Origin of the sequence: Streptomyces sp. NPDC088733, from assembly GCF_044751185.1 — a bacterium.
GTDB lineage: Bacteria > Actinomycetota > Actinomycetes > Streptomycetales > Streptomycetaceae > Actinacidiphila.
In genome coordinates, this window is sequence record NZ_JBIVLH010000007.1 from 1 (window position 1) to 56,276 (window position 56,276).

Below are 56,276 nucleotides of genomic sequence, written 5' to 3' on the forward strand. Positions count from 1 at the left end.
AGCGAGCAACTCCCACTCCCGGTCGGTGAGTTCATGGCGACGTATCACCCCACCATGATCCACCACCCGATGATCTTTGAAGACGGACCCTAGTCCTTCGCCCCCTTCAGTCTCTGAGCCGCCGTGTCCCCGCGTCGACCCACTGGGACGACACCCGTCGCGGCACCGAGGCCGTACTCGGGCATGTCGACGTACACCGACTCGTAGGAGCCCGCCGACACGATGAACGTCTCGTGCCAGATGCCCACATTGCCCTTTCCGTCACGTGCCCGTCGGTTGAACGCCGCCCAAGCGGGCCTGTGCACCGCATCCTGCTGGTGGGCGTAGGCAAGGAGCGATTCCTTGTCCGCCCAGTACTGGGCGACGTAGAAGTCCCGCGGGCCGGCGAAGAGCAGCTGGTACCCGAGAAGACCGCGGCTCTTCTCCTCCGACAGCTCGCGCAGCATTTTCGGCATCGACCTGAACGCGGGAACCCAACTGCGCAGCGCCCGGAACCGGTTGATCCGAAGCCCGATGTGGAAGACGACCAGGCCACTTTCGATCGCGGCGGTGTTACGGCCCGGCAGTACTTTCGTGGACACAATTCTCCTCTGCTGGTTGAAATGAACACTGCGTACTCGGGTACGGCCCGGGCCGCAGCCGGCTTGAGCCCGGCTGCGGCCGCTGGGCGCACGCGCCGGTGCCGAGCCTCACATCACGGGCGGGTGGGCGAGCGAACGGGACTTCGAACGGAAGACCCAGAAATGGATCACCAGCCCGACGCCCCATCCCGCAATCGACCACAGGGGCCAGAAGAAGCGGTCCGGCGTGAGGAGCCACCACAGCAGTACCTGCGCCAGATTGGCGATGACGTACCACAGCAGGTGGATCCGCAGGGCCCAGGTCATCGCCTTCAAGCTCTTGTGCATGTCGTCCCCTCAGGTCGGGTCGGTGCACTCGCGCTGCACGGAAAGGTCACTGCGGCTGTCCCTGTCCCTGCTCCTGCGCCGCCGCCTTGATGAGAGCCACCGTCGCGCCCGGCCGGGAGACGAACACCATGTGCGAGGCACCCTCGACGACCTGGACCTTGGCACCGGAGCGCTGGGCCATGAACTCCTGCGCCGCCGGCGGAATGATCCGGTCGGATCCGCTGATCAGGTTGTAGCTCGGAATCGTGTGCCACGCCTGCGGACCGGCGGCGGGCTCACCCAGGGCGGCGCCGGTGGCCGGGCGCTGCGTGATCGAGTAGAGGACGGCCTCCTCGGCCGACACGTCCCCCGCGAAGTGCGGGTGAAAAACCTTCGGGTCGATGTACAGATCGACCTGACCGTCGGGCAGCGGCACCGGCTTCAGGGACTCGCCCACGGTGCTGCCCGGGAACTTCTCGACCAGCGCCTGCGCGCTCTCACCTGTCTCCGGCACGAACGCCGCCAGGTAGACCAGTGCCTTCACGTTCGTGTTCCCCGCGGCGGCGGTGGAGATGACCGCTCCGCCGTAGGAGTGCCCGACCAGCACGATCGGTCCGGCAATGCTCTCCAGCAGCGCCTTCACGTGTGCCGCGTCGGAGGCGAGCCCCCGCAGCGGATTCGGCGCGGCGACCACGGGATAGCCATCGGCGACAAGCCTCTTCGCCACCGTGTTGAAGCCGCTGCTGTCGGCAAAGGCACCGTGTACGAGCACGATCGTCGGATTCCCGCTCACCATGAACCTGTCTCTCCTTCGGATGACGGCCGACAAGGACCGGAGTGGGTTTCGAGTTCTCCCCCACCGTCCGGCTGACGGCCTCTTCTTCGAACCGCGCTTGCGGGGAGCGTGCGCCGCGGCTCGGCACCCTCACGCTCGACGCAAAGCTAGGGCGTGGCACTGGACAGGAATGGAATGAGACCGGGACCTGGTTCCGGGTGGCCTTCAGTGATCATTCAGTCGGCATCAAGCCGGTTCGGCCAGGCTGCGCGCATCGGCGGACAGACGGCCCTGCCGCCCACTCGTCGGCGGGGAACATCCCCCGGTCGTCGGTCTCGTAGGCGGCGCGGTCACCGTCCGCGCGACCCCTGCCTATCCGGTCCGGTGACGTTCGGTGCGTCGCCCGGCCGGAGGACCTGCCGCGAGCCCTGCTGTCGCCCCTGGCCGTCGCCCGGCCCTTCCGGACGAACAGGGGTAGTCATCGCTGTCCCCGCAGCGTAACTTCGGTCGCCACGGGCAGCGGACGGCAGCGGGGGCGACCCGGGACTGGGAGTGGAAAAGGGAATGGCCTCCTCCGACGCCTCTCTGCGTCTGCAGGTGCTCGGTCCGTTGCGGATCTGGCGGGACGGTGCGGAACTGGACCCCGGTCCTCCGCAACAGGCGTATCTGCTCGCCGTTCTCCTCGCCCGTGCGGGCGAGCCGGTCAGCATCGGCGAGTTGGTGGACCTGATCTGGGCCGAGGACGTCCCGGCCTCGGCGGTCAACATCCTCCAGAAGTACGTCGGTGCGCTGCGGCGGCTGCTGGAACCGGCGTTGGCCGCGCGTGAACCCGGCTCGTACCTGCGGCGTCGCGGCAGCGCGTACCTGTTCGAGGCTGCCCCCGGGACGCTGGACGTCGTGAGGTTCCGTGAACTGGTCGCCGCGGCCGAGGGTCGCGTCGCGGAGCGGCAACCCGCCGCGGCACTCGACGGGTACCTGGAAGCGGTGGGGCTCTGGCAGGGCTCGGCGGGCGACGGGGTCGCCTACGGCTCGACCGGTATGGCGATCTTCGCCGGGCTGGACGACGAGTTCCACCACGCCTGCCTGGCGGCAGCCGAGTTGGCGACAAGGCTCGGCCGGCCCCAACGCGTGCTCCCGTCCTTGCACATGGCCGCCCGGATGGCGCCGTTGCACGAGCGAGTGCAGGCGAGTCTCATCGGTGCCCTGGCTGCCGCCGGCCAGCCGGCCGAGGCGCTGTCGGTGTTCCGGACCGTCCGCGCCCGGCTGGCCGAGGAGTTGGGCGTCGCCCCGGGCCCGGCGCTGGTCGCCGCTCACCTGCGGGTGCTGGAACGGGCACCGGCTGAGGAGATGCCCTCCGAACCTCCGGCGGCTCCCACCACCGACTGCCTGGTCGGCCGGGCCGAGGAACTGGCCGTGGCGCGGCATGCGGTGGAGTCGGCACTCGCCGGATCCACGGGGCTTGTGCTCGTCGAAGGAGAGCCCGGAGTGGGCAAGACCCGCCTGCTCGAGGCGGCGGGCGCCGAGGCGAACCGGCGGGGCGCACTCGTTGTCTGGGGCCGGTGCCTGGAAGGGGACGGCACGCCGTCGATGTGGCCGTGGTCGCAGGTCATCGGCGCGCTCCTGGACGACGTGCCGGCCGCGGCCCGAGGGGAATGGCAAGCGGGCGAACTCGGTCGGCTCGTGACGCCGCGCGGCGGCGGCCGCATGACGTCGGCCCTGCCGGACAGCGGCGTCCGGTTCCGTTTCTTCGAGCAGGCCGTGGCGCTCATCCGTCAGATAGCGGCGCGGCGACCTGTGTTGCTCGTCGTCGACGACCTCCAGTGGGCCGATGCCGCCTCGCTGGATCTGCTCGGTCACCTGATGGCCCGGCTGCCGGGCGGGACCTCCGTGATCGGGGCGCTCCGCGACCGTGCGCCCGCGCCGAACTCGGATCTGGGGCGCACGCTCGCCGCGGCGAGTCGCCTGCCCGGTCACCGCAGGATCCCGCTGGGCCCGCTCGGCCCGGCCGAGGTGGCCGAACTCGTCCGCCGTGAGACGGGGCAGGACCCGGGCCCGGGGGCCACCCGCCTCATCCACAGCCGCAGCGGAGGCAACCCCTTCTTCGTCCGCGAGCTGTCCCGGTTCCTCGCCGACGGCGATGTCCTCACGGAAGCCACGGCGGCACGGACCGCGGTACCGGTAACCGTCCGGGACGTCATTCGCGACCGGATGACCGGACTGGGTGCCGACGCCGGAAGCCTGTTGCAGATCGCCGCGCTGATCGGCCGTACCGTCGACCTCGCTCTCCTCGCCCGCACCGCCGACCTGGACCACCAGACGTGTCTGGACCGCCTGGAGGCGTGCGAAGGGCTGGGCCTGCTCGAACCTTCGCCCGGCGACCCCTACTCATGGAGATTCCCGCACGACCTGATCCGCGAATCGGTGGTCGAGACCGTGTCGCCGCAGCGCGCGGCCGGGCTGCATCTGCTGGTCGCCGACGCCCTGGAGGACAAGGCCGCGGACACCGAAATGGTGGCCGAGCGTCTCGCCCATCACCTGTGGTCCGCCGGACCGCTCGCGGATCCGGCCCGGACGGCGACGGCGCTCGTCCGGGCCGGCCGCTGCGCCGCGGCCAAACTGTCGCTCGACGCGGCAGCGCGGCAGCTCCACTCGGCCGCGCGGGTGGCACGGACTGCGGGCCTGGCGGAGCTGGAGCTGGCCGGCCTGTCGCTGTTCACCGCGGTGGACGGCATGCGCGCGGGATACGTGGGCGCGACGGTCGACGTGCTGGAGCGGGCCGAACACCTCTCCCGCGGACTCGGCAGGGAACGGGAGGCCGCCGGCTTCCTCTACTCCCGCTGGGCCGCGTACGCCCAGGGCCTGCAACTGGATCGCGCCGGCCGGCTGGCCGGCCAGTTACTGGCGCAGGGGGAGGCGTCCGACGACCCTGCCCTGCATGCCTACGGCTGGTACGCCTGGGGCATCCACCAGTGGGGTGTCGGCAACATCGGAGAGGCGTTCCGGTACCTGAGCCGGACCGACTGGACCGTTCTCGACGACCTGGCCCATCGTGGGGAAGAGCCGCTGCGGCGCGATCTGCGACTGATCGCGGCCGGGATGCTCGCGATGACGACCTCGCTGCACGGCGACGTCGACGCGGCATTGGCCCAGCTCGCGACGATGGAGGCCGCCTCGGGAGGCGACCCCTATGCGATCACGGTCTGGGCGGCGTACTCCGCGAGAATCGGTGCTCTGATCGGCGACCCGGCGCGGGCCCTGCACGCGGCCGAGTGCGGTATCGCCGTGGACCCCACGTTCTCGTTCGGCTTCCTCGGCAGCTACCAACGGCTGGCCCGCTGCTGGGCGCACGCCGTGACCGGAGTGGCCGCGGCGGGGGCAGCGGCGGAGGCGCAGGACCTGATCGTCTCGTCGCTCTCCGACCCGCCGTGCTCGGGGCTGGCCACCTGGTACGGGTTCCTTGCCGAGATGTGGCTGGCGGCCGGAAAGCTGGACGAGGCCGACGCGGCACTCGACCGGGCGGACCGGGCCGTCGCGACGTACGGCCAGCGCTACGCCGAGAGCCTCCTGCTCCTGTTCCGGGCACGGGTGTTGCGGGCACGCGGCGAGCCGGTCGCCACGGTTCGGGCCCTGGCCGAGCGGGCGCACGCACTGTCCGTCGAGCGCGAGGCCCACCTGTTCGCCCGCCGTGCCGAGGAACTGCTGGCCGAGCTCACGGACGGCACGTCCCGCTGACAGCCGTGCCCGCGACTCCGCGCTGTGCGGCTCGGGGACGGAACTCCCCCTGAGCTACCGCCCGATGGCCGCACCGGCTGATGGGCTCAGGCCGCGGACCAGCGGTAAGGCCGGTGTCCGCTCCCGCGGACGTGGTCGGCTGCGCGTATCCGGATCCACGGACTTGATGAGCACTGAATCCTCAATGGAGGCGTCGCTCGACGCGCGCTCCGCACCGTCCACGGCACGTCAAGTGGCCGCACCTACGCTCGCCCACGATCACTTCGACGAGCAACGGAATTGAAGGACGTGCACCGGATGACCACCACTCGCCGGACCCTGCTGGCCGGATCCGCCGCAATCGCGACCACCGGCCTGCTCAGTACACCAAGCGCCCAGGCGCACACCCCGAGAAAGGGACCCAAGCCGACCATCGTGCTCGTGCACGGTGCGTTCGCCGACGCGTCCGGCTGGAACGGCGTCGCCACCCGGCTCATCCACGACGGCTACCCGGTGATCGCACCGGCGAACCCGCTGCGCAGTGTTTCCGCCGACTCCGCCTACCTGCGCGGCATCCTGGCCACCCTGCAGGGACCGGTCGTGCTCGTGGCGCACTCGTACGGCGGGATGGTCATCACGAACGCGGCAACCGGGAACACCGGCGTCACGGCACTGGTCTACGTGGCGGCTTTCATGCCGGACCAGGACGAGACGCTGCTGGGCCTGCAGACCCGGTACCCGGGAAGCCGGCTGAACGAGGCCGCGCTGGACTTCCGTCCCTACGGCGACGGGCTGGTCGACGGCTACATCAAGAGAGAGGTCTTCCGGGACGTCTTCGCCCGCGATGTGCCGAGAGCCACGACCGAACTGATGTGGGCCGGCCAACGACCGGCCGACGCCCGCACCCTGGGCGAGCCCTCCGCTGTCCCGGCCTGGCGCAGCATTCCCTCCCACGTTCTCGTGGCTCGCGACGACCAGGTGCTGCCGGCAGCGGCCCAGCGCTTCATGGCGCAGCGGGCCGGCGCGCACGTCCAGGAGGTCGGCGCCTCGCACGTCGCGATGATCTCGCAGCCCGCCGTGACGGCCGAGTTCATCAAGCGCGCCGCACGCTGACGGGCCCAAGGGCGGTCGGGTCGACTCCTGCCGCGAGCGGTGGGTCGTGGACCCGGCCGCGGCCTTCGGGCAAGCCCGCCCGGTGGACGCTCCGGCCACGAACCGGAGCGTCTCCCCCAACGGACCGCGCTTCGCTCGGCCGCAGCCGTTTGACGCTGCCTCAGAACCGACTTCCACAGCGGTGAGAGCCGTCCCGTGCCGGCGCCAACGCCGGGCGGGCGCACCGCTCCTGAAAGGACGAAAGATGCATCAACGGGCGTACAAGGGCCAGTGTGCCGCCGAGGAGGTCCGCCACACCTCGGCAAGAGCGCCGATCCGCAATCCGAGGCTGGCCTTGCTCGCCCTGGCGCTGGGCACCTTCGCGATCGGCACCGGTGAGTTCGGCAGCAACGGCGTCATCCAGCTCTTCGCGGCCGATCTGCACATAGCGATTCCCGTCGCGACCTACGCGGTCACCGCCTACGCCGTCGGCGTGGTGATCGGCTCCCCTGCGATCATCCTGCTGGGAGCCCGGGTCAACCGGCGCACCCTGCTGCTCGGATTGATCGTGCTGTTCCTGGTCGGCAACGTTCTCTCCGCGCTGGCGCCGAACATCGCCCTGCTGGTGGCCTTCCGGTTCATCACCGGAAGTGTCCAAGGGGCGTTCTTCGGCGCGGGAGCCGTCGTCGCGGCATATGTGTACGGCCCCGGAAGGAGCGGCACGGCGTTCGCCACGGTGATGGGCGGGCTCACCGTCGCCACCATCGTAGGCTCGCCACTCAGCACGTTCATCGGTCAGAGCGTCGGCTGGCGGGCCATGTACTGGACCGTGGTCGCCATCGGCCTCGTCGCCGGCGCCGCACTGGTCGCCTGGCTGCCGCGGACCAGCGACCTGCGCGGCAACTCCATCACGAACGAGCTGGGCGCGCTGCGCCGGGTCGACGTCTGGCTGATGGTCACCGTTGCGGCGCTCGGAATCTCCAGCATCTTCGCCGTCTACACCTTCATCGGCCCGTTCATCACCGACGCGGCCCTGCGCGACGCCTCTCTTGTCCCGATCGCACTCGCCGTCTTCGGCGTCGGCATGGGGGTGGGCAACTACTACGGCGGACGCGTCGCCGACCGGCACGAGAGCCGCGGCCTCGTCTGGGGCTACGGCGGCGTCCTGGTGCTCCTCGTACTGATCGGAGTGGGCGGCAGCAACCTGACCATCCTTCTGCCCTGCCTGTTCGGCGTCGGCGCCACCATGATGTTCGCCATCCCCACCATCCAGGTCCGGCTGACCGCCCTCAGCCCGGACGCCCCCACCCTCATGGGCGCGCTCAACCTGGCCGCGCTCAACCTTGCCAACTCGTTCGGCGCGATCGGTGGCGCCATCACCCTCGACGCCGGCTGGGGACCCCTGTCCACCGTCTGGGCCGGCTTCGCCCTGACCACGGCCGGTCTGCTGCTGTTCCTCGTGACCAGCACCCGGGGCAAGTCCTTGTCCCACTCGACGCGCACGACCCAGCCGACACTGCGCTGATCATTCCTCGGCAGCGCCGCTTTTTGTAATGGAAACCGTTTTCATATAACGTGGCCCCGACTTCAACGAGGAGTGATCTGTCGTGGCCGTACCAAAGCGCAAGATGTCTCGGAGCAACACCCGCCATCGCCGGGCCCAGTGGAAGGCCGCCCCGGCCGAGTTGGTCCCCGTCGTGGTGGACGGATCGGTGTACCGGGTACCTCGCAGGCTGGCCAGGGCCTACGAGCGAGGCCTGCTCCGCCCGGAAGGCTGACGGGCGTGGCACACGATCGACTGCCGGTGACGGTGCTGTCGGGCTTCCTCGGCGCGGGCAAGACCACGCTGCTCAACCATGTGCTCCGCAATCGCGACGGCCTGCGTGTCGCGGTGATCGTCAACGACATGAGCGAGATCAACATCGATGCCGCACTGGTGCGTGGCGGCCAGGCGGTCCTCTCCCGCACAGAGGAACGCCTGGTCGAGATGACCAACGGCTGCATCTGCTGCACCCTGCGGGACGACCTGCTCGAAGAAGTGGCCCGGCTGGCCGGGGAGGGGCGCTTCGACTACCTGCTCATCGAGTCCAGCGGCATCTCCGAGCCGATGCCGGTGGCCGCGACCTTCGCCTTCCCCCGCGACGACGGCGCGACGCTCGGCGATCTGGCCCGTCTCGACACCATGGTCACCGTCGTCGACGCGGCAAACTTCCTCACCGAGCTCACCGGCGGGGACGGCCTCGCCGAACGCGGACTCGACCAGTACGAGGACGACGAGCGTACGGTCAGCGACCTGCTCGTGGACCAGATCGAGTTCGCCGACGTCATCGTGCTCAACAAGCTCGACCTCGTGGACGACCGCGACGCCGACCGGCTTCAGGCGACGCTCACGCGCCTCAACCCGGCCGCGCACATCGTGCCGGCCCGGCACGGTCGGGTCGATGTCCGTCAGGTGCTCGGCACCGGGCGATTCGACCTGGAACGGGCTCAGCAAGCTCCTGGGTGGGTCATGGAACTCAACGGGGACCATGTGCCGGAGACCGAGGAGTACGGCATCTCCAGCACGGTGTTCCGCTCCGACCGCCCCTTTCATCCCGGTCGCCTGTGGGCCTTCGTCACGGGCGGTCTCGACAGCGGCGCCTTCGGACAGGTCCTGCGTTCCAAGGGCTTCTTTCGCCTGGCCAGCAGGCCGCAGGTGACGGGGCTGTGGTCGCAGGCCGGTTCCGTCGCACGGTTCGAACCGTCCGGCGCCCTTGAGGCCGACTCGCCCCACGCCCAGGAGCTGGTGTTCATCGGAGTGGGCCTGCGCTCGGAGGCCTTGCACGCGGCGCTGTCCGCTTGCCTCATGGCCGACGAGGACGACGTTCCGGCGAGCGACCCGTTTCCCGAGTGGCTCGTCCACGAGGTGAACGACGCCTGCGAGCACGAGCACGCGGGCCAGCTGACGCAGTCCCGTTAGACCCGGGCCGGGCCCCTTGGTGGACGAGACTCTTGTCCCACGCCTCCACCGCCCGCCGCGATGGCGTCGCAGAGCCGGAAGACGACCCCGTAGACCGCGCGTCCACGCCACCTGAGCATCGCGTGGTTGCAGCGCTTCGCACTTGTGCCGGACGAGGCCGAGTCGGTCGTCATGGTGCCCGTCGCGGTCTTCGTGGCGGCCGCGGTCCTCCAGCGCAACGTACGTCGCTGCTTCGACCCCATTGGGCTCATCAGAGTGACGGCAGGCCCGGCGGACCGCGCGGGCACGCCGGTCCTGCGTCGTCAGGCGGTGGGAGCCCCTTCAGCGGGCGCGTCAGCAGGCGTCTTCGGCTTCTCGCGGACTTCGCTGTCGAGGCTGCGCTTCGCTACGGCGTCGGCGGTCGGCTGCGAGCAGGACGCGTTGCAACTCCGCAGGTCACTCGGTCGGCTTCCCAATGTGCACGCCGCAAGAGGCAGGGCGATTCTTGCTGTGGGCTCGCTGCTGTGCATGTCAGCTCTTTTCTCCTGGTGAGCGGCGTCTGCCGCCCGCTGCGGGCCCTTTCCTGGAGGTGACGTGTTGTCCCGAATAGCCATGCCTCGGATGCCCGTTCGGGGGCACAGAGGCAGCATGCGGATGTGGGCGGTGGCCGCGAGTGCGGCCTTGGCGTCCAGCGCCATGACGGGTGCGGCGTACGGGGGAAGCGCCGGCGGTGGCGAGGCCGATGCCGTGAAGCCCCCTGCCTATGCCGGTCTTGAAGACCCGTGCTTCAGTTTCCCGGACTTCCCCGGATTCTGCCCGAGCCGCCCCGGTTACCCGGGCCGTCCTGGACGCCCCGGTCCTCCTGGCCCTCCTGGCCCTCCTGGGCCTCCCGGGCCGCAAGGCCCCGCAGGGCCTGCCGGACCACAGGGTCCGGACGGGCCAGCAGGACCCAAGGGTGACCCTGGCGGTCCAGGGCCTCAGGGCCCCCCTGGACCGACCGGCCCCAAGGGTGATCCGGGAGGTCAGGGTCCTGCGGGGCCGCCCGGTGTCGCTCCGGGGCACGGCTTGAGGGTCTTCGACGACGACGGTCAATTCGTGCCGCCCGCCAACGTGACCACAGTCTTCATCCAAGCCTGGGGCGGCGGTGGAGGCGGTTCTGGAGGCAACCGCACGACCGCCGGGGCCGGTGGTGGCGCGGGAGGCTTTGTCTGGTGTGTCCTTCCGGTCCAGCCGGGCACTCCCGTTGACGTGGTCGTGGGCATAGGAGGCCCCGGTCAAACCGGGAACGGATTCGGGGGCAACCCCAGCGGGGCGCTCAATGGCCTAGGCGGCATTGTGATCGCCGACGGCGGTGTGGGCGGGAATCTCTCGACACTAACTGGTGGTGCGGGTGGCACGGCCAGCTGTGAGGGCAACGAGGGCACGGCCCGACAGGGCGCCAGTGGCGGAGACGCTCCGTCGGCGTCGATCCAGCCGCCCGGTTTGGGCGGCCGCCCGACGGTGGACGGCGTCGTACAACCAGCGCCCTCGGATGCAGGCGTCGGCGGCTCCGGCGGCGCGGGCGGCTCGGTCACCACGGGTGAGAACGGCCGCGACGGATACGTGGTCATCTGGTGGTAGACCGTGTGAGGCCCGGCGCGTAGTGTGCCGGGCCTGACCCGTCAGGAGGCGGAGGCCTCCCCCGTCTTCGCGTCAGCGTGCGTCTTCGGCTTCTCGCGGACCTCGCTGTCGGGGTACCGCTTGGCGACAGTTTCGGCGGCGGGCTTCGAATGTATCCGTGGAGTGCTGCGCAGCGCGGGGTCGCCCCAATGCACTCCGAGAGACGGCTCCGGCCACCATGGGCCGTGGTGGTCAATTTCCTCGGCCGTACGGAGGAATCCACGGCGCGGCACCGCGAAAGTCGTCACCCGCTGGGGAACCCCTCCTGCCGGTCAAGGGTGCTCACGCGGTTCTTGACGACGACAGTGGTGCGGGCCGTTCGGCACGCCCTGCGCTGTGACAGGAGGATCTGGGTGTCCAGGCGAGCGAACCGGGCTGTGTGGCTGCGGTGGACCACGGTGTCGGCGACGGCGGGAGCAGTCACGTTGGCGGGGGTGAGTGCCACCGCGGCAGGTGGAGACACCGCGGTGGACTGCCGCAGCAACTCCTCAGCCCTGCAGGCCGCCATCGCGGCTGCTGCTCCGGGGGCGAAACTCACCGTGCAAGGGACGTGCACCGGTCCCTTCACCATCGGGAAAGCCCTGACCCTCATCGGCCGGAAACAGGCAGTGCTCGACGGCAATCACACAGGCACCACCGTGACGATCAGCGCAGCCGTGCAGGTGCGGTTGACCCGCCTGACCATCACCGGTGGCCAGGGAGGTCAGGGCGGAGGCATCCGCAACTCCGGCGGCACGCTGACAGTGACTCATTCCACGGTGACCGGGAACTCCTCCACCGGTCCTGGGGGCGGAGGCATTTACAACGAGAGCGGCACGGTGACGGTGGAGGACTCCACGCTGGCCAAGAACACCTCCACGGGTACCGGGGGCGGCATCCGTAACCAAGGCACGCTGACGGTGAAATCCACCTCAGTGCACCACAACACCGCTCAGACACTCGGCGGCGGGATCGACAACGTCAGCCCCAGCACGATGATGGTCAGCCGATCGAAGGTGCACCACAACACAGTCAACACCGTCAACGGGGGCGGCATCTTCAACGACGGCACGGCCACGGTGGACTACTCCGAGGTGAGTGACAATACGTCCCCTGTCGGCTCCGGTGGCGGCATCCGCGTCACAGGCGCCAATGGCAGGCTGACCCTGAACCACACGCTGGTGCGTCACAACTCGACGGCAGCCGCGGGCGGCGGCGTCAGCGTCGGTGCAAATGCCGTGGCGACGCTGAACGACTCGAAGGTCCGCAACAACACCGCGAGCAATGGCGGCGGCGTCAACGTTGACCCAGGAGGCACGGCGACACTGAACCGCACACGGGTCACCGACAACACGCCGAACAACTGCGCCCCCACGGGTGCCGTACCAGGCTGTATCGGCTGAACTCCCCTCGCACCCTCGCGGACACCTCGCCCTGGCCCGGACGCACGTCGATCCGACGCATGCACCGAAGGAACAGCCGGTTCCCACTCGGTGTGCACCGCTCCAAAGCCGTCAGCAGCCGTACAATCAGGCGGAGTTGAACTGAGCGGCCAGGAACACCGCTGCCACCGAGGGGCGGACTGCGTACGTCGCACCGGCGCTGCCCTCAGGAGCCTCCCACCAGTAGAACGGGAGCCGCCGCTCACTGTTGGTGTGTCCCTTGCTCATCCCGGACAGCGCCCCTGCGACGCGCCGCGCCGGATCGCTCTCGTTCGGGCCGCCCAAGGCCTTGTCCACCAACTCCGTGCAGTGGATTCTCCTGCCAGGGTTGCACAGCAGGTGGTGGAACACCTGCCGCGCCTGCGGCGCGAGTTCGGCCAGGAACATCGCGGCGCGCTCCAAGTCCTCCGGGCCCCATTCAGGCGCTCCGTAGTGCCCCGCTTCCCCGGAGTGCCTGGTCCACAGTGGATCAGCCTCAGTCAGATACGCCGTCATGCCCGCCCCCAGCAGTTCGCCACTCATACGCACGGTGCGAGCAGTTCAGCCGAGGAAAAACCACAGGTCAAGAGGAGATCGAGACGCAGCCACAGGGCACCTCTCAAGCGCCTGTCCCACATTCCGCGGCCGGCGTCACTGGATGGCCGCCGCATCGGCAGCCGACAACGACCAGCCCCGAAGATCCACCTGCCCGGGCACGCGCTACCAGGGCGAACCGTGGCTCAAGCGAAGTCGAACGAGGCGAAGTCGGCGACCGGACGGTACCCGATGCGCTGGTAGAGCGCGTTGCTCGTCGGGTTCGCCAGGTCCGTGAACAGCACGACCTCCGCTGCTCCGGCGGCCAGCGCGGCTCGGCTCACTTCTGCCGTCACCGCGCCCGCGTACCCGCGACCGCGCAGCTCGGCCGGGGTGTAGACGGGCCCCACGCGGACCTGGCCCGCGACCATCGGCGTCACGCCCGCCATCGACACGGGGGTGCCGTCCGAGGTCTCCCAGAACGTGAAGCGCCGGTAACCGGCCGACGGGCCGGTGCCCCCGGCGGGGGCCTCTCCGGTCGCCACCGCGAAGTCGTCGTGCCACTGGGCCAGGCGCTCCTTGTCCTCGACGCCGGCGACGCGGCTGCGGCCCTCCGGGGCGGGCTCGGGCGAGGTGAACGTTCCGAGGCGGTACAGGCGTCGCCGCTGAACGAGTACCGGCACCGCCCCGGTGTGACGCCCCCAGGCATCAGCGAACGCGACCGCCGTGTCGTCGACCGCGGTGACGCCCGGCAGTCGGTGGCCGAGGTGGGACAGGCGGGCCGCGAGCACGTCGGCCTGGTCGACGGTGAGCTCGGTGAGGTTCAGCCGGCGGGGCGGCGTGCGGAAGAAAGCGGCGGCCACATCGCCCGCATGCTCCAGGCTGCCGAAGACGGGGGCCTGAGCACCGTTCGAGGCCGCTCCACGCGCGCGCAGGACCTCCGTCACCGTCAGCAGCAGCGTGTGCAGGGCGGGACGGGAGTGCAGGAAGTCCCCGGCCCCGGCAAGGAAGCCGTCGACGTCTTCGGTGAGCTGCCAGTCATCCACCCGCATACCCGGGACTCCTCACGGTCGGCGCACGACGGTGGCCCCGTCGCGACGGGGGAGAAACGACGGAGCCACCACGGCCAGTGTGCGGCGAAACTGCACAACACCGGGGGCAGTTCAGCCAAGTTCCTGCTCAGCGCGTCCTGTGCCGTCAACGTCCGCGACGTGCGGCTCGACGTACAGTGCGAAGGTCCTCTTCACGGGTTGGGCCCGACGCCGGAGTGCGCCACCCTGACTGGCGGCCAGAAAGACTTCTCGGCTCCCAGTGGATCAGCGTTGGGGGCGTACACATGGATGGAAACGTGGAGACATCTTGCCGGGTCAAAGTTCACGGCCCGGCTCCGGCGTCTCGAGCTTGTTCATGACCGAGCTCGAGCAAGGCGGCACGGAGCTTTGCCGCGGCCTCGTCCAAAGCTGATGCCTCTGCCTCCCTGATGTCACTGAAGTCGAAGTCGGGCATGCCCCAGACGGGAGCCACATGTATGTGCAGGTGAGGCACCTCGAAGCCCGCGATCACGAGCCCGGCCCGCGGAGCATTCCAGGCCCGCATCACCCCCTGCCCGACAGCCTGAGCCACCTCGAAGCAACGCGCCAGGAGGACCCCGTCAACATCCGTCCATCGGTCGACCTCACGGCGGGGCACAACAAGAGTGTGGCCGGGCCGCAACGGGGCGATGGTGAGGAATGCGGTGATCTCTGGATCTTGCCAGACGAAACGTCCAGGCAGCTCACCGGCGATGATACGGGAAAACAAAGTCGCCATACATGGTCCAAGCGTGGGTCTGAGGCGCTCATTCCTATGATCGTCGGGCCGGCCGGGTTGACCTCGATTCCTCTGAGGTCAATGCTCAACCTCCGGACATTTTCTGCACGTCCTCCTTTGTCACGGGGGTTCCGGCAATCCCCCAGGACCCGCTCTCCACCTCCTCGAACGTGACCACCACCACACTCCGAAGATGCTCTCCGCCTATTTCAACGAGCGCATCCGTCAGCTTGGATATGATCTCCCGCTTCTGCTGCTCGTCGTAAACGCCTTCAATTGCCTTCACTTGAATGAGCGACATGGAATCCTCCATAAGCCCTGGAACACCAGGCTAGGCGATGTCACGCGATGCGCAAATCGAGCGGCCCCAGCGTGAGGCGGGATGCCGACCAGGCCGGAACACGCAGGAACCACAGCTCCGTTCACCCTCCGAGGCGTCGGCGCGACTGCGTGTCGGCCGTGCCCGGATCACCTACTTCGACGTGCGGGAACAAACGCCCGTATCGAAGACCGCTGTTACTGTTTCCATGGTGTGGCAAATCACTGCACACGGAGAGGGTTGCGGTCATGACGCAAAGTTCTGAAGCCGTGGATCCGGAGCGGGTGATGGCGTTTCTGGGACGCGTCGTCGGAGATGGTGCGGCCGCCGTTGCCGGACTGTCGACCTCAATAGGAGGGCGGCTCGGACTGTACACGGCGATGGCGGGGGCAGGTCCGATGACCTCAGCGCAGCTGGCCGAGCGGACCGGTCTTGTCGAGCGATACGTGCGGGAGTGGCTGGACACCCAGGTGGCAGGCGAGTACGTACTCTTCGATGCCGAGGCGAACACCTATTCTCTGCCGGCCGAGCACGCGGCGGTTCTCGCCGACCCTGCTTCGCCTGCCTACGCCATGGGCCTGTTCGCGTTGCTGAAGGCCCTGTACGCCACAGAGGAAGCCCTGGTGGAGGCATTCCTCGGGAGACAGGATGTGGGGTGGCAGCACCACTCCGATGCGCTCTTCGAAGGCGTTGCGGCGTTCTTCCGCCCCACGTACGCAGCATCGCTGGTGGATGAATGGCTGCCGTCACTCGACGGCGTCGTGAACAAGCTGGAGCATGGGGCGTCGGTGGCGGACGTGGGCTGTGGTTACGGATACTCCACTCTCCTGATGGCCGAGGCCTACCCGAAATCCCGCTTCTACGGTTTCGATTTCCACGAACCGTCGATCAAAGCGGCACGTGAACTGGCAAAGGAGCACGGTCTGGCTGACCGCGTGACCTTCGAGGCTGCGACAGTCGGCGACTTCCCGGGTGATAAATACGACCTGATCACCTTTTTCGACTGCCTCCACGACATGGGAAATCCCGGCGAGGCGCTGCACCGTGCCGAGCAGGCCTTGGCGAAGGACGGGACCTGCATGATTGTGGAACCGAATACCTCGCATCGGCCCCAGGACAACATCAACCCGGTGGGCCGGGCGTTCGCGGGTCTGTCCACTGCCCTGTGCCTCCCGTCCGCGATGGCACAAAAGGGACCTCAAGCACTGGGCAACCACGCCGGCGAGGCGGCTATGCGGGATATCGCGAGCAGGGCCGGCCTCGACAGTTGGAGGCTGGCGACGGAGGGGCTCATCAGCCGGGTTTACGACGTAAAGCGCTCATGACCCGAATCGGGCAGGACTCGTCCTGCCGACGCTCGATGCGCGCACGGCCGGGATGCGGCTGCTCCACCTGTCAGACGGTCCCGGCACACTGGAGCCATGAAACTGCCTCGCATCCCCTGCCCGACATGCGGCAGGCCCATCGCGGCCCGCCCGGTGGCCGGCACCCTCGGCCGGGGCCGGCTGTCGCGTCACGACGAGCCCGGGATGCGGTCCGAGTACGGCGGGGCTCTGGTGTCGTGCTCCAGCTCCCGCTTGGTCGTGGACCTGCCGACCGGTGCGCACCAGCTGGAGCTCGGCGCCGACATGGCCGCCCCCGCCGCTGAGGAGCCGGCACTGCCTCTCTTCTGACCTGGGCGGACGGAAGACTCGCGGCTACCGGCCGCGCTCGAGGCCCCGCAGCATGAAGTCGTCGGACCTGGTGCCCGGGTGGCGGACGTACGCGGCGAAGACCCCGAGCCCGCCACGAGGTGCAGTCGCCCATGTGCCCAGGGGGCTTCCCTCACCCCGAGCGGCGTTCGCGATACTGCACCGCATGGCGTTGACGCAGCAGCTCGCACGAGTCACCCCCCGCTACCTGGAGCAATGCCGGCAGAACGCGGCAGCCTCTCCCGACAATGATCCTCAATGGGACCCGCCGCGGGACGACACCCTTGACCTGGACTGGGCGATCTGGGGTCTGATCAGCTTCTTCCGGTGGGCTCACGTCGACAAGGAGCACCTCGACGCGCTCGACCGAAGCATCTCCGGGGACAACAGCAGTGACGTGGCATGTCTCGACCATCCCGAGGTCTATGACGGATTCGATGCCCCACCCGCACTGCTCACGCACACGGAAGTTGCCCAAATCGCCGACACCCTCAACGCCATCGACCTGGACCAGGCTCTGAGCCTGCTTCCCTCGAACAGCGCGGAAGCGGCCCAAGCCTGCGGATTCGAGGGATTCAACGGACACCCTCACGACTACCTGGTCCAGCATTTCACCGCGCTGCGGAGCTTCTACAACACCGCCGCCCAACGAGGCCTCGCCATCGTCACCTGGGTCGACTGAACCCGATTTTCGGGCCGCCGCCTCCGCAGCCCCATTCGAGCGGACCGAGCCGCCCGCCTGACCGGGCGGCTGAGCGAGCGGCCTGCCATCCGTGCCGGGTGGGGGGCCGCTGTCGTGGTCAGGCCACCGAGCGCAGCCGGTCCAGTTCGCCGCTGATCGCATCCCGCAGTACGTCGTGCTGCGGACCGAGCCTGAACTGCTCGTCACTCCACCGCTCTCGCGGATAGAGCCACACCGGGGCGCCCGCTGCATCTGCCGGCTCCCACTCGAACCGCGGCCAGACATGCGCGTGCAGGAACGGGTCCGTGTTTCCCAGGATCTCCAGGTTGATCCGCCGGAAGGCCGGGTCCAACCGCCGACAGGCACGCTCGACCGCCTCGCCGAGCTGGTCCATGTCCGACAGGAACGACAGCCGCTTCGCCCTCGGCAAGTCCGAGAGCCGCTGCACCTCTGGCTCGTCCACCAGCAGAACCGAGTAGCCGGGCAGGAACTGCACATCTCCGATCACCGCGAACCCCGCCGTCAGTCGACGCAGCACAGTCGGGTTCCCACCCCTCAGCGCAGCCCCGATTCGGTCCATTCGCCAGTCACCGGTCATGGCGGGAATCTACGCGCCCGTCCTGGCGAGGAGCGGTCGTCACCGCTCGGAGGTGGCAAGCGGGACCTGGTCCACAACGTAGCGGCGCGGCCTGGTGCGGAGGGCATGCGGTGCGCCGCTTCTTGCAGGGGCGGCAGGATGAGCAGCAGCTCTTTCTCCGATGGTCCGGTCCACGTCCTGAAGCAGTGAGGTGTACGTCTCGAAGGCGAGTTGAATGGTCGAGTGTCGCAACGTCTCCTTGATGGCATGGAGGTCACCCCCCTCCCGCGTGAATGAGAGTGGCAGCACAGTGCCGCAAATCCCGCAAGTTGATCGGCGGCAGATCCGCACGTCGACAGATCCGTCGGAACTCGCGTGACACCCGCTCGGGGTGCAGCCAGGTTCCGTCCGGTTCGACGAACACCTTGTCTGTCACCGGCCAGTCCGTCACCTCCCGGTCGGCCGCTCGAGCCCGAGCGGCCTCTGCATTCCACACCTCGCGCTCGGCGAGTTGTCGCGCCCGATGCTCACGCAAGACGTCCACCGTCAAGGAGTCCAAGGCGATCGTCGCCGCGCTGCCGTCGGTCTTCGGCTCGTCCTCGAAGACTGACCGACTGTCGACGATGATCTCCTTGGCGATGGTGATGTGCCCGCCGTCAAGGTCGACGTTTCGCCAGTCCTGACCCAGACCCTCCCCTCGGCGCAGTCCCCGGAAAGCGATGAGGTGGAAGAACGCGTAAAGCCGGGACTCCTCGGCAGCATCGAGGAAGGCTCCGATCTGATCAGGGGTCCGCACCATGACGCCACTTGGCTTCTCACCGGTCTGGCGCCAGTGCGACGCACCCGCCGTCATCAAAGCCGCCGCAGTCGTCGAGTTCATCCACCTGGCATCACTCCACCACGACGACGTCATGGGCCAAACCCACGTCAGGCGTGGCGTCCCCACCGTCAACGCCCCATGGGGAAACCGGATCGCCGTACGTTCCGGCGACTTCCTCCTCGCGCGCGCCGCGCAACTGACCGCGCAGCTGGGTGCGGAGGTCATCCGCGCCCAACGATCGGCACTCAGCCGCCTCGTACAAGGACAAGCCCTCGAAGTCCAAGGGCCCCGCCCAGGAGAAGACCTCCTCACCCACTACCTGAAGGTGGTCGATGACAAAACCGGCTCCCTCATAGCCCTCGCAGGCCGCACGGGCGCCATGGCCGCAGGCGCCCAACCCGACATCGTCGAGGCGTTCGACACTTTCGGTGAAACCCTCGGTCGCGTCTTCCAACTTGCCGACGATCTCCTCGACATATCAGGCGACCCCGCCTCCTCCGGAAAGGAAGCCGGCACCGACCTGCGCCAAGGCGTCGACACGCTCCCCGTACTGCTCTGCGCGCAATGCCCCCCGATCCCCATGACCCCGCCGACGCGACTCCCGACTGACCAAGCGCGGCCGGGCGACGCGAGAGCGCATTGTGGGGCCCGCTGCCGACGTGATGTACGTCAAGGGCGTTGCGGCCACAACGCTTGACGACATCAGAACCGCCAGTGGAACCAGCAAGTCCCAGCTCTACCGGCATTACCCCGACAAGGACGCACTCGCGCGGGATGTGATCGCGCTGCAGGCTACGTCAGTACTCGAACGTCAGCACCAGCTGCTGCCGCGGCTCAATTCCCTGCGGGGGCTGGAGCACTGGCGGGACGCAGTGATCGAGAACACCAGCCTCCGCCACGGCGCCCACGGCTGCCCGCTCGGCTCCCTGGCGAGCGAATTGGCCGACCGGGACGAAGAGGCACGCGAGGCGCTCGCTGGACACTTCGGCGCCTGGGAGGGACTCCTCCACGCCGGCCTGGAGCGAATGAAAGAGGTCGGGAGTCCTCCGCGCCGACGCGGACGCCGGAGAGCTCGCCACCGGCCTCATGGCCGCACTCCAAGGTGGCTACCTCCTCGCGCAGACGACCCAGGACGCCAAGCCCATGCGGATCGCCCTGGACATGGCGATCAGCCATATCAAGTCCAGTGCCGTGCCGACCAAGGGCAGCGCCGGAGGACGCTGAGCAGTCCAGGGCGAGGCAGCACCGCCAAGGCCTGGTGCCAGCCCGCGGGCGGTTTCGTGGCGGTCTCAAGGTCGACCGAACGCACTGCCCTCCAGCCAGGCAGAGGCAGCTCGGGGCGAAAGGGCGTGAGGTCGCGATCGGGCGGCGCCCGGTCAGTACCCGGGTGATCACGTGGCCGGTGCGTTGTGTGGGGAACGGAGACGCCTTCGTCCGCAACCGGGGATCGCGGCCGCCAGTAAGGAAGCGTCCACCTGCAGAGACGCGTGATCCGCTACTCCAATAATGGACGATCTGGTCCCGAAAATCGGTCCGACGTGCTGTATCTTTGAGGAAGGCAGTCCCCCGCGGACGGTCAAGCAGCGAAGCCTCAAGGATCTCCAAGGCGGTAGGCAACATGGATGCAGGCGTCGAGCTCTCGTGCTCGGCCCGGTCCGGCTGCAGAAAGATGGAGTAGGGGCCGGAGCCGGTCAGCCGAGCCAGTGGGCCGTGCCTGCTGCGCTGTTGTTCACGCCGGCAAGCCTGTGAGCCTTTCGAGACTGGTGGAAGACGTATGGGGCGACGAGGCCCCGCCGTCGGCCGTGGGATCCGTGCGCCCCGCCCGGGGCGCATACCCCGGGCAGGTCGGTCGGAGGGCGTCGATCAGGCTGCATACGCACGAGGAGTAGTAGGGCGGGCCTGCGCTCACTTCCGATGGGGCCAGCAGGGCACCACTGGACGACTAGGGATGGCGAGGAACATGGCGTTGATCTCGCGTGGCTTCCATGGGCGAAGGCCGTCGCCCGGCACGAAGCTGCCGCCCGGGCAGTACGAGACGACTGGATTCCCGGTGCTGTCTGCCGGGCCGACGCCCCGCATCCGGCGGGACGACTGGAAACTGTCCGTGACCACGGAGGTCGACAAGGAGCACGTGTGGGACTGGGCAGGTCTGATGGCACTCCCGGCAGAGTCCCCGACCGTCGATCTGCACTGCGTGACGAAGTGGTCGAAGTTCGGCACCGAATGGCGGGGCGTGTCGCTGGACGTACTGCTCGCGGACGTGGAGACGGCCGCCGAGCACGTCCTCGTCACGTCGTACGGCGGCTACACCACGAACATCCCCCTCGCCGACCTGGTCGACGGCAGGGCCTGGATCGTCTACGGCTGCGGGGGCAAAGACCTGACCGCCGAACACGGCGGCCCTGCCCGGCTGTTGGTGCCGCACCTGTACCTGTGGAAGTCCGCGAAGTGGGTCCACGAGATGCAGCTGCGGCGAAGCGACCTGCCCGGCTTCTGGGAGAGGGCCGGCTATCACAACTACGGAGACCCATGGCGAGAGCAGCGGTACCAGGGAGACTAGGCGACCGGCTCCGGTGGCGGATCGCCGAGGTGACAAGTCGACGCGTGGAGTCGGCGACGGCCGTCACTCTGACATTGGACGTGCCGGGCTGGCCCGGGCACCTGGCCGGCCAGCATGTGGACGTCAGACTGACGGCGGAGGACGGCTACAGCACTCAGCGAAGCTACTCGATCGCCTCTGCCCCCAACGGCCTGACCCTCGATCTGACGGTCCAACGCACACCCGGCGGTGAGGTGTCGCCCTACCTCGTGGACGAGCTCGTGCCCGGGGATCGACTCGAACTGCGCGGGCCTGTCGGCGGCTGGTTCATCTGGAGGCTGCAGCAGACGGAACCAGTTCTGCTGGTGGCGGGCGGATCAGGACTCGTGCCTCTCATGTGCATGGTCCGCGCACGGGAGGCCGCCGCCAGCCGGACCCCCTTCCGGTTGCTCTACGCAGTGCGGACTCCGTCCGACCTGCTGTACCGCTCGGAGCTGAACCAAGGGGCGCCGGGGTTGGACACGACGTACCTATACAGCAGAGAGGCCCCGAACGACTCACCACGCCCGCCGGGACGCATCACCCCCGAGGACTTGGCCCGCGGCGGCTGGCCCCCGGACTTCGAACCGACCTGCTACGTGTGCGGGCCCGCCGGGTTCGTCGAGAAGACGGCCGCCTACCTGGTGCTCCTGGGACACGCACCTGAGCGCATACGTACCGAACGCTTCGGCGACAGTGCAGGTTGAGATAGCACTCAGAGGCCAGCACCCAGAACGACACCCACGCCAAGGGTAGGACCTCGGAGCGACGTTTTCGCCGTTGATGTGACCGCCGCGACGAACGCTGGCCAGGTGCCCCGTCCCGGGATTGCAGGACGCCTTGATGTCGATCGGCCTGCCTCATGGCACCCCAGGGAGATTCTTAGATCAGATTACAGATATCACAAATGGGCCCATTGCCTGCCGATCGGGTACACGGCCCTACCAGCACCACTGCGGCACCTACTTGCATACGCGGGATCACTCACGGGCGACCGCCCACCCATCCCGCGGCATATTTCACGAGGAACTCATGACTTTTGACGATCCGTTCATACCCGTGTCGGCTGCGGAGGCTGCCGAACTTGCATCGCTGGTGAGTGGCCCGGTTCTGCTGCCCGGCGACGAGGGTTACGACACCGAATGTCAGATATACAACCTAAACCTCTCCCTTGAACCGGCGCTCGCGGTCGGTGCGGCCGACGCGGCCGATGTGCAGGCGGCGATCTCTTTCGCGGCCTGTCAGGGCCGGCCCGTAACGGTGAAGACCACGGGGCACCAGCAGGTCGATCCCGCCCGGGGCGGGGTTCTGATCTCCACCCGGCGTATGAAGGGCATCTGCGTCGATGCCGACAGGCGAAGCGCACGGGTCGAAGCCGGGGTGATCTGGCAGGAGGTCATCGACCGGGCGGCCGCCGTCGGCCTCGCCCCGGTGAGTGGGTCGGCTCCGCTGGTGGGCGTGGCGGGCTACACCCTGGGAGGCGGACTCAGTCCGGTCTTTGGCCGGAGCCTGGGATACGCGGCCGACCATGTCCGCTCGCTGGAGGTGGTGACCGCCGACGCGGAGTTGCGACACGTCACGGCCGAGAGCGACCCCGAGCTCTGGTGGGCCCTGCTCGGAGGCAAGGGCAATTTCGGCGTGGTCACCGCGCTGGAGTTCGACCTGTTCCCGCTGACCCGTTTCTACGGCGGCGGCATTTACTTCCCCGGCGAACACCTCGCCGATGTGCTGCACGCCTGGCGCAGCTGGCAGTCGGACATGCCGGAGGAGATGTCCTCCTCGCTGGCCGTGCAACGGCTGCCCCCGCTGCCCGAGTTGCCCGAGCCGCTGCGGGGGGCGTTCGTGGTGCACGTGCGGTTCGCCTTCCTCGGTCCGATGGCCGAGGGCGAGCGGTTGATCACCCCGCTGCGCGCGGCCGCCCCGGCGCTCGTCGACGCCGTTGGTGAGATGCCCTACACCGCCATGGGCGCCATCCACATGGACCCTCCGGCGCCGATGCCCTACTACGACCGCACCACGATGCTGCGCGCGTTTCCCGCTGAGGCGGCCGACAAGCTGATCGAACTGCTCGGTCCCGGGTCGGACTCCCCGCTGGTGAGCGTCGAGATCCGGATGCTGGGCGGTGCGCTCGACCGTGAGCCCGCGGTGCCCAACGCGGTCTCCAGTCGAGGGCTTCCCTTCGTCCTCTTCGGCTTCGGCGTGGGCTCCCCGGAGCAGGCCGGGTTCCTCGGCGGCGCACTCGAGGAGATCATGAAGGCGATGGAGCCCTGGGCGGACGGTCGCAGGGTGGTCAACTTTCTCTCCGTCGAGGAGGCCACCGACCCCGAGCGGTTGAGCCAGGTCTACGGCGCCGAACGGTACCGGCGTCTGACCGCCGCGAAGAAGGCATACGACCCGACCAACATGTTCCGGGTCAACCACAACATCGTGCCCGGCTGACGGGGACGGGACCCCGGGGGTCGGGCCAACACGTCCAGCCCCCGTGGGGCCCGGCGCGCCGGGCCCCACGTCAAAGCCGTCGCACCGGCCACCTCGCCCCGGGGACACCGCTGCTTCCTCCCACCAACTCGCCACCGACCTCGACTGTGGTCGCAACACCGCAGTCGACACCGATGCCGTCCTCGTCGCCGAGAGACCTACCGGCCGCAGAGACTCGGGCACCGTGCCGGACAGGAAGATCACTCGGCAGATCTTCGCGCGCTTGGCCGCCGATCGATCCGCCGGCCTGTGCCACGACCTGATCCGTGGCAGCCCCGACATCGCCGCCTTTCCTCTTGCAGTGTGACTGAAGGCCACACGTGGCGCTCTGGCTCGCGGCTCCCGAGGACGCGCCCCGTCGGTCGGCCGAGCAGGGGTCGGCATCAGAAGGGCGGCCGACTCATCACCCGGGTGACCACGCCGGATAGACGCCGCGTCGATACCGGGCCGCTTGGATTGCCCTACTTCCGCTGCGCCGTCACCGAGGCGCAAGCACCGAGCCCGTCACCGGGCTCCGACGACATGGAGGCCATAATGGCGTCACCAGACAACCCCCCACCCTACGAAGACCTCACGGACTCCAACCCGTTGCGCTCCCAGGAGGAGTACGACGAGGACGAGCTGGGCGAGGACGTCTTCGACAGGGGCTTTTCACCCGCCGAGACACCCCTCGCTGTCAACGACTGGGGCGTCACCGCGCGGGAGGCCGCCTCCCACGAGGACCTGGAGCATCGACTGAGGCGCGAGGTGCCGGAAGTCAGCGCATCGGACGAAGGCGACGGGCTGGGCGACACAATCGGCACGGATGGAGAGCTCATCGACGACCAGGTCGGCGACGAGCGTGCGGGGCGCCTCCTCGGTTGGGACACGGACGTTCTCGCTGCGGGATACGACGGCGACGACTACTGGGCGCGGGATGTGGGCATCGACGACGGCGCCGCCTCCGCCGAGGAGGCAGCCGTCCACGTGGTACCAGACGCCCGAGGGGCTCTGGAGTGACCGCCAGTCCAGTTGGAGCGCGTCGTCGAACGATCACGTCTCGTAGATCAGGGTTGAGCCATGTGTCGCCATAAACTGTCCGATGCCGAGCCGGAGTTCGTGCGGCCGCTGCTGCTCGATGATGCGTCGCGGCGGAAGCGGCTGGACGACGGGATGGTCTGGAACGGGATCGTGTGGAAGTTCCGCATCGGGCCCGGCTGGCGGGAAGCACCCGGGCGATACGGGGCCTGGACCACCTTGCACACGTAGTTCCGCCGCTGGGCGGCCGACGGCACCTTCGATCGGATGCTCAGGGCCCTCCAAGCGTCGGCGGACGTTGCCGGTGCCGTCGATTGGATGGCGGCGGCCGAGCCCACCATCGTGCGAGCTCGCCAGCAGGACACCCTGCTCCGGACTCACAAGGCGCCGGCGGTAGCGCACCGGCAGCAGGACTCGCCATGAGTAGAGAGCAACTCGACCCGGAATCCGCCACATTGGTGCAAGCGCTCGAGGCCGGTAGCGAGCCGCAGTACGAACAGGCCTGCGCACGGCTCCACGAACTGCTGGTGGGCATCGCCATGAACGAAATGTTCCGCCGGGGGCCCCGATACCGAATTGGCGGGCCCGAGCTGAACGATCTCGCCTACCAGGCGGCAGCCGACGCACTGATGAGAATTACGAAAAAGATTCAGCAATTTCGAGGCGACGCCAAGTTCGCCACATGGGCATTCCGATTCGTTGTGCTCGAAGTTTCCAACGTCTTGGACCGCCACTTCCGGCGTGTTTCAAACACCCAACTCGACATTGATGAATTGGCGCAAGTGCCGGACCGTTCCGGTATCGACCCAGCAGGTCACTCGCAGGCGAGAGAGCTGGTCGAAGCCACGCGCAATGCAGTCGAGACAGCACTGACCCCCCGCCAGCGGCGGGTCTTCACCGCCGTCACCAACGGGGTCCCCTTGGAAACGCTGGCCAGCGAGCTGAAGACGAACCGCGACACGCTGTACAAGACGATATTCGACGCCCGTAGGCTGGGCCGGCCAGTACTGCTGTCGTACTTGTCGACTGAGGCGAAGAGCGGCTCCCCGGACACGACGTCCACATAGATACCGGGTGCCTTGTTGTCCCAGTAGGCGTTGGAGAACGAGGGCTGGTCCAGCCCAAGCGGTGGGCCGTCGAGCGAACGTTCGCCTGGCTCGCCGCCCACCGACGCCAGGCACGCGACTACGACCACGTCCCGCGCACGCCGAAACCATGATCTGCTGGGCCATGATCAGCGTGATAGCCCGCCGATTCACCGGGACAGGACCCGCCACCCGCCGACCGGGACGGCCACGCAGTCCGGGTGGTGCACGGCGACGACGGGGTCGAGTGAGATCCGCTGTCGCCTGGACGTCGAGCCCGTCGTCGCGTGCGTGGAGCAGGGGGACGTGGCCGGCGCTGGTGCCGATGACCCGATTGTCGCGCGGATCGACGTACAGCATGGTGCGTCCATCGTGGTGAGCAACTCGTTGGTGCGCGTCAACACGGTTGCCGGCGCGGGCTCGTGGCCATGGCGGCGTTGAAACAGCGGACGATACGGTTCAGTGTCTAAAGGCCGGCGGGGTGTCCCGCTGCAGGAGTTCGTCCGAGGCGTGCATCTGCCGCTCCCTGACCGCGGTCGAGCGTTAAGACCCCTATAGACCTATCAACCCTATCTGCCACAGAGCGGGTCGCGCGCCGACCTGTGCGGGATCCGGAGGGGTGCCCCCCTTTTCGGGCACGGCGGGGAGCTACCAGCCAGGCCCAGACTGGACCTTTTGGTCCTCTTGATCTAGGCTGCGACGCGCCGCGCTTCCGCGAGTTCCTCGCCTAGGACTTCGTCGTTCAGACTCCGGGCATCACACGCAACCGCGCATCGTTCCTCGAATGCATCGCCGAGCCCCGGCCGTTGGGCGCTGGAAGGCTTCACCGAGATCCAAGTCATCCACCAGACCCGCTGAAGGGAGGGAGACCGCTGCACGAGCGTGCCCCGACACGGCTCGGAGTCAGCCCCGGACGTTGCGTCCACACCCACCGGTCCGGCATTCATTCCCGCCGGTACGGCGGCAGCCACCCCACTACGAGAAGAGGCCCCCGGGCGATGTTGACAGCTGAAGCATGGCAGGCGCGGTCATTGGGCGCGCCCGACCAGGTATTGGAACTCATCGAGCGCACCTACGGCGCCCCGGAGGAGGGGCGTCTCCTGGTCAAAGTACATGCAGCCGGCCTGGGCCTGCCCGACCTGCTGATGCTGGAGGGCGCCTACCCCGGCATGGATGCCCTGCCGGCCCCGGGACAAGAAGCGGTCGGCGTGGTCGTCGAAGCACCACGCGGCTCCGCCTTCACCGCAGGAGATCGGGTCATGGGCCTCACGCCCTTCACCGAGGGCATCGGGGGATGCGCGCAGTACACGTACGTACGTGAGAACAAGACGCGACGAGTGCCGCGGGTGTTCAGTGACGAGCAGGCAGCGGGATTCATGCTCGCCTTCCGTAGCGCCTTTGCCGTGTTGGTCCAGCGGGTGCCCGTGACCGAGGGACAGACAGTACTGATCAACGGGGCCTCCGGTAGCTCCGGCACCGCGCTTGTCCAGCTCGGCAAGGCCCTCGGCGCCACCGTTATTGCGGTGGCCCGGACCCAGGAGCAGCGAGACTTCTGCGCCCAGATCGGTGCCGACCACACCATTGATCCTTTTGCCACTGATGTGGCCGAGGCTGCACGTGAACTCACCGGCGGCCGCGGTGTCGACGTGTTCTGTGACAGCGTGGGCGCGGAACCAGGCACCCAGGCTCTCAAAGCAGTCGCACGCGGTGGAAGGGTAGCCCTCCTCGGCTATGCCGCGGGATCTTGGCTGACTGTCGACCCGATGGACCTGGTGATGCGAAACTACTCGGTCTCCGGCGTGTACGCGGGAGGGTTCGACGCGCGGGAAGACGCCGAGGCATACGACACTCTCTGCGACCTTGCCGAACACGGTCTCATCACCACACCGCTTGGCAGCGTGCACGATTTCCGTGCCGTCCCCCAGGCTGTTGCGAGCCTGCGTAGTACCCGGATCGGCAAAACCGTCGTCCGCGTCGCCTGACGGCACGACCGACATCATGACGAGTTCGCATCACGACCTTGGCGCCGGCATACGCAAGGGAGCTGCGGACCGTAGCGTTTCCACGGCTCGGCGGGTGACCTTCGTGCTGGCCTTCGCGGGCCTATCAGGGCCGGAGGAGCGCTGGTGTCCGTCGTCGGCGCGGTCGAGGCACGGCCCGCCGACGGCCTGGCCATGGACTTCGTCGTCGAGGCCGACCGCCTCGGACTCGGTGGGATCGTGCAGCGGGTGCAAAACGGACGGCTGCGGACCAACATTGGTGACATCGCGAGCCTCGACGATGCCATCGGCACCCTGAACCCGACCGCGCGACGCCTCGGGAAGACCGTCATCCGCATCCTCCTGTAGGCAGTGGGCGTCCCCCTCCGATCCGCGCCACGGCCATCGGCCGTCGACCGGCGCAAGGACCCCGAACCGACAGACGCCGTGCACGCGAACCCGGCAGAGGAGTTGATCACCTTGGACGGTCAGCAACTGCAGAAGATCGCGCGCGATGTCACCGCGGAACTGCCCGGCACCGACCAGGAGCATCGCTTGGACCCCGACTGGGAGCTCCACAAGGTGGGCGGCAAGGTCTTCATGCTCATGACCGACATGCCGGGACGTCCCGTCCTGATCCTGAAAGCCGATCCGGACGACGCCACAGCCCTGCGTGCCGCCGGCGACTATCCGCCCCTGGGGTGACTCCCTCGTGATGCCGCCGGGATCCCGGGGGCGAAAGTGACGTGTGTCCGAGGAGCGTCGGGTACCCCAACGCCACCGAATGGCCGCTCTTCACCCATGACGGCCAGGCCGAACCGACCGCCCGGCCAGGCCGGACTCGCCGCGCGGTATCACCACCGCCTCGCCCGTCGTCAGACCTTCCCAGGAATGAGAGGCAGACATGAGCGAACCGCGCGGTACCCAAGGAGTCGCGCGTTACGACGTGGTCGTGCTGGGCGCAGGGCCGACCGGTGTGAACGTCGCTGACCGCGCCAGTGCGGCCGGTCTCTCCGTAGCGGTGGTGGAGCGGGAACTGGGTCGGCGGCGACTGCGCGTACTGGGCGTGCGTGTCCAGTAAGGCGCTGCTGCGGCCGGTCATCGCGATCGCTGACGCCCGGCGTGTGGACGGTGCCCGAGAGGCCGTCACCGGTCGCGTCGACGCCGGTGGCGTCTTCGCCCGTCGCAATCGCTCGGTCTCCGACTGGGACGACACCAGACAGGCGTCGTTCCTCGAGTCCATTGGAGCCGACCTCTTCCGTGGCCACGGCCGTCTCGACGGGTCCCGTCGAGTCAGCGTCACCCGCGACGACGGCTCCCGGCTGACACTCGCGGCCCGGCACGCGGTGGCCATCGCCACGGGCAGTCGGCCGGCGATGCCCGACATCCTCGGCATCGCCGAGGCCCGTCCCTGGACGAACCGCAGGGCACCCAATCGAGCAACGTGCCTACTCGCCTCGCCATCATCGGCGGCGGCGGCGGAGTCGGTATCGAGATGGCTACCCTCTGGCAGGGCCTCGGCTCTCAGGTCACGCTGCTCGCCCGGCACCGCTTGATCCCGCGCATGGAACCCTTCGCCGGCGAACTGGTCGCTCAGGGCTTGAGAGACGCGGGCGCGGATGTCCGGACCGGCGTCCAGGTGACCGCCCTGCGCCGCCCCGACCCGGAAGGGCCGGTCACCCTCACCCTGGACAGCGGCGGCGAGCTGGAGGCCGACGAGGTGCTGTGCGCCACCGGACGTACGCCCGCCACCGACGACATCGGTTTGGACACGGTCGGCCTCATCCCCGGGTCCTGGCTCGATGTGGACACCACCTGCCTGGTCGAGGGCGAATGGCTGTACGCCCTTGGTGACGTCAACCATCGTGCCCTGCTCACTCATCAGGGCAAATACCAAGCCCGGACCGCCGGCGACGCCATCGGTGCCCGCGCCACCGGTTGCCCGCTGGACGACACGCCCTGGGGCGATCACGCCACCACCGCCGACGAGCAGGCTGTACCCCAGGTGTTCTTCAGCGACCCCGAGGCGGCCGCAGTGGGCCTGAGCGCCGAGCAGGCGGAGTGCTCCGACTGCCGCATCAGGGACTGTCGACCTCGGCTTCAGCATCGCCCAGGGCGCCAGGCTCTACGCCGACGGTTACCAGGGGCACGCCAGGCCGGTTGTCGACGTCGACCGCGAAGTCCTCCTCGGAGCGACCTTTGTCGGCCCAGGCGTCAGTGAGCTCCTGCACTCGACAACCATTGCGGTTGCAGGTGAGATCCCGCTCAAACGACTCCGACACGCGACCGCCGCCTTTCCCACCATCGGCGAGATCTGGCTCTTTCTTCTCGCCGCCTATCAACGCGATCAGGAGACCGACGGATGACCGCGGGGTTGTCCGCGCCCATGCGCCGCACCTAGCAGTGAGGACGCCCTCATTCACCCCACCGCACCGTCCTGCTCGTTGACGCCCGCGGCCGAGATCGTCAACCTCACGCTGGCCTGCAGTAGCGAAAGCCTGCAGATCACTACCAGGCTCTCGCTGAAGTGAGCCGGACTGTGACTGTCCTGTTACTCATCGATGTCATTGCCGGTGTAGCAATCGGGGCCAATCGGCCCATGGCCGGGGTGTTAAAGCGGGTCGCGGAGGGAAAATGCAACTGTGCGCGACGCCGCGGCTGGCCTTGCCCAAGGTCCGGTCGGCTGCACTCTAACGTCAGAATGCGTCGGCTCGTACCGGGCGAGGTCGAACTTATCGATGCCTCCAACCTTCACGGCTGGCCGGTAAGGAATACGACGCCCGCGGACCGTGCCGGTCGCGGACGGACACTACAGCGCGGCATCGAACCAGAGCCCTCTGTAGCGGCAATGATCGATAGCGGCGGCTTTAGCGGTCAGAGCCGAGAGGTGAAGCCATCCGCTGGTGCGGCTGCGGCGTTTGTGATGCGGAAAGGTATAGGCCGGAGGTGCTCACATGCCCAGCGGTGAGGTGCTCGCCCTCGTCGATGAGGCGGGCCGGGTGATTGCGTGGGAACGTGCAGCTGAGGAGCTGTTTGGACTCTCTGCCGCTGAAACCATCGGACGGTCCGTGACTGCTCTCTTGCACGAGATCTCCACTGACGCAAGAGGGCGGGACGGAGAGGGAGCGAAGGCGGCCGCGGTCGTAGTGAAGCCTGTTGTGCAGGCTACTGCTGTCGTGTGGCGAGTTCTCGCGATTGAGCCGTCGGCAACCCGGGATACGGCGATCTTGGCGGCCGTGTTCGATCATTTGCCGGTGACGCTGTATGTTCTCGACGAGCAGTTGCGCATCGTCCGGACCAGCGCAGTCCCCGAGGCGTCAAGCGACACGTCCGCGGAAAGCTTGCTGGGCGGCTCTTTCCCCGAATCCTGGGCATTCAGGAACGTCGAGGAGGAAACCGCTGTTGCGCGATCGGTCCTCGAAAGCGGGGACGCGGCGGTGAACCGGCTCGTCCGCCGGAAGCGCCCATCAGGCCGGCCTGATTACGGCATCTACGCAGTTTCGTACTTCCGCCTGGAAGACTCGAACGCAAACGTACAGGGGCTCGTTGCCTGCACGCTTGACGTGACTGAGCGCGAGAGAGCCAAGGAACACCGAGCGCTTCTGGAGCAGATTCGCGCGAATGTAGGGCATCGTCTGAGTGTCATGGACGACTGCTGGGAGTTGGTCGAGGCCCTGGTACCCGCCTTCGCCGGGACTGCAGTTGTTGAGGTGGTCGAAGAGGTTGTTCGCGGACAGAGCCCCCCGCGGACGCCTGTCAAGAGGGTCGTTTCGCTGCGCGAAGCGGCCATTCGGGGCCGAATTCCGGCAAGTGGAACAGTTCACTCGCTAGATGCCGGCACTCCCACTGCGCGCATCCTGTCTGTCCCTCGGGCCCACCTGATGTCTGTCGAGGAAGCATGTGCGTGGAGGGAGCCGGAGCATGCTGATGAGGTCCGGCGATCTGATGCTCACTCTCTGATCGTGGCCCCATTGACGGTACGCGGTGAACTGCTTGGGGTGGTCAGCTTCTTCCGCCACGAGGGGGAAGCACCCTTTGATGGAGGCGACCTCGACACGGCGTCCGCGATCGCCGCACATGCCGCACTGTGTATCGACAACGCTCGCAGGTATATGCACGAATGGATCATCGCTTCTACCATTCAGAGCAGGATTCTCCCACCACAGCCCGATACACAGGCCACTCTGGAGGTCCGTCATCTGTGCGTCCCTGGCGAAGAAGGTGGCGGCACATGGTCTGACGCAATCGCGCTCCCCGGAGCGCGCACGGCACTGATTGTCGGGGACGTAGTTGGCAAAGGGATCCCCGCGGCCATCACCATGGGGCTTTTACGAACAGCCATCCATACGCTTGCCTCTTTTGACCTGGAGCCCGACGAGCTGCTCGCCCGGTTGAGCGAGACAACGGCGCGTCTCGTCAATGCGCGCGCCGCATTGCCGCCTGTGGATCCGCTGCATCGCGAACCTCTCACCGCCAGCTGCGCCATCTCCGTCTATAACCCTGTAGACCGCATCTGCACCACCGCGTGCGCTGGACTTCCTGAATCTTTCGCGATCTTTCCCGACGGCACCTCAACCAGGCTCCTATCGCAGTCCGGACCTCAGCTTGCAGCATGCGACACTGCACCATTTCCCGCTGCGACGTTCACATTGCCTGTGGGAAGCACGATCGTGATGAGTACGACCGCCGAAGCGTCGGCCGGATTTCTGCGCCCGCTGCTGGAAGCGGGCGGTGCTTGGTCACTCATGGCTTTGTCGGACGCTCTCGTTCAAGAGCTGGGAGATGGCCCACTTCCAGCAGAGACCGCGATGCTGATTGCCCGCACCAAGGCACTGCCCGCGGACCAGGCGCTCACGCTTATTCTGCCGGACGGTCCTGAGGCGGCGTCGATCGCTCGCAGGGCGGCTCGTCGTCAGCTGGAAGTATGGGGCTGCGACGCGGAAATCATCTACACCGGCGAACTCATCGTCAGCGAATTCGTTGGCAACGCCATCCGCTACGGAAGCCCCCCGCTGAGACTCCGCGTGATCCTGGACCAGACCCTTACTTATGAGGTCCGCGACGGTGCGCGAACTTCTCCCTACGTCAAGCATGCCCGTGCTGTCGATGAAACCGGGCGGGGCCTCTTCATCGTCGCGAGTCTCGCCGATCGATGGGGCACCCGCTACCACTCTGACGGAAAGTCTGTCTGGGCAGAGGTGTCGGTCAGCACTGCCAGCGGGGCGCACTCCCGGGCCGGCACCAGTTGAGCGCAGTCAGCTACGGCCCGATACGCCCACGAGGAGAGGTTACGACACACGGAAGCGTTCGGATGTCGCTCCCGCGCCGCGTCGGTTCCCGAGGAATCGAGCCTGGATCGATGTGCCTGCGCCCGTGCGCGCGGAGGGCGATGCACCGGTGCGGGAGAGGGAGGGCCCGGCCACCCGGCGCCTGACCCGGCCCGCGGTCGGGAGGATGGACCTGTGGACCTGTGGACCTGGCACACCCGGCGGGTCCGGCTAGGCGTGGATTCGGAGGGCACGGTGGCCGCTCTCGCAAGTCCCGCCCTGGAGCATGTCCTGGCCGCGCGCGCCCGCGGCCTCCTTCCCGAGGACCTGCCCGTCTTCATCACCCTGTCCTCGCCCTCCCACAACGTGCACAAGAGCACCGTCAGGGTCGTCAGGCCCGCTACGCTGCCGCCCGACTGCGTCAGCGTCTACCGACGCCGCGGCCTTACCGACCTCGTCACGAGACGTTCACACTCCAGAACACGAGGCCCGGGCTTCGTGTCAGGTTCACACGACTTGGTCTGACGTTGTGTAAGCGCGAAGCTGCTCGACCGCGGCATACAGCGCGTCACGCAATGGCGCTACGTCGCGGGCGATCTGCGCGAGGAGGCTGCCTCCCTGGTAGGCGGCGATCAACATGTGAGCGAGTCGCTCCGGATCCGCCGACGCGTCGAGTCGTCCTTCATGTTGCATCCGCTCGAGCCCCGCTCGGAAGATGTCCCGCCATTCGGCGAAGACACGAATGAGGTCGTCGCGGACATCCAGATCGGTCTTGACGATCTCGCTCGCGAGGGATCCGAGGCTGCAGCCGTTCTCGAACGGGCGACCGGAGACGACGTAGAACTCCGCCCACTCCTGGTACGCCTCGATCGTATCGAAGCCGGCGAACCGTTCGCTTCGGTGGAAGCCGAGCACGCTGTCGGCCTGCCAGTCGATGACGGCGCGCACCAGGCTCTCCTTGTTCGGGAAGTAGTGGCTCAGCTGCGAGCCGCTGACCCCCGCTGCTCTTCGCACCAGCTCGTTGTTCGTCGCGTGGACCCCCCGCGTGTAGATCAAGTCCGCAGCGTGCTCGAGGATGCGACCTCGCGTCGCCAGCCCCTTGCCTGTGCGCCCCCGAACATCACGCGATCCATCGTCCATCTGCATGACACCACCCTACCCACGGATTGGGCTCAGCGACCCAACGGGCACGGATTGGGCTTGACAGCCCATTCTGGGTCGCGTTCACTGTGACTGGGCTGAGCAGCCCAGACTGATACCGCCCGGAGGGCCACCACCATGTCTCGTCTCACCACGCCCGAGCTCACCGACGTCGACGCCAAGACGCAGGGCACGCTCGACGCCATCGCCGAGCAGTTCGGCTTCGCTCCGGGCATGTTCACCATGCTCGCTGCCAACCCCAGCGTCCTCGAGATCGTGATGGGCCTGCAGGGCGGCATCGCGAAGCTCCTCGACGCGAAGACCCGCCACACGATCGCGCTGGCCACGTCGCACTCCAACAACTGCGACTACTGCTCTGCGCTGCACGGATACACCTCCGCGAACTTCGGAGGCATGTCCACCGAGGAGATCGAACTGGCCCGTACTGGCGGCTCCACCGATCCCAAGCGCGCCGCCGTCGCTCACTTCTCCCAGCAGGTGATCGAGACCCGCGGTCAGGTGGGTGACGAGGCCATCGCCGCGGTCCGCGAGGCCGGGTACTCGGACCCCGAGATCCAGGCGATCGTCACCGTCGTGGTCGTCACGCTGCTCACGAACTACCTCAACAACGTCAACGACACCGTCGTCGACATCCCCGGTGCCGGCGCGTAACCAGCGATGTCGCGACCGCGTCGACCGGCACGCAGGTCACCCCAATGAGAGCGACGTTCACCACGCACCGACGTGACTCCAGGGCCCCGGAACCGACTCCTGACCCCATCCCATCTTCCCGACAACGAAACGAAAGCCGATCATGGATCTCGAAAACCTGATCACCAAGCACCTCACCCGCTACTTCGACCCGAACAAGAAGATCCCGGAAGAGACCTTCCAGCTCCTGCTGCGCTACCTACGCACCTCGCCGACGACGGTCAACATCCAGCCGAACCACTTCCATGTGCTGGAGACGCAGGCCGGTAAGGACAAGCTTGCGGACGCTCTCGTCGGCCGCTTCGCGGACAACGCGGAGAAGGTGCGGAACGCGTCGCACGCGATCGTATTCACGACCCGCAAGACCATTCCCGACGAGCACTTGCAGGAGATCTTCGCGAAGGAGCGCGCGGACGGTCGCTTCCCGGACCCGGAGATCCAGAAGGGATGGGAGACCGGAGCGTCCGACTTCGTGGAGATCCAATCGGAAAACTATGGCGGCGACGTGCTCCATTGGTTGGAGAAGAACACGTACCTCGTGGTCGGCGCGACCATGATGGCCGCCGCTTCTCTCGGAGTCGCCGCCACCCCGCTGGAAGGGTTCGACCGCGCGACGATCAACGAAGCGTTCGGCCTCACCGACACCGACTTCACCACGACGCTGCTCGTCGTGCTCGGGTACCCGGACGAGACGCGCGTCTCCCGCCAGCCGGTCTCGCGCTTCGACGCCGAGAAGATCTTCACCCACATATGACGAACTGAGCGGGTGCGCGACGCGGTTGCCTGCGATGTTGATGGCCAAGGACGCCACTGGAACCTGCAGCGCATCAGTGGTTGCCGGACCGTGCATCCCCGTCGCGGTCCGGTAACCGCGTTGCTGGCCTCGCAGGCCCGGTCCGCCGGCGGACGCCAGGGCCTGCGATTGGAGGACTTCGGTGATGGCGTACTCGGTGCGCGCGTCCATCGAGACGTCGTAGGCCCTGGTGACCTGCTGAACCCGAGCGATGGCTCTGCGGACGCCTGAGACGCTGCCGGCGGTGTGCTCGATGGCCATCCAGTCGCGGTAGAGGACTTCGGCGGACCGCCCGCCCAGGCAGTACGAGGCCTTGCTGTAAGAATGGCCGGCCTCGAGCCCCGCATACGCCCCGCAGCGACGATCGCGCTGTTCAGAGGAACCACGGCTCCGCTGTTCGTTTCCGGGCGCTGTTCCTCTACGCTCCAGGAAGTCATCAACTACCGCATGACTTCTGCCCGGTGACGGAGTCGGCGTGGGGTGCGCGTCCCCGCTCCGCGCCACACTGGACGGCTTCAGGCGCAGCCACGGGTCGGCACATCCGGACGCCGACGACCCCGTGTGGCGCGTCCCGCCGGGCGGCGAAAGGGATGCGTCGTGCCTTCGGCGTCGGCGAACTACCGTACTCTGCTGCGCACTCCGGGTGCCGCGGCCTTCTTCCTTCCGGCCGCTGTCGGACGCTTGGGCATCGCCATGACGGGGATCGGCATCGTCTGGCTGGTGCACGCACGCACCGGGTCGTATGCCGCAGCCGGTCTCGTCACTGGCGGCTTCGCTGTCGCGGACGCTGTCGCCGGTCCTCAAATCGGACGCCTCGTCGACCGGTTCGGGCAGAGCCGGGTACTTCTCGGCGCCCTGGGCGCCCATGCCGGGGCCGTGGCACTGCTGCTCGCCGGCGCCGTTCCGAATGTCGTCGCCGGAGTGCTCGTCGGGGCGACGCTGCCTCAGCTCGGTGCCCTGTCCGCCGCCCGCTGGTCCGCCCTTCTGTCCGGTGAACGGGCTGCCGCGCTGCCCACCGCCTTCGCACTGGAAGCCCTCGCCAACGGAGTGTCCTACCTGGCGGGACCGGCCCTGGTGAGCGTCCTCGGTGCGGCGGGCCACCCGGGTGCCGGGGTACTGCTGGCCGCCGCTCTCGTCGTCGGCGGCGGGTTCGTCCTCGCCGTCCAGCGCCGCACCACGCCGCCCCTCAGCGACCACGCCGAACGCCGACACGCCGGACGCGCCCTGCTCCGCTCCGCATTCCTGCGTCAGGTCGCGCTCGGCCTCGCGCTCGGGGTGTTCTTCGGCGCGACGCAGGTGTCCGTTGCCGCGTATGCCGTCGGACGCGGCACACCGGACGAGGCAGCGCTGCTGTATTGCGCCTCCAACTGCACCAACCTGGTCGGCGGTTGGGCCTACGGAGCACGGCGTCGCGGCGGCTCTCTCCCACACCACCAAGCCGCAGCCGCCGCCTGCCTCACCCTCGCGAGCCTCCCGTTGGCGTTCCTCGACGCCCCCCTGGCCGTTGGCGCCACCCTCGCCCTGACCGGGCTCGCCGTGCCGGTCCTCCTGATTCTCACCTCCGTTCTCACCGAGTCGTCGGTCCCCCGTGCCGTTCTCACCCAGGCATTCACTTGGGGCAACTCCGCAAGCGCGGCGGGAGTAGCGGGAGCCGCGGCGGTCGCGGGACGGGTGGTGGACGCGGGCGGTGCCCACGGCGGTTTCGGTGTGGCGGCGGGGGCCGCGGTGATGATGGCGGTCCTGGCGCTCAGTGGTCTGCGGGGCTCATCGCCGGACGCTGCGAGGCCCTCCGCGCTGACGCAAGCCGTTGGGCCCGGCGCAGGGAACCGGGAGGCGTCGGCTGACGCCTCCGCGAGAACACGAAGGGGCTCCTGCCACCGTTGATCGACGGCGGCAGGAGCCCCTTGGGTCGTGCTGGCTAGAATGCCCCTAATGTGCCGTCTGGTTCGCGTCGTATCGCGGCAAGCATCTGGTGGTCCAGGCTGCTGCGGCGGCCCGGGCGGCTACTGGGTCGACGCGGATCGCCATGCCGGTGATCGCCGCGGCCGGGTCGAGGGCCTGCCCGCCGGCGCGGGCGGCCTCCAGCGCGAGGGCATCGGCTCGCTCCGTCGCGGACAGTTTGCCTCCGCCGCCCAGGACCAGGCCTGTGATGGCCGGCAACGCGACGGTGCACCGGCGGGGAACACCGCGATCCCGCCGCGCTCACCGTGGGCCCGTCCATGAGCCCGTTCTGTTCCGGCTCGTGGGGTGCACGTGGTGGTGTCCATCAGTGCCGCCTCGCGCGGTGCGCGTCAACGACGCCGGTGAACATGCTGGTCAGGGTCTTGGCTCCGGGAGCTCCGGGCAGCAGCAGATCCGACAGGTCGACGGTGCAGGAGACCGAGGGATGGGGCGAGCGTTCGCTTCGGGACGTCAGTCAGGTCTTGCCCGTGGTGGTGCCCGCTCGGACGCCGACGGGGCTCCCGGCGGTTCCGGCGCCGCAGAGGGCATGCGGTGCGCCGCTTCTGCAGGGGCGGCAGGATTCGAACCTGCGGCGTGCGGGTTTGGAGTCCGCTGCTCTGGCCGGGCTGAGCTACGCCCCTCGGTGCGCTCACTGTGGCACGGGAGCGCACCGGTGGGCCAAGGATTTACCGCCGCCTCCCGGTGGCCGCGTCCAATTACGGGCGTCCCGTGTCGCGTTCGTCGAGGGCGTCCATGAACTGCGCCATCAGCGATCCGACGAGCAGTCCCTCAGGGCCGAAGCCGGGCGGTGCGACGACGTCGGGCTCGCGCAGGTAGCTGCCCGGGACGTCGAGTGGCTGGCCGTCGCCGACCGCGATGCCGTCGAGTTCGGCCGCCCGCACGGCGACGTAGAGGCGGTTGAGCCATTCCAGCCACAGGTCCGCCGCCTCGTCGTCGAGCCGGGCGTGGACCACGGGGCCCGATGCCGCGAGGACGTCCGTGACGGAGCAGTCGGAGTCCGCGACGCGGTCGGCCACCCGGCCGCGCAGCGACTCGGCGGCGGCGTCGGCCTCCCAGCGCCGCAGCGGGTCGTCGGCCGCGTCCTGGGTGAGTTCGACGAGGTGGTCCGGCCCCTGCACGGGGCTCGGCGCGGCGGCGACGCGGTCGGCCAGCCGGAGAAGGGTGCGCGGCAGCGGCTGCCGCAGGGCGACGAGGATCGTGTCGCCGTCGCAGGTGAAGACGGAGTCAGCCATGCCGCACCGTCGCCCACAGGCTCGCCGCCATCAGGCGTGCGGCGACGACCTCGCACGCGTCGCGGTCGCCGTTGAAGACGGCCGTCCGGCCCTCGGCGTGGGCGAGCAGCATGAGCCGGCGCGCCTCGTCCTCGCTGACCGACAGGACGCGGACGAGGACACGGACCACGTATCCCATGAGGTTGACCGGGTCGTTCCACAGCAGCACCGCCCACGAGGACGGCGTGACGGTGTCGGCGTGTTCGTCGAGTGCCGTTCCTGAGGCGGGGGCGGACTGGGTCGGGGTGGTCACGGTGTCCTTCGGTCCTTCCGGGACGGGTCGGGGCGGCCGGAACAGCAACCGGGTGCCGGTCCTCCGTGCGGAGGAGCCGGCACCCGGGCCTATGAACGAGGTGTCGTGCGGGGCTCGTCAGTGACGGGCGGCGCGACGCTTGCGGTTCGCGAAGAGCAGACCGCCACCGGCGAGCAGCGCGACAGCCGCGGCACCGGCGAGGAGCGGGGTGGAGCTGGAAGCACCCGTCTCGGCGAGATCGGCGGCGGGCGAGGACTCGCCACCGGCCGGGGAGGGTGCCGCCTCAGAGGCACTCTGGCTCGCCTCGACGGTCGGGGTCGCGCTCGGCGCGGGCGACTCCGTGGTCGGGCTGGCCGACGGGGTCGCGCTCTGCGACGGGGTCTCCGGAGTCTGCGGGGGCGTGCCCTCGCAGGCGGGAGCGGTCTTCGTGTCGCTGAACGAGTACTGCTGGCCGTCGCCGGCCTTGACGACCAGGCTGACCTGAACCGCGCTGGTGTGCGGGGGCAGGGTCAGGTGCTCCTTCTTGAACGACGAGCCAAAGGTCTCGGTCGGCAGAAGGTCCTTGCCGTCCACGGTGATGGTCACCGTGTTCTCCACGCGGCCGTTGTAGGCCTCGAGGTCGACGATCGTCACCTCGGAGCAGCTCACCTCCCAGTTGGGGGTGTGCGCCGAGGCGGGCGCGGCGCAGAGGCCGAGCCCGATGATGCTGGTTGCTGCGGCCGCTATGAGCACGCCGGGGCGCGGCCGGAATCGGGGGGATTGGGTCACTGGATCTCCAGGCTGTCGTTATCCGATGCCATTGGCGCGCAGATTACTCTGTCGCGCCACACGTCCCTCAGGCGCCCCATAGGTTGACTTCCGTCAACTGTCGTGATGCCCGGCTCGCGTGTTTTCCGGTTTTCGGAGCGGCCTGCGCGGAATACGCCCGTTGCGTGAGGACTCGTCCGTGCCGCAGCCGGGCCCGGACGCGGCGCGCGCCGACAGGCCGCTCTCCGCGCGGGGTTGACCCCTCGACAGCGGACGGGGGCCCGCGGCGTACGGGGCGGCCGTCCAGTGGAATCCGCAGGTCATCGCCACCGCGACGGGCACGGTCCCGCCGCGCGGCCTACCATCGAAGGACAGGGGGGAGCGCGGCAGGGCCGCCGTCCCCGGGCGGGCCCGGGACGCCGCGGTCATCCGCACACCGGGAGCACATCGGGAGTGATAGGCATGGCGACCACGAACGACGGCCCCAAGCTCGCCCCGCAACTGCGGCCGCACCGTGAAGGCGTGCCGCCCACGCCCACTCCCCCGTGCGAGGGCAGCACCACGGCCGGTATCTCCTACACCGAGCCGCCGGAGGTGCGAACGGCGTGGGAGGTCGTCTCCCTCTTCCTGATCTTCGCCGTGGCGGCCCTCATCGCCGTCGGGCTGATCGCCCGGGTGGTGGCGCTGTAGCCGTTCCCTGACGGTACGTCAGCCTCTCAATGGGGGATGCTGTCGATCACTTCGCGCGCCCCCTGCCGCAGCAGGGCGACCGCGACCGAAGTGCCCAGTGTGGCGGGGTCCAGCGGGCCCGCCCATTCGTGGGCGTCCAGGACGGTCTTGCCGTCGGGCGAGAAGACGCGGGCGCGCAGGGAGAGGCGGCCGTCGCGCTCCGCGCGGGCGTAGCCGGCGATGGGGCTGTTGCAGTGGCCCTGGAGGACGTGGAGGAGCATGCGTTCCGCGGTGGTCTCGCGGTGGGTGTCGGGGTCGCCGAGGTCGCTGACGGCGTCGATGGTGGCGGAGTCGTCCTCGCGGCACTGAAGGGCCAGGACGCCCGCGCCGATGGGCGGGATCATCGCCTCGACGGGCAGGATCTCCGTGATGGCGCCGGTGCGGCCGATGCGTTCGAGGCCGGCGACGGCGAGCAGGAGCGCGTCGGCGTCGCCCTGCTCCAGCTTCTCCAGGCGGCGGTTGGCGTTGCCCCGCAGCGGTACGCAGGTCAACTGGGGGTGCGAGGCCGCCAGTTGCGCGACGCGCCGGACGGACGAGGTGCCGATCCGGGTGCCGTCGGGGAGCGCGTCCAGGGTGAGGCCGCCGGGGTGCACGAGGGCGTCGCGGATGTCGTCGCGCTTGAGGAACGCGGCGAAGACGGTGCCCGCCGGGAGCGGGCGGTCGGCGGGGATGTCCTTCACGCAGTGCACGGCGAGATCGGCCCGGCCCTCCAGGAGCGCGGCGTCGACCTCCTTGGTGAACGCGCCCTTGCCGCCGAGCCGGCCGAGGTCGCCCATCCAGCGGTCGCCCGAGGTCGTCACGGGCACGACCTCGATGGCGATGCCGGGATGGAGCGCGGTCAGTTCGGCGCGGACCCGCTCGACCTGGGCGAGGGCCATGGGTGAGGAGCGGGAGACGATGCGGATGAGGTCAGGGACGGCCATGTGCCCACGGTACGGCGGCGGAGGCCGGCCCGGGCAACCGGGGCGAAGCCGCCACCCAGGGTGACGAATCCGGCTAAGCTGCGCGAGCCCGCGGCGGCCGGGCCCTCAGGGCGTCGCGTGCCCGCACAGGAGGCCCTTGAGGGCGGCGTGCAGCATGGTGCCGAGTGACTCGCCGAAGTTGACACGGGCCTCGGCGAGGCAGGGGTCCCCGGTGGCCTCGACGACCGCGGCCGAGGGGTTGGCGAACGGCCAGAGCCCGGCGGTCAGCACGACGGAGATCCGGGTCAGTTCCATCGCCGCGGGCTCGTCCAGGCCGGGCAGCCGGTCGCCCGCCATGCGGGCCAGCCGGGCGCGGTGGTCCGCCTCCCGGAGCTTGAACGCGCGGACGGACTCGACCGAGACGTTGCGCTCCAGGACCGCGGCCAGGATGCTCCACAGCTCGCACAGCAGCGGCCGGCGGGCGAGCGAGCCGGCCCAGGCCCGGGCGAGCGCGCCGGACGCGACGGGCGGCCCGTCCGGCCCCGGCACGGGCGGCAGTTCGTCCTCCAGGGCGTCGAGCCACTCGCCGATGGAGCGGTCGAGGAGTTCGAGGAAGACCGCCTCGCGGGTCTCGAAGTAGCGCACAACGTTGGACTTGGAGAGCCCGACGCGGCGGCTGAGTTCGCGCAGGCTGACCTCGGACGCGGGCATTTCGCGGAGCAGCGCCCCGGCGGCGTCGAGGATCGCCTCGCGGCGCTGCTCGCGCTGCTCCGGGCGGCGGGCGCGCTGGAACGCGGCGGTGCCCTGGTCCTGGTCCTGGGTCTCGGTCTGCGTCACGGTTCCGGTCCCCCTCTCCTCGGGCTTCCTCCGGCCGGTGTGGCCACCGTTACATCGTAACGGACCGCCGGAACTTTATTAACGGCCCAGCGGTCTGTTAACGTGGAGCACATAAGAGCCCACCGTCCCGTTATTTGGGACGGCTGCGGCGCACCCTCCCCTCAGGAGCGAACTCCCATGACCGCAACCCCGTCCGCCACCTCCTTCGACCGGCTGTTCATCGGCGGCCGCTGGACCGCCCCCGCCGGCGACGGCACCATCGAGGTCCGCTCGCCGCACGACGGGCGCCTGGTCGGCGTCGTCCCCGAGGCCGTCCCCGCCGATGTCGACCGGGCCGTGGCCGCCGCCCGCGAGGCCTTCGACCACGGGCCCTGGCCGCTGACGACGCCCGCCGAGCGCCGCGCGGTGATCAGCCGCTTCAACGAACTGCACACCGCGCGCGGCGAGGAGCTGGCCGCGCTCGTCACCGCCGAGAACGGCTCGCCCCTGTGGTTCACCCACTGGCTGCACAACGGCGGCATCGCCGAGCAGACGGCCGCGTACCTGCGGGCCTCGGAGGCGTTCGGCTGGGAGGAGGAACTGCCCTCCGCCGGCGCCGGCCGCACCCTGGTGCGGCGCGAGGCAGTCGGCGTCGTCGCCGCGGTCATCCCGTGGAACGCGCCGCACCAGTCGGCGCTGGCGAAGGTCGTCCCGGCGCTGCTCGCGGGGTGCACCGTGATCCTCAAGGCCGCGCCCGAGACCGCGGTGGACGCCCTGGTGCTCGGCGAGCTGTTCACGGAGGCCGGGCTGCCCGAGGGCGTGCTGAGCATCCTGCCCGCCGGGCGCGAGACCAGCGCGTACCTGGTCGCGCACCCCGGCGTGGACAAGATCGCGTTCACCGGCTCCACCGCGGCCGGCCGCGCGATCGCCTCCGTCGCCGGCGAGCAGCTCAAGCGCGTCAGCCTGGAACTGGGCGGCAAGTCCGCGGCCGTCGTCCTGGAGGACGCGGACCTCGCCACCGTCGCCGAGGGGCTGAAGTCGGCCTCGTTCGGCAACAACGGCGAGGCCTGCATCGCCCACACCCGCATCCTCGCGCCGCGCTCGCGGTACGAGGAGGTCGTCGCGGCGGTGGCGTCGATGATGGAGGGCATCACCGTCGGCGACCCCTCCGACCCGGCCACCTATCTCGGCCCGATGGTCCGCGCCGACCAGCAGGCGCGCGTGCGGTCGTACATCGACCTCGGGATTGAGGAGGGCGCCCGCCTGGTGACCGGCGGCCCCGGCATGCCGGAGGGCCTGGAGGACGGCTACTACGTGCGGCCCACGCTCTTCGCGGACGTCGACAACTCCATGCGCATCGCGCAGGAGGAGATCTTCGGCCCGGTCCTGGTCGTGATCCCCTTCGACGACGAGGACGACGCGGTGCGCATCGCCAACGACTCCCCGTACGGCCTCAGCGGCGGGGTGTGGACGGCGGACACCGAGCGCGGGCTCGCCGTGGCGCGGCGCATCCGCACCGGGACGTTCTCCGTCAACGGCGGTTTCGGCGGCTTCGACGGTCCGTTCGGCGGCTACAAGACCAGCGGCATCGGACGCGAGTTCGGTGCCGCGGGCCTCGGCCAGTACGTCGAGCAGAAGACCATCAGCGCGGCGTGACCCCGGGGCCGAGGAACGCCAGGGCGGCCGCCGTCAGGGCGGTGATGCCCGCGGGGACGGCCAGCCGCGGGTCGGTGCGGAAGTCCGGGGCGTGGTTCGGGGGCAGCGCCGCCATCTTCTCGGCGGCGCTGCCCCCGGGGGTCCCCGCCCACTGGCGGGGGCCGGTGCAGCCGAACATCCAGTAGGCGGTCCGGATACCGGGGACGCCGTGCAGAGCGGCCCCGGCGGGTCCGAACAGCGGGAAGTCCTCGGTGGCCGTCGACGCGGGCCACAGCGCCACGCGCCGTTCGCCGAGGGCCTGTTCGTGGGCGCGGCGCACCGTCTCCGCGGCCCCGGCGTCCGGGACGGTGGGAGGCGACTGGGCCAGCACCCGGACCGACGGCTCGCGCGGGCACCAAGAGGCCGCGCACTCGGCGGTGGCGATGCGCCGCACGGCGGACTCCACGCGGTCGAGGGCGGCATCGGTGAAGGCCCGCACCGAGACCTCCAGCGTCGCGCGGTCCGGGACGATGTTGCCCCGGACGCCGGCGTGCAGGGAGCCGACGGTGAGCACGACCTGCTCGGCCGGTGCGGTCTCCCGGGACACCACGGTCTGCAGCCGCAGCACGATCGCCGCGGCGGCGACGACCGGGTCCACCGCCAGATGCGGGGCGGCCGCGTGCCCGCCGGAGCCGTGCACGACCACCTCCAGCAGGCGGCTGCCCGCCAGCACCGGCCCGTGCGCGGGGGCGTGGGCGGCCATCCCGGCCGGCAGGGGCGCGGCGTGCTGGGCGAGCACGGCGTCGGGGGTGGCGAACCGCTCGTACAGGCCGTCCTCCAGCAGGGCGCGGGCGCCGCTCAGGGTCTCCTCGGCGGGCTGGCCGACGACCATGAGCGTGCCCGACCAGTGGGCCGCGGCGCCCGCCAGCAGGTCCGCGGTGCCCGTCAGGCAGGCGAGGTGCAGGTCGTGGCCGCAGGCGTGCATGACGCCGGGGCGCTCGCTGGCCCATGCGAGGCCGGTGCTCTCCTGCACGGGCAGCGCGTCGAGTTCGGCGCGGAGCATGACCACGGGTCCGGGGCGGTTGCGCAGCAGGCCCACCACGCCGTGCCCGCCGACGCCGCCGGCGGTCTCGTAGCCGGCGGCGGTCAGGCGGGCGGCGACGCGGGCCGCCGTGCGCTCCTCGGCGCCGGAGAGCTCGGGGTGGCGGTGGATGTCGAGATGGTCCTCGACGGCCGCGCGCAGCACGCCGGGCAGGCCGTCGAGGACCGCGGTGGTGGCGGGGGCGGTGGGGTGCACGCCGGGCTCCTTGAGGAAGACGTAGAGCTGAAGGGACCTGACAGCGAGGTGACAGCGGGACGTGGGCGGATCTGCCAGTGGGGGTCGTTAGAAATGACTCCGGTACAGCGCACGGGTGTTCGCTCGTCCCACCCGGGCCTGGGCCGCCGCTCCCGCCACGTTCACGTTGAGGAGGACCACCATGTCGCCGCAGCCGAAGTCCCTCGCGTCGCTTGCCGACGAGATCCTGGAGCTCGAGTCCGAGACCTTCGAGATCACCGACTACTCCGACGCCAGCGAGGTCATGCTGGGCTCGTCCACCAGCTGCAGCAGCACCAGCACCTGCAGCAGCACCACCAGCACCACCAGCTGCACGGCCTGACCCGGCCCTCGGCCCCCTGCCCGGCGGTTCGCGCCGCCGGGCAGGGGGCTTCGCCGTGCCCGCCCCGGCGATCAGGGGAACGGGTGCGGCACGCGGCGCAGTTCGGCGCCGGCGAGGTCGGTCTCCCGCAGCCCGGCCCGGCGGAAGGCCGTACGCAACCGGGGCATGCGCAGGGCGCGTTGCCGGGACCAGCCGAAGTCGATCGGCAGCAGGCCGGGCACCAGCGTGCACACCGTCCGCAGGCCCATGCGCGCCTGTTCGGGTGTGGTCTGGTCGACGGCGATGACGTCGAAGCCCGCCCCGGCGAGCAGGTCCCGGCACAGCGCGACGTCGTCGCGGAGGTCGCCGGTGCGCGGGCGCATCCGCTCCCATTCGGTGTGCAGCTCCCGCAGCGGCCGTACGGCGGCCGGTTCGAGGTAGCTCGCGGCATGCCGGGCCATATCGGGCAGCCCGAACAGCGCCGCGTGGTCGGGCAGCCGGCGCACGAGGCTGAAGTCCTCTGCCATGGCGGCCAGTTCGTCCGGGCGTTCGCGGACCTGCCCGGGCAGGTGCGGGATGTAGGTGAGGATCTCGGAGACGGCGGACTCCACGGCCGTCTCCGGGTCGAAGGCGGCACCCGCGGCGAACGCCAGGGTGCCGGGGCCGCCGTCGCGGCGGACCGCAAGTCCGGTGGCGACCGGCACCGGCAGGTCGACGCGGTTGTCGAAGACGTGCACGTCGTAGCCCTGGAGCGCCGCCCGGTCGACCATGGCGCGGGTCGTGCCGCGGGCGAGCGACCCGAGGTCGATCTCGGTCAGCGGCGCGTTGCCGTACCATCCGAGCAGGAAGGCGTCGCGCTCGATGAGTTCGAGCAGCCCGAACAGGATCGCCTCCTCCAGGCAGCTGCCGATGGCGCAGCCGTTGGAGCACTCGAAAACGAAGTTGTCGGCGGCCAGGCCCGCGCTGTAGTGCACCAGGCGGGCCGGGACGAGGACGGGCCGTTCGTCGCGCAGCGACCAGCCCTCCACCCAGGGGATCGGCCGGTCGGGGGCGAACGGGCTGAGCAGAGGGTCGTCGCGGTAGGTCTCCGGCGCGTACAGGCCGCACTCGCGCGGGTCGAGGGCGCGGTCCCCGAGGGTGTCCCAGGCGGCGGTGATGAGTGGCGCGCGGCGCCGGCGGTGGGTGCCCGCGTAGCGTTCCAGGCCCTCCAGGAAGGCCAGGTCGCGGCTGGCCCGGAAGGAGTTGGCCTGGCCGCTCCAGGTGACGTCGGTCAGGCCCGCGTAGCCGCGCATGAAGACGCTGCCCGCGACCGGCGCGGTGGTCGGGGACTTGACGTCGGTCCAGGTCGCGGCGCCGAGCACACCGCAGACCGGGTTGGCGAGGGCCTGGGCGGGGAGTTCGTACGAGCGCGGGGAGCGCAGGCGGTAGGCGTCCGGCGCGGGCTTGGGGCGGGGGACGGTGCCGATCGGCGCCGGCACCGCCTCGTCGGCCGGGGCGCAGTGCGGGCACAGCGGTTCGCGCAGCAGCGGCACCGCCGCGACCTGGAGGGTGGCCAGGTCGAGCCGGACGACGCGGGGCAGGGGCCCGTCGGCGCGGCGGGCTGACGCGGCGGCGTACAGGGACGCCACGGCGTCGACGACGTACTCCGGCAGCACCGGCCACCGCCCCGCCGCGCCCGCGGAGGTGCCGGTCTCCCAGGCCTCGCGCTCGGAGCGGGTGCGCAGCCGCTGCCAGCGCATCGCCAGGCACTGTCCGCAGGCGTCCTCGGCGGGGTCGGTGCCGCCGAACGGGCCGATGAGGACGGCGTCGTGGGCGAGGTGGACGCGGGCGCCGGGCCGGCGGTCCCCGTGGGGGTCGCGGCCGGGGTTGAGGGTGTCGACGGCGCCGAGCGGCACCACGTCCGGGACGGCCGCGGGCAGGCGGGCGGCGAGGGCGTCCCGCAGGGCGCGGGCCGCGGTGTCGGTGGGCGTGCCGGGCAGGTCCGGCGGCGGGGCCGCGGGCGCGGCGGCGGGTTCGGCGGTCATCCCCGGTTGCTCCAGCGGAAGATCCGGGCCGCGACGAGCGCGAACAGGACGGCGAAGCCGACGAGTCCGGCGCAGGCGAGGCCGAGGTCGGAGGCGCTGCCGTGGTGGGTCTGCGAGAGCACGCCCAGGATGCCGTCGTTGAAGTAGCGCAGCGGCAGGGCGAGCGCGATGTCCCGCAGCCAGCCGGGCATCAGGTCGCTGGGGTAGAACGACCCGGACAGGAACGCCATCGGCACCATGATGCAGTTGGCGATGGCGGCGACGGCCTCGGGCGTGTTGGCGAGGCTGCCGACGACCAGTCCCAGCGCCATGAACGTGGTGATGCCGAGGACCAGCACCGGGATCACCAGCGGCCAACCGGAGGCGAGTTTCAGCCCGAACAGCGGCAGCAGGGCGACGCCGACGAACAGCGCGGCCTGCACCAGGCCCACGCCGATGGCGATGGCGTAGCGGGAGGCCAGCACGGACGGCAGCGAGGTGGGCGTGCGCCAGATCAGCCGGAGGATGTCGTCGCGGCGCCAGTGCATCATCGTGAACGCCACGCCGAACATGGCCGCGTTGCCGACGCCCCAGGACAGCACGCCGGGCGCGATGTAGTTGATGTACGGGGGGCCGCCGTCCTCGACGGTCTGGCCCTTGAAGATCAGCCCGAACACGACGAGGAAGATCAGCGGGAAGGCGAAGGTGAAGAAGACGGTGGTCTGGTCCCTGACGTAGGCGCGGTAGTTGGCCTTGGTCAGTGCTGCGTACGCGCTCACGGTCAGTGCTCCGATCCGGTCAGGGCGAGGTAGGCGTCCTCAAGGGTCGCGGTGCGGGTCTGCACCGCGTCCGGTCCCGCGATGTCGTTCACGGCGACGATGACCTGTCCGGCCACGCGGGTCTCCATGACCACCTCGCCGCCCTCGACCTCGGCGCGGTCCACGCCCTCGATGGCGCGGGCGCGTTCGACGGTGATGCGGTCGGCGGGGACCAGGACCCGCGTGGGGGCCTTCAGGGAGCGGACCAGGTTGGCGGGCGTGTCGAGCGCGATGACCTTGCCGGCCGACATGATCGCGACACGGTCGCAGAGCGCCTCGGCCTCGTCCAGGTGGTGGGTGGTGTGGACGATGGTGCGTCCCTCGCGCTTCAGCTCGCGCAGCACGGTCCACAGCGAGCGGCGGGCCTCGGGGTCGAGGGCGGCGGTGGGCTCGTCCAGCATGATGAGTTCGGGGTCGTGGACGAGCGCGGTGGCGATGGCGAGCCGCTGGCGCTGGCCCCCGGAGAGGTTGTCGACGCGGGTGCGGGGCTGCGCGGACAGGCCCACCAGGTCCAGGGCGCGGACGGCGGCCTCGGGGCCGAGGCCGTAGAGGACGGCGACGGTCTCCAGGTGCTCCAGGGCGGTGAGCCGGGTGAAGAACGCGGAGGCCTGGGTCTGGACGCCCAGGCGCCGCAGCAGCGCGGTGTTGCGCGGCCACGGGGAGGCACCGAGGACCGAGACGGTGCCGCTGTCGGCGCGGCGCAGTCCCTCGACCATCTCGATGAGGGTGGTCTTCCCCGCGCCGTTCGGCCCGAGGATGCCGAAGAACTCGCCGCGGTGCACGGTGAACGACACCCCGTCCACGGCCTGGATTGGGCCGTAGCGTTTGTGCACGTCGTCGATCACCACGGCCTCGGGGGCCGTGTCCACTGCCGTCATCTGCCGTTCCCTTGCTGTGTGTGCCGTGTGGGGGTCGTCGCCGGAGGGGGTGGTGCTGGTGCCGGGGGGCGCGGCGGCGTCCGGTGCCGTCGGCTCCCCGTCCTGGGAGGTGTGCGCGGTACGCCTGGCGCGGGCGGCCAGGCCGAGCCGCCGGAGCACGGCGGCGGCCACGAGGAGGAGCACGGGGGCCGCGCCGGCCAGGGCACCGTACCGGTCGGCCAGCCACCGTCCGGCGGCGGCCAGGACGGCCGCGGCCGTGCCGGTGGTGAGGGCTCCGGCCAGCAGTCCGTAGAGCGTGTAGGCCGCCCGGGCCCGGCGCGGGTAGGCGTTCGTGCCCGGCCCGCGACCGAACCGTCCGGCCACGGCCTGGGCGAGGAAGGTGCGGCTGCCGGCGGCCAGTTGCCCGATGCCGAGGGCGTAGCCGAGCAGCTTGTAGCCGTCGAGCGGGGGCAGCGGGACGAGGTTGGCCAGCGCCACCGCGACGCCGAGGAGCAGCGTCCCGCCGAGGGCGTAGTGGGTGGGGCCGTCGTCCGGCGCCCAGGCCCACAGCGGCCAGAACGGCAGCAGGAAGACAAGGTTGGCCGCGGGTCCCGCGGCGGCGGTCGCCACCTGGTGGCGGCGCCTGGCGAAGAACGCCACGTCCTGCACGAGGCAGTACAGATAGGTGACGGGCAGCCGCCAGCGCAGCCCGATCTCCGCGACGGTGCCGCCGAAGGCCCGCCCCACCAGGCCGTGCGCGAGCTCGTGCAGGGCCAGGCTCACCCACAGCACGACGCCGACCGCCATCAGCAGCACGGGGCGCTGAGCGAGTTGGGTCACGTCGTGGACGAGGGTGCCCAGGCGCACGGACAGGTGGACGAGCATGCCGAGGACCAGGACCAGCAGTGTGCCCAGGAAGGCCGGGGTGCGGGCGAAGGCGGTGCGCCGGTGCAGGGTCTCGATGAGCGCGCCGGCGTCGGACGCCATGCGCACATGGCCGTTGAGCAGCGTGGACCTGCCGTCCTGCACGCGCGGGGCGGGGGCGGGCGCGGCCGGTTCCGGGAGCGGGCCGCCGTCCAGCAACCGGCGCGCGCCGAAGAGCCCGAGGATCTGCTGCCAGCGGGCGTCGTCGAGGCGGGCGCCGAACTCGTGGGCGTAGGCCTCGCCGATGGCGCCGAGGGTCTGTTCGCCGTCGAGCCGGGACAGGACGAAGAACTCCTTGTGCCGCAGCTCGAACCGGCGGCCGCCGACCGGGTCCTTGAGGGGGTGGACGGGCGTCGTGCCGCGCAGCACGGACGGCCCGATCAGCAGGTCGGGCCGCCGCCGCGGCCGCAGCCCGAGCAGGTCGGGCAGGTCCGGCGGTGCGGTCACCGCTCCCCCTCGGGCGTGCCGGTGCCCTCGCGCAGGGCGCGGGCGAGCACGTAGGCGAGGAACGCCTCGTCGCGAATGGTGACCGAGAGCCGGTTGTTGGTCATGTGCATGTATGGGGACATGAGCATCGCCAGCGCCCGGCCCGGCTCGGTGACCCCGAACTCCTCGTCGCCGCTCCAGGACCGGAAGACCAGCTCGCCACCGGCGGCCAGCTCCCGCACCCGGTCCGCCAGTTCACGGCAGTGCCGCGCCCAGCCGCGCAGGAAGCCGGGGAGTTCGTCCTCGGCGCCGGCGGCGACGGCGGACCGGACCCCGGCGAACCGGCGGCCGAGTTCGCTGCCCATGTCGCCGAAGGCGCGGTCGTAGCCCCTGCGGGCGGTGAACTCGGTCTCGGAGAACGCGCCGTCCCAGAAGGCGTGGTAGCGCTCCAGGAAGTGCGCCAGCTCCTCGTCGTCCGCCAGGAAGGAGGCCGACATGACCATCATGAGCTGCGCGGCCGTGCCCAGCAGGACGGTGCGCACATGCAGGTTCATCGTGCGCAGGGCCTCGACCACCAGCTCGCTGGAGCGCTGGAAGTGCCATTCGGCGAGCGCGACGCCCGCCGGGCCGCCGTACTTGCCGTACTCCGGCTCGTAGGGCTCCACGCCGGCGGAGTTGTTGTCCCGCAGGAGCATCCGCCCGTCCGGGCCGACCAGCCGGTCGCGCTGCTCGCGCGGGTACTCCAGCTCGAACAGCTGGTTGTACAGGTCGGCGAGGAAGCCCGCCTTGACCTCGTACAGGGCCGGGCGGGTGGCGAGGAAGTCCTGGACGGCCCGCAGCGCGCGCTCGCCGACCTCTTCGGCGACGGCCTCGGAGGACGGCTTCAGGCGCAGCCGCACGTGCGGTCCCTGGAGCCAGTAGTTGATGAAGAACCACCCCGACAGCAGCCCCTCGGACTCGAGTCCGGCGACCAGCGGCCGGACGCAGTCCAGCAGCAGCGGGCGCGGGCTGGCGGCGTAGAAGACGTGCAGTGCCTGCCATTCGCCGGGGGCGGCCCCGGTGGCGGCGGCACCTGTCTGCGCGGGTGAGGTCATGACCGCTCACCGTGTCCTTCCTCGTCGGGTACGGGGTGTGCCGGGGCGGCGGGGAACATCTCGACGGCGAGTTCGGCGACGTGCCGGCCGCGGGCGGTGCGGACGTGGAGGTCGTCCTCCGCCGGCAGCATCTCCTCCAGGACGACGCGTCCGGCGCGCTCCTTGAGCAGGCCCTCCAGGGCGACCAGGCTCAGGGGGCTGTCGAAGTCGACGTAGTGCGGCTTGGAGCCGCCGCCCGCCCAGCCGCCGCCCGCCGCGCCCCGCGGGGCGTGCACGGTGGCGAACACCCGGGCGGGGAGGCCGTGTTCGCGCCGCCAGCGCTGCCAGGCCAGGAACCAGCCGGAGTCGTCCTGCCCAGCGGGCCGGACGGGCAGGGCTGCGGCCTCGGCGGTCCAGCTGCGCCGGCTGAGCACCACGGACCCGTGCCGTACGCGGGGCCGGGCGGTGACCCCGCCGGTGGCGGGCGCCTCGGGCACGCCGGTCCACACGTCGAGGGCGGTCTTGGAGGTCGGGGAGAGCAGCAGCAGGGTGCGGGGGATCTCCGGGAGCACCATGGGCACCAGGTAGCCGAGGTAGAGCGGGAGGACCTCCTTGCCGAGCCGCCGGGAGCGCACGACGAGGCGGTCCTCGGCGGCGTCGTGCTCCACGTACAGGTCGTCCAGGTGGATGCGCTGCTCGGGCGGGGCGGAGCCGGTCTCGCCGGGACACAGGATCTGATAGTCCGTCATGCGTCCGTGGAGATTGAGGTTCGTGGTCGCCGAGCCCGCGGTGATCTCCGCGAAGACCGCGCCCTCCGGCTGCGCCGCGCGCAGGTCCGCCAGAAGTGCCGCCGACAGTCCCGGGGTGTCGCCCGCGGTGTCGAAGCAGTGGGTGAAGCGGGTGAAGGGGAAGCAGAGGCCGCCGTAGGAGCCGTTGAGGACGACGAGGGGGTCCTCCTCCCGGGCGGCGAGCTGGAGGAAGTGGCTCTGCGCGGCGAAGCCCTCGGCGAGCGGCAGGAGTTCGGCCGCGACCTCCGCCACGAACACCTCGTCCAGCCGCAGTTCCCCCGCGCCCGGTGGAAGGTCCTGCCACAGCGCGCGCATCCGGGTCACGAAGGCGGCGCGGGCCCGGTCCAGGGCGGCGATCTGGGGCAGCCCGAGCCAGTTCTCCTCCGGGGCGTGGCCCTGCGCGGGGTCGTGCGGGCCGCGTTGCGAGGTGAACAGCAGGTACTGCTCGAAGAGGTCCTCGTGGAAGTCGTGGACGAGGCGCAGCAGGTCGTCGCAGCGGCCCCCGCTGCCGTAACGGGCCAGGAAGAAGCCCTTGAACGTGAGCCGCTGCGCCAGGGAGACGTCGAAGGCGGGCAGGATGCGCGCCAGCGACCGCAGCGGGCCGGCGGCGAGCTCGGTCCAGGTGCGCGCGTCGGCGGTCACGGGTTCCGCGCCGGCTCGCGCGTCCTCGTACAGCAGCGTCTGCGGCAGGGTCGTGCCGGAAGCGCCGAGGGACTCCACGAGCGCGGGCAGGTCCCGCCTGAGACCCGCCAGCAGTTCGCGGCGGCGGGCGAGCGGCGCGGCGGCGTAGGCGTCGACGGCCGCGGCCACGCCGTCCAGGCGGGCGGCGACGTCCAGCGCCCAGGGGCGGCCGACATCGCGCAGCGCGGCCTGGAACGCCCGCACCGGGTCGGGGCTGTGCACGTCGGGGTAGAGGCCGTCGAGCTGCACCATGCCCAGTTGCAGCAGTGCCGACAGGTAGCGCTCGGCGTCCTCCTGACTGGCGTCGCGCTCGGTGGTCAGCCAGGACGTGAGGTCCCGGTGGCGCAGCCGGGGCCGCTCGCGCAGCAGGGCGAGCAGCCCTTCGAGCGCGCCGCTGCGGCGCAGGAAGAACAGCCGGTCGCGGGCGGCGTCGAAGCTGACGGGGGCGCTGTCGTCGCCGGCGGTCACCGACCGGCGGACGAAGCGCACCCGTTCGTCGTCCAGTTCCCAGCCCGAGGCCGGGCCGACGAGCAGGTCGCCGCGCCGTTCGGGGTCGGCCGCGACGGCCTCGGCGATGCGGCGCAGGACGACGACGTTGAGGCGGGCGTGCCCGGTCCAGCGCTCGGCGACCTCGATGCCGCCCGAAGGGTCCGCCTCCGGCCCGAACGCGCCGAGCGCGACGCCGGTGAAGGTGCTGAAGGGGCTGGTCTTGCAGGCCGTGCGGTACAGGTAGGCGAGCAGCGACCGCTCGATCTTGCGGCCGCGTTTGCCGGACGCGGACGCGTCGCCCCGGATGTACGCGTCGAGCTGCCCGTCGAGCGTCGGGGAGGCCAGCAGCAGGCCCAGGCGCAACTGGTCGGAGCCGGCGAGTCCGCGCAGTGCGTCGCGCCCGCGGGCGAACTCCTCCGCCAGCAACCCGGGCCCCTTGGCGTGCAGTTCGGCCAGGTTCCGGCGCTCATGCAGCCAGTCGGCCAGGTCGCGGCCCGCGGGACCGTCGAGGCGGGCGGCGAGGCCGAGCGCGGCGGGCACGTCCTGCGGGAGCCGGTTGTTGAACACGGCGCGCCGCAGGCGCAGCACCTCGCGGCGCATGACCTCGTCCTCGTTGCCGTCGACGACCGCGGCGAGCGGGTCGCTGAGGCGCGCGCCGAGTTCCCGCAGGCGGGCCTCCTCGGCCAGCACCTCGTCGGCCCAGCCGCGGGCGGCAGGGCTGCGCAGCGCTTCGGCCGCCTCCACGGGCAGGCCGGCCAGGCGCATCATGAAGCGCGGGGAGAGCGCCGCGGCGGGCACGAGCCCCGGCGGGGTGAGCGAGGTGGTCACCGGCCCTCGTCCTCCTGAGTCGGGCGCTGAGTGCGCTGCGCGGGGTCGTGGGCGAGGTCGTAGTGGAAGTCGGCCGGGCGCGGCCGCTCGTTGCCCACCAGCATCAGCAGCAGGGGCAGTTCGCCCGTCCCGGTCAGGCCCAGTTCCTCGGCGAAGGCCACGCTGTCGAAGCCGAGCGCCACGCCGCACGCGGTGCCGGAGGCGGCCGCGGCGGTGTAGACGGCCTGCGCGGCCGCCCCGATGGCGGCGCTGACCAGCCGGTAGCCGCGCTCGCCGACGGCGTCGAGCACGTGGTGGGTGCGGATCGCGGGGACGACGGCGGCGGCGGCCTGCTCCAGGTTGTAGTTGTTGAGGAAGTAGTGCGCCTGGAGGAAGGGCCCGGGTGCGCCCGGTTTGATCAGGCGCAGTTCGTCCGTGTCGGGGTCGAAGGCGTAGGTGCCCTGAGGCACGCCCTCGACGTGGTTGACGAAGACGTACAGCGACGCGAGCCGGGGCCCGCCGGGCGGGGTGGCGTCCGTGGTGAGTTCCGTTCCGGCCGCGGCGGCCCGCAGGGCGGCGGTGAGGTGGGCGGCCGACAGCGGCCGCAGGCCGGTGAACCGCCCGAAGCTGCTGCGCCGGGAGCGCAGGGCGCGGCGGACGCTCAGGTCCATGGGCGCCGCGGGCGGCAGCGGTACCCGTTCGCCGCCGGAGGGCACCGCGGGGGCGGCGGCTTCCGCCAGCGCGCCGGGCGCGGGGCGCTCCGCCGCGTGGCGGGTGGTGGCGCGGTGCACCGTGCGCACGGTGTCGAAGGCGATGACCCGGCGGGACCGCTCCTGCTCGGCGCGGTGGACACCGGCGGTGCGGGAGGCGGACGGGATGCCGTCGCGGGCGGGGACGGCGCCCTCCCAGCGCAGCGGCACGACCGCGAAGACGCCCTCGTCGTCCGCGTCCGCGCCGAGCAGCCGGCCCAGCCGCGGCTCGTCGAACCACAGGACGGGGTCGATCCGCAGGCCGCGGGCCCGCGCCCACATGCTCCAGGTCTGGAGCAGCGCGCCGAGGTCCATCGTCACCACGTGGTAGGCGAAGCTGTTGTACTTGAACGCGTTCTGCCAGAACTTGACGCCGAGGACGAGGAACTGGTCGGCGTCCCGGTGCAGTCCGGCGTCGCCGATCGCCGCCCTGACCTCCCCGGTGACGTCCCCGGTCAGCAGCCGCTGCACGGCGTGGTGCTGCGGCGAGTAGTGGTGGACGCCGGGGGTCAGCGGGCCCGAGGCACCGGAGACCCAGTGCACGCCCACGGGGTAGAGGCCGCCGCCCGAGGCCGTACCGCGCGACCAGTTGGCCTGGGTGTACATCGGCAGCGTTCCCAGGTCGGTGTTGGCCTGCACGGCGAGGCGGCGGCCGACCAGCCCGTAGGAGTCCCGGAGCATGCCGCCGAGCAGCGGCAGGGTGAAGGGTGCGTCGCCGGGCGGACCGGTCAGGCCGCGGCCGACGCCGGCGTCCTCGGGGAAGTCGC

Annotated in this window: 51 protein-coding genes, 1 tRNA gene and 4 pseudogenes (1 of these 56 running past the window's edge); 29 read left to right on the forward strand and 27 right to left on the reverse strand. The window is 70.1% G+C overall.

Going from position 1 to position 56,276, the window contains the following annotated elements; translation table 11 throughout:
- Positions 1 to 89: 89 nt before the first annotated feature.
- The 3 genes from ACIP64_RS14470 to ACIP64_RS14480 form a co-directional block, all read right to left on the reverse strand.
- The gene (locus ACIP64_RS14470) at positions 90 to 581 is read right to left on the reverse strand and encodes a DUF4188 domain-containing protein (RefSeq protein ID WP_401585656.1); all 492 of its coding nucleotides are present in this window, start codon (positions 579 to 581) and stop codon (positions 90 to 92) included.
- 108 nt (positions 582 to 689) lie between these two features.
- Positions 690 to 908: a 2TM domain-containing protein gene (locus ACIP64_RS14475; protein WP_401585659.1), complete on the reverse strand. Its 219-nt coding sequence runs from the start codon at positions 906 to 908 to the stop codon at positions 690 to 692.
- Between the two features lie 46 nt (positions 909 to 954).
- Positions 955 to 1,683 carry an alpha/beta fold hydrolase gene (locus tag ACIP64_RS14480; protein ID WP_401585662.1) on the reverse strand — a complete coding sequence of 243 codons (729 nt, stop codon included), beginning with the start codon at positions 1,681 to 1,683 and terminating at the stop codon, positions 955 to 957.
- Between the two features lie 543 nt (positions 1,684 to 2,226).
- On the opposite strand from ACIP64_RS14480, the gene ACIP64_RS14485 reads away from it, so the two are divergent.
- From ACIP64_RS14485 to ACIP64_RS14510, 6 genes are all read left to right on the forward strand, one after another.
- The gene (locus ACIP64_RS14485; RefSeq protein WP_401585665.1) at positions 2,227 to 5,394 is read left to right on the forward strand and encodes an ATP-binding protein; all 3,168 of its coding nucleotides are present in this window, start codon (positions 2,227 to 2,229) and stop codon (positions 5,392 to 5,394) included.
- A 297-nt stretch (positions 5,395 to 5,691) separates the two neighbouring features.
- Positions 5,692 to 6,486, forward strand: coding sequence for an alpha/beta fold hydrolase (locus ACIP64_RS14490; protein ID WP_401585667.1), 795 nt, complete (start codon positions 5,692 to 5,694; stop codon positions 6,484 to 6,486).
- Between the two features lie 244 nt (positions 6,487 to 6,730).
- A complete protein-coding gene (locus ACIP64_RS14495; protein ID WP_401585670.1) occupies positions 6,731 to 7,990 on the forward strand; it encodes an MFS transporter in 1,260 nt (419 codons plus the stop codon).
- 82 nt (positions 7,991 to 8,072) lie between these two features.
- The gene (gene rpmF, locus ACIP64_RS14500) at positions 8,073 to 8,243 is read left to right on the forward strand and encodes a 50S ribosomal protein L32 (protein ID WP_401585672.1); all 171 of its coding nucleotides are present in this window, start codon (positions 8,073 to 8,075) and stop codon (positions 8,241 to 8,243) included.
- A complete protein-coding gene (locus ACIP64_RS14505; RefSeq protein ID WP_401586498.1) occupies positions 8,240 to 9,424 on the forward strand; it encodes a GTP-binding protein in 1,185 nt (394 codons plus the stop codon). The genes rpmF and ACIP64_RS14505 overlap by 4 nt, the downstream gene beginning before the upstream one ends.
- 126 nt (positions 9,425 to 9,550) lie before the next feature.
- Complete coding sequence (locus ACIP64_RS14510) at positions 9,551 to 9,955, forward strand: hypothetical protein (protein WP_401585674.1); 405 nt, start codon at positions 9,551 to 9,553, stop codon at positions 9,953 to 9,955.
- Positions 9,956 to 11,306: 1,351 nt separating this feature from the next.
- Here ACIP64_RS14510 and ACIP64_RS14515 read toward each other — a convergent pair.
- Complete coding sequence (locus ACIP64_RS14515; protein WP_401585677.1) at positions 11,307 to 11,486, reverse strand: hypothetical protein; 180 nt, start codon at positions 11,484 to 11,486, stop codon at positions 11,307 to 11,309.
- A 10-nt stretch (positions 11,487 to 11,496) separates the two neighbouring features.
- On the opposite strand from ACIP64_RS14515, the gene ACIP64_RS14520 reads away from it, so the two are divergent.
- Complete coding sequence (locus ACIP64_RS14520; protein WP_401585680.1) at positions 11,497 to 12,444, forward strand: hypothetical protein; 948 nt, start codon at positions 11,497 to 11,499, stop codon at positions 12,442 to 12,444.
- A gap of 126 nt (positions 12,445 to 12,570) precedes the next feature.
- Here the strand turns inward: ACIP64_RS14520 and ACIP64_RS14525 are convergent, their stop codons facing one another.
- The 4 genes from ACIP64_RS14525 to ACIP64_RS14540 form a co-directional block, all read right to left on the reverse strand.
- Positions 12,571 to 13,005, reverse strand: a complete 435-nt coding sequence (locus tag ACIP64_RS14525) for a DUF6416 domain-containing protein (RefSeq protein ID WP_401585683.1) — start codon at positions 13,003 to 13,005, stop codon at positions 12,571 to 12,573.
- A gap of 197 nt (positions 13,006 to 13,202) precedes the next feature.
- The gene (locus tag ACIP64_RS14530; RefSeq protein ID WP_401585685.1) at positions 13,203 to 14,048 is read right to left on the reverse strand and encodes a GNAT family N-acetyltransferase; all 846 of its coding nucleotides are present in this window, start codon (positions 14,046 to 14,048) and stop codon (positions 13,203 to 13,205) included.
- A gap of 322 nt (positions 14,049 to 14,370) precedes the next feature.
- The gene (locus tag ACIP64_RS14535) at positions 14,371 to 14,805 is read right to left on the reverse strand and encodes an HIT family protein (protein ID WP_401585687.1); all 435 of its coding nucleotides are present in this window, start codon (positions 14,803 to 14,805) and stop codon (positions 14,371 to 14,373) included.
- Positions 14,806 to 14,890: 85 nt separating this feature from the next.
- Complete coding sequence (locus ACIP64_RS14540) at positions 14,891 to 15,106, reverse strand: tautomerase family protein (protein ID WP_401585689.1); 216 nt, start codon at positions 15,104 to 15,106, stop codon at positions 14,891 to 14,893.
- Between the two features lie 266 nt (positions 15,107 to 15,372).
- On the opposite strand from ACIP64_RS14540, the gene ACIP64_RS14545 reads away from it, so the two are divergent.
- From ACIP64_RS14545 to ACIP64_RS14555, 3 genes are all read left to right on the forward strand, one after another.
- Positions 15,373 to 16,449, forward strand: coding sequence for a class I SAM-dependent methyltransferase (locus ACIP64_RS14545; RefSeq protein WP_401585692.1), 1,077 nt, complete (start codon positions 15,373 to 15,375; stop codon positions 16,447 to 16,449).
- A gap of 96 nt (positions 16,450 to 16,545) precedes the next feature.
- Positions 16,546 to 16,797, forward strand: coding sequence for a hypothetical protein (locus tag ACIP64_RS14550; protein WP_401585695.1), 252 nt, complete (start codon positions 16,546 to 16,548; stop codon positions 16,795 to 16,797).
- 184 nt (positions 16,798 to 16,981) lie between these two features.
- Positions 16,982 to 17,497, forward strand: a complete 516-nt coding sequence (locus ACIP64_RS14555) for a DUF1877 family protein (RefSeq protein ID WP_401585698.1) — start codon at positions 16,982 to 16,984, stop codon at positions 17,495 to 17,497.
- 118 nt (positions 17,498 to 17,615) lie between these two features.
- Here ACIP64_RS14555 and ACIP64_RS14560 read toward each other — a convergent pair whose 3' ends face one another.
- Both ACIP64_RS14560 and ACIP64_RS14565 read right to left on the reverse strand, forming a co-directional pair.
- Positions 17,616 to 18,095, reverse strand: coding sequence for an HIT family protein (locus tag ACIP64_RS14560; RefSeq protein ID WP_401585701.1), 480 nt, complete (start codon positions 18,093 to 18,095; stop codon positions 17,616 to 17,618).
- 253 nt (positions 18,096 to 18,348) lie between these two features.
- Positions 18,349 to 18,954, reverse strand: coding sequence for a tyrosine-type recombinase/integrase (locus ACIP64_RS14565; RefSeq protein ID WP_401585703.1), 606 nt, complete (start codon positions 18,952 to 18,954; stop codon positions 18,349 to 18,351).
- Here ACIP64_RS14565 and ACIP64_RS14570 point away from each other — a divergent pair.
- The 8 genes and pseudogenes from ACIP64_RS14570 (at position 18,872) to ACIP64_RS14605 (ending at position 25,198) form a co-directional block, all read left to right on the forward strand.
- On the forward strand, positions 18,872 to 19,591 hold the full coding sequence (locus ACIP64_RS14570) for a polyprenyl synthetase family protein (RefSeq protein ID WP_401585705.1): 720 nt from the start codon (positions 18,872 to 18,874) through the stop codon (positions 19,589 to 19,591). The genes ACIP64_RS14565 and ACIP64_RS14570 overlap by 83 nt on opposite strands.
- Positions 19,557 to 19,859 (forward strand): annotated as a pseudogene (locus ACIP64_RS14575) (TetR/AcrR family transcriptional regulator); the annotation flags it as partial. The gene ACIP64_RS14570 and the pseudogene ACIP64_RS14575, both read left to right, overlap by 35 nt.
- A 121-nt stretch (positions 19,860 to 19,980) precedes the next feature.
- The gene (locus ACIP64_RS14580; RefSeq protein ID WP_401586533.1) at positions 19,981 to 20,118 is read left to right on the forward strand and encodes a hypothetical protein; all 138 of its coding nucleotides are present in this window, start codon (positions 19,981 to 19,983) and stop codon (positions 20,116 to 20,118) included.
- Positions 20,119 to 20,854: 736 nt separating this feature from the next.
- Positions 20,855 to 21,454, forward strand: a complete 600-nt coding sequence (locus tag ACIP64_RS14585) for a molybdopterin-dependent oxidoreductase (protein ID WP_401585708.1) — start codon at positions 20,855 to 20,857, stop codon at positions 21,452 to 21,454.
- The gene (locus ACIP64_RS14590) at positions 21,424 to 22,179 is read left to right on the forward strand and encodes a ferredoxin reductase (RefSeq protein WP_401585710.1); all 756 of its coding nucleotides are present in this window, start codon (positions 21,424 to 21,426) and stop codon (positions 22,177 to 22,179) included. Before ACIP64_RS14585 ends, ACIP64_RS14590 begins: the two co-directional genes overlap by 31 nt.
- 388 nt (positions 22,180 to 22,567) lie before the next feature.
- Complete coding sequence (locus ACIP64_RS14595) at positions 22,568 to 23,911, forward strand: FAD-binding oxidoreductase (RefSeq protein WP_401585713.1); 1,344 nt, start codon at positions 22,568 to 22,570, stop codon at positions 23,909 to 23,911.
- Between the two features lie 573 nt (positions 23,912 to 24,484).
- The gene (locus ACIP64_RS14600) at positions 24,485 to 24,949 is read left to right on the forward strand and encodes a DUF5709 domain-containing protein (protein ID WP_401585716.1); all 465 of its coding nucleotides are present in this window, start codon (positions 24,485 to 24,487) and stop codon (positions 24,947 to 24,949) included.
- Between the two features lie 60 nt (positions 24,950 to 25,009).
- Entirely contained in the window at positions 25,010 to 25,198 is a 189-nt protein-coding gene (locus ACIP64_RS14605) for a transposase (RefSeq protein ID WP_401585718.1), read from the forward strand.
- Between the two features lie 760 nt (positions 25,199 to 25,958).
- Here the strand turns inward: ACIP64_RS14605 and ACIP64_RS14610 are convergent.
- Positions 25,959 to 26,063 (reverse strand): annotated as a pseudogene (locus ACIP64_RS14610) (peptide-methionine (R)-S-oxide reductase); the annotation flags it as partial.
- 987 nt (positions 26,064 to 27,050) lie between these two features.
- Between ACIP64_RS14610 and ACIP64_RS14615 the strand changes: the two are divergent.
- The 5 genes and pseudogenes from ACIP64_RS14615 (at position 27,051) to ACIP64_RS14635 (ending at position 33,280) form a co-directional block, all read left to right on the forward strand.
- Positions 27,051 to 28,034, forward strand: a complete 984-nt coding sequence (locus ACIP64_RS14615) for a zinc-binding alcohol dehydrogenase family protein (protein WP_401585721.1) — start codon at positions 27,051 to 27,053, stop codon at positions 28,032 to 28,034.
- A 144-nt stretch (positions 28,035 to 28,178) separates the two neighbouring features.
- Complete coding sequence (locus ACIP64_RS14620) at positions 28,179 to 28,400, forward strand: hypothetical protein (protein ID WP_401585723.1); 222 nt, start codon at positions 28,179 to 28,181, stop codon at positions 28,398 to 28,400.
- Between the two features lie 78 nt (positions 28,401 to 28,478).
- Positions 28,479 to 28,736, forward strand: coding sequence for an MmcQ/YjbR family DNA-binding protein (locus ACIP64_RS14625; RefSeq protein WP_401585726.1), 258 nt, complete (start codon positions 28,479 to 28,481; stop codon positions 28,734 to 28,736).
- Between the two features lie 199 nt (positions 28,737 to 28,935).
- Positions 28,936 to 30,397: pseudogene (locus tag ACIP64_RS14630) on the forward strand (dihydrolipoyl dehydrogenase family protein).
- 588 nt (positions 30,398 to 30,985) lie between these two features.
- A complete protein-coding gene (locus ACIP64_RS14635) occupies positions 30,986 to 33,280 on the forward strand; it encodes a SpoIIE family protein phosphatase (protein ID WP_401585728.1) in 2,295 nt (764 codons plus the stop codon).
- 525 nt (positions 33,281 to 33,805) lie between these two features.
- Here the strand turns inward: ACIP64_RS14635 and ACIP64_RS14640 are convergent.
- A complete protein-coding gene (locus tag ACIP64_RS14640) occupies positions 33,806 to 34,444 on the reverse strand; it encodes a TetR/AcrR family transcriptional regulator (RefSeq protein WP_401585731.1) in 639 nt (212 codons plus the stop codon).
- 132 nt (positions 34,445 to 34,576) lie between these two features.
- Between ACIP64_RS14640 and ACIP64_RS14645 the strand changes: the two genes are divergently transcribed.
- The 3 genes from ACIP64_RS14645 to ACIP64_RS14655 all read left to right on the forward strand — a co-directional run bounded on the left by ACIP64_RS14645 (position 34,577) and on the right by ACIP64_RS14655 (position 37,826).
- Positions 34,577 to 35,110: a carboxymuconolactone decarboxylase family protein gene (locus ACIP64_RS14645; RefSeq protein WP_401585733.1), complete on the forward strand. Its 534-nt coding sequence runs from the start codon at positions 34,577 to 34,579 to the stop codon at positions 35,108 to 35,110.
- 142 nt (positions 35,111 to 35,252) lie between these two features.
- Positions 35,253 to 35,903 carry a nitroreductase family protein gene (locus tag ACIP64_RS14650; RefSeq protein ID WP_401585735.1) on the forward strand — a complete coding sequence of 217 codons (651 nt, stop codon included), beginning with the start codon at positions 35,253 to 35,255 and terminating at the stop codon, positions 35,901 to 35,903.
- A 636-nt stretch (positions 35,904 to 36,539) separates the two neighbouring features.
- Positions 36,540 to 37,826, forward strand: a complete 1,287-nt coding sequence (locus tag ACIP64_RS14655) for an MFS transporter (RefSeq protein WP_401585738.1) — start codon at positions 36,540 to 36,542, stop codon at positions 37,824 to 37,826.
- Between the two features lie 45 nt (positions 37,827 to 37,871).
- Here ACIP64_RS14655 and ACIP64_RS14660 read toward each other — a convergent pair whose 3' ends face one another.
- The 6 genes and pseudogenes from ACIP64_RS14660 to ACIP64_RS14685 form a co-directional block, all read right to left on the reverse strand.
- A complete protein-coding gene (locus ACIP64_RS14660; RefSeq protein ID WP_401585741.1) occupies positions 37,872 to 38,102 on the reverse strand; it encodes a hypothetical protein in 231 nt (76 codons plus the stop codon).
- Between the two features lie 106 nt (positions 38,103 to 38,208).
- Positions 38,209 to 38,325 (reverse strand): annotated as a pseudogene (locus ACIP64_RS14665) (pilus assembly protein); the annotation flags it as partial.
- 124 nt (positions 38,326 to 38,449) lie between these two features.
- A tRNA-Trp gene (locus tag ACIP64_RS14670) sits at positions 38,450 to 38,524 on the reverse strand.
- A gap of 75 nt (positions 38,525 to 38,599) precedes the next feature.
- Positions 38,600 to 39,136, reverse strand: a complete 537-nt coding sequence (locus ACIP64_RS14675; protein ID WP_401585744.1) for a hypothetical protein — start codon at positions 39,134 to 39,136, stop codon at positions 38,600 to 38,602.
- Positions 39,129 to 39,428, reverse strand: coding sequence for an ATP-dependent Clp protease adaptor ClpS (locus ACIP64_RS14680; RefSeq protein WP_401585746.1), 300 nt, complete (start codon positions 39,426 to 39,428; stop codon positions 39,129 to 39,131). Before ACIP64_RS14680 ends, ACIP64_RS14675 begins: the two co-directional genes overlap by 8 nt.
- Before the next feature lie 117 nt (positions 39,429 to 39,545).
- Positions 39,546 to 40,196, reverse strand: a complete 651-nt coding sequence (locus ACIP64_RS14685) for an LAETG motif-containing sortase-dependent surface protein (RefSeq protein ID WP_401585748.1) — start codon at positions 40,194 to 40,196, stop codon at positions 39,546 to 39,548.
- A gap of 441 nt (positions 40,197 to 40,637) precedes the next feature.
- Between ACIP64_RS14685 and ACIP64_RS14690 the strand changes: the two genes are divergently transcribed.
- On the forward strand, positions 40,638 to 40,865 hold the full coding sequence (locus tag ACIP64_RS14690; protein WP_360908556.1) for a DUF6480 family protein: 228 nt from the start codon (positions 40,638 to 40,640) through the stop codon (positions 40,863 to 40,865).
- 26 nt (positions 40,866 to 40,891) lie between these two features.
- On the opposite strand, the gene hemC is transcribed toward ACIP64_RS14690, so the two are convergent.
- Together hemC and ACIP64_RS14700 are read right to left on the reverse strand one after the other, a co-directional pair.
- Positions 40,892 to 41,827, reverse strand: coding sequence for a hydroxymethylbilane synthase (hemC, locus tag ACIP64_RS14695; protein ID WP_401585752.1), 936 nt, complete (start codon positions 41,825 to 41,827; stop codon positions 40,892 to 40,894).
- Positions 41,828 to 41,932: 105 nt separating this feature from the next.
- Positions 41,933 to 42,643 carry a TetR family transcriptional regulator gene (locus tag ACIP64_RS14700; protein WP_401585754.1) on the reverse strand — a complete coding sequence of 237 codons (711 nt, stop codon included), beginning with the start codon at positions 42,641 to 42,643 and terminating at the stop codon, positions 41,933 to 41,935.
- 177 nt (positions 42,644 to 42,820) lie between these two features.
- Here ACIP64_RS14700 and ACIP64_RS14705 point away from each other — a divergent pair, with 177 nt between their 5' ends.
- Entirely contained in the window at positions 42,821 to 44,278 is a 1,458-nt protein-coding gene (locus ACIP64_RS14705; protein ID WP_401585757.1) for an aldehyde dehydrogenase, read from the forward strand.
- Here ACIP64_RS14705 and ACIP64_RS14710 read toward each other — a convergent pair.
- Positions 44,265 to 45,554, reverse strand: a complete 1,290-nt coding sequence (locus ACIP64_RS14710; RefSeq protein ID WP_401585760.1) for an amidohydrolase — start codon at positions 45,552 to 45,554, stop codon at positions 44,265 to 44,267. The two genes, ACIP64_RS14705 and ACIP64_RS14710, sit on opposite strands and share 14 nt — an antisense overlap.
- Before the next feature lie 181 nt (positions 45,555 to 45,735).
- Between ACIP64_RS14710 and ACIP64_RS14715 the strand changes: the two genes are divergently transcribed.
- Positions 45,736 to 45,915 carry a thiazolylpeptide-type bacteriocin gene (locus ACIP64_RS14715; protein WP_319659509.1) on the forward strand — a complete coding sequence of 60 codons (180 nt, stop codon included), beginning with the start codon at positions 45,736 to 45,738 and terminating at the stop codon, positions 45,913 to 45,915.
- A 71-nt stretch (positions 45,916 to 45,986) separates the two neighbouring features.
- On the opposite strand, the gene ACIP64_RS14720 is transcribed toward ACIP64_RS14715, so the two are convergent.
- From ACIP64_RS14720 to ACIP64_RS14745, 6 genes are all read right to left on the reverse strand, one after another.
- On the reverse strand, positions 45,987 to 47,918 hold the full coding sequence (locus tag ACIP64_RS14720; protein WP_401585763.1) for a TOMM precursor leader peptide-binding protein: 1,932 nt from the start codon (positions 47,916 to 47,918) through the stop codon (positions 45,987 to 45,989).
- Positions 47,915 to 48,676: an ABC transporter permease gene (locus ACIP64_RS14725; RefSeq protein WP_401585766.1), complete on the reverse strand. Its 762-nt coding sequence runs from the start codon at positions 48,674 to 48,676 to the stop codon at positions 47,915 to 47,917. The genes ACIP64_RS14720 and ACIP64_RS14725 overlap by 4 nt, the downstream gene beginning before the upstream one ends.
- A gap of 2 nt (positions 48,677 to 48,678) precedes the next feature.
- Positions 48,679 to 49,593, reverse strand: a complete 915-nt coding sequence (locus tag ACIP64_RS14730; protein WP_401586500.1) for an ABC transporter ATP-binding protein — start codon at positions 49,591 to 49,593, stop codon at positions 48,679 to 48,681.
- A gap of 1,346 nt (positions 49,594 to 50,939) precedes the next feature.
- Positions 50,940 to 52,016: a lantibiotic dehydratase C-terminal domain-containing protein gene (locus ACIP64_RS14735; protein ID WP_401585768.1), complete on the reverse strand. Its 1,077-nt coding sequence runs from the start codon at positions 52,014 to 52,016 to the stop codon at positions 50,940 to 50,942.
- A complete protein-coding gene (locus ACIP64_RS14740; protein ID WP_401585771.1) occupies positions 52,013 to 54,781 on the reverse strand; it encodes a lantibiotic dehydratase in 2,769 nt (922 codons plus the stop codon). Before ACIP64_RS14740 ends, ACIP64_RS14735 begins: the two co-directional genes overlap by 4 nt.
- Positions 54,778 to 56,276 carry the 3' portion of a nitroreductase family protein gene (locus ACIP64_RS14745; protein WP_401585774.1) on the reverse strand. The gene runs 145 nt beyond the window's last position, so the window shows 1,499 of its 1,644 coding nt (coding positions 146–1,644); its start codon lies off the right edge, out of view; it ends in the stop codon at positions 54,778 to 54,780. Before ACIP64_RS14745 ends, ACIP64_RS14740 begins: the two co-directional genes overlap by 4 nt.

What these genes read in the sequence shown, in the direction of transcription:
- ACIP64_RS14475 (WP_401585659.1), bottom strand. Translation starts at nt 908, where the DNA reads ATGCACAAGAGCTTGAAGGCGATGACCTGGGCCCTGCGGATCCACCTG.
- ACIP64_RS14480 (WP_401585662.1), bottom strand. Translation starts at nt 1,683, where the DNA reads ATGGTGAGCGGGAATCCGACGATCGTGCTCGTACACGGTGCCTTTGCC.
- ACIP64_RS14485 (WP_401585665.1), top strand. Translation starts at nt 2,227, where the DNA reads ATGGCCTCCTCCGACGCCTCTCTGCGTCTGCAGGTGCTCGGTCCGTTG.
- ACIP64_RS14490 (WP_401585667.1), top strand. Translation starts at nt 5,692, where the DNA reads ATGACCACCACTCGCCGGACCCTGCTGGCCGGATCCGCCGCAATCGCG.
- ACIP64_RS14495 (WP_401585670.1), top strand. Translation starts at nt 6,731, where the DNA reads ATGCATCAACGGGCGTACAAGGGCCAGTGTGCCGCCGAGGAGGTCCGC.
- ACIP64_RS14525 (WP_401585683.1), bottom strand. Translation starts at nt 13,005, where the DNA reads ATGAGTGGCGAACTGCTGGGGGCGGGCATGACGGCGTATCTGACTGAG.
- ACIP64_RS14530 (WP_401585685.1), bottom strand. Translation starts at nt 14,048, where the DNA reads ATGCGGGTGGATGACTGGCAGCTCACCGAAGACGTCGACGGCTTCCTT.
- ACIP64_RS14535 (WP_401585687.1), bottom strand. Translation starts at nt 14,805, where the DNA reads ATGGCGACTTTGTTTTCCCGTATCATCGCCGGTGAGCTGCCTGGACGT.
- ACIP64_RS14540 (WP_401585689.1), bottom strand. Translation starts at nt 15,106, where the DNA reads ATGTCGCTCATTCAAGTGAAGGCAATTGAAGGCGTTTACGACGAGCAG.
- ACIP64_RS14545 (WP_401585692.1), top strand. Translation starts at nt 15,373, where the DNA reads ATGACGCAAAGTTCTGAAGCCGTGGATCCGGAGCGGGTGATGGCGTTT.
- ACIP64_RS14550 (WP_401585695.1), top strand. Translation starts at nt 16,546, where the DNA reads ATGAAACTGCCTCGCATCCCCTGCCCGACATGCGGCAGGCCCATCGCG.
- ACIP64_RS14555 (WP_401585698.1), top strand. Translation starts at nt 16,982, where the DNA reads ATGGCGTTGACGCAGCAGCTCGCACGAGTCACCCCCCGCTACCTGGAG.
- ACIP64_RS14560 (WP_401585701.1), bottom strand. Translation starts at nt 18,095, where the DNA reads ATGACCGGTGACTGGCGAATGGACCGAATCGGGGCTGCGCTGAGGGGT.
- ACIP64_RS14570 (WP_401585705.1), top strand. Translation starts at nt 18,872, where the DNA reads ATGACGCCACTTGGCTTCTCACCGGTCTGGCGCCAGTGCGACGCACCC.
- ACIP64_RS14565 (WP_401585703.1), bottom strand. Translation starts at nt 18,954, where the DNA reads ATGAACTCGACGACTGCGGCGGCTTTGATGACGGCGGGTGCGTCGCAC.
- ACIP64_RS14580 (WP_401586533.1), top strand. Translation starts at nt 19,981, where the DNA reads ATGGCCGCACTCCAAGGTGGCTACCTCCTCGCGCAGACGACCCAGGAC.
- ACIP64_RS14585 (WP_401585708.1), top strand. Translation starts at nt 20,855, where the DNA reads ATGGCGTTGATCTCGCGTGGCTTCCATGGGCGAAGGCCGTCGCCCGGC.
- ACIP64_RS14590 (WP_401585710.1), top strand. Translation starts at nt 21,424, where the DNA reads ATGGCGAGAGCAGCGGTACCAGGGAGACTAGGCGACCGGCTCCGGTGG.
- ACIP64_RS14600 (WP_401585716.1), top strand. Translation starts at nt 24,485, where the DNA reads ATGGCGTCACCAGACAACCCCCCACCCTACGAAGACCTCACGGACTCC.
- ACIP64_RS14605 (WP_401585718.1), top strand. Translation starts at nt 25,010, where the DNA reads ATGTGTCGCCATAAACTGTCCGATGCCGAGCCGGAGTTCGTGCGGCCG.
- ACIP64_RS14615 (WP_401585721.1), top strand. Translation starts at nt 27,051, where the DNA reads ATGTTGACAGCTGAAGCATGGCAGGCGCGGTCATTGGGCGCGCCCGAC.
- ACIP64_RS14635 (WP_401585728.1), top strand. Translation starts at nt 30,986, where the DNA reads ATGCCCAGCGGTGAGGTGCTCGCCCTCGTCGATGAGGCGGGCCGGGTG.
- ACIP64_RS14640 (WP_401585731.1), bottom strand. Translation starts at nt 34,444, where the DNA reads ATGCAGATGGACGATGGATCGCGTGATGTTCGGGGGCGCACAGGCAAG.
- ACIP64_RS14645 (WP_401585733.1), top strand. Translation starts at nt 34,577, where the DNA reads ATGTCTCGTCTCACCACGCCCGAGCTCACCGACGTCGACGCCAAGACG.
- ACIP64_RS14650 (WP_401585735.1), top strand. Translation starts at nt 35,253, where the DNA reads ATGGATCTCGAAAACCTGATCACCAAGCACCTCACCCGCTACTTCGAC.
- ACIP64_RS14675 (WP_401585744.1), bottom strand. Translation starts at nt 39,136, where the DNA reads ATGGCTGACTCCGTCTTCACCTGCGACGGCGACACGATCCTCGTCGCC.
- ACIP64_RS14690 (WP_360908556.1), top strand. Translation starts at nt 40,638, where the DNA reads ATGGCGACCACGAACGACGGCCCCAAGCTCGCCCCGCAACTGCGGCCG.
- hemC (WP_401585752.1), bottom strand. Translation starts at nt 41,827, where the DNA reads ATGGCCGTCCCTGACCTCATCCGCATCGTCTCCCGCTCCTCACCCATG.
- ACIP64_RS14705 (WP_401585757.1), top strand. Translation starts at nt 42,821, where the DNA reads ATGACCGCAACCCCGTCCGCCACCTCCTTCGACCGGCTGTTCATCGGC.
- ACIP64_RS14715 (WP_319659509.1), top strand. Translation starts at nt 45,736, where the DNA reads ATGTCGCCGCAGCCGAAGTCCCTCGCGTCGCTTGCCGACGAGATCCTG.
- ACIP64_RS14720 (WP_401585763.1), bottom strand. Translation starts at nt 47,918, where the DNA reads ATGACCGCCGAACCCGCCGCCGCGCCCGCGGCCCCGCCGCCGGACCTG.
- ACIP64_RS14730 (WP_401586500.1), bottom strand. Translation starts at nt 49,593, where the DNA reads ATGACGGCAGTGGACACGGCCCCCGAGGCCGTGGTGATCGACGACGTG.
- ACIP64_RS14735 (WP_401585768.1), bottom strand. Translation starts at nt 52,016, where the DNA reads ATGACCTCACCCGCGCAGACAGGTGCCGCCGCCACCGGGGCCGCCCCC.